Source organism: Streptomyces sp. NPDC003697, assembly GCF_053587115.1.
The window spans coordinates 1-54,703 of sequence record NZ_JBSFNN010000040.1 but is presented as its reverse complement, the minus strand read 5'-3'; the positions used below and the strand labels follow the sequence as shown (position 1 = coordinate 54,703).

Here is a 54,703-nt window from a genome sequence, read left to right as displayed (position 1 = left end):
TCCGGCCAGGTGGTCGTAGCAGGTGCGGCCCCGTGCCATCGCCGACCCGGCGCTCGCCTCCCGGAGGCCGCGTGGCGGCCGGAGCGTGTCCGGGGCGACCTGCGCGGTCAGGTCCTCCACCAGCTGGGCGACCCGGGCGCCGGCCAGCCGCACGTAGCGGTGCCGGCCCTGCCGCTCCTCGGCGAGCAGCCCGCCGGTGACCAGCCTGCCCAGGTGCTCGCTGAGCGTCGAGGGCGCCACGCCCGCGTGCCGGGCCGGCTCACCGGCCGTCCAGGCCCGGCCGTCGAGCAGCGCCAGCAGACACGCGGCCCGTGTCTCGTCGGCGATCAGCCCGGCCAGCGCGGCCAGCCCGGCGGCCCCCGTGTCCCTGGGGCGTGCCCGCACCGCATCCTTCGTGGTCATGCCTCCCAGCATGCGGCACGAACGGTTCGGCGGACGCCGAAGCGTGCCCGTGCGGGGCCGTCCGGAGCGGGCGTTCACCCGCGCCGGACCTCCGGGATCCCAGGGGAGCGTGGCCCCGCCGGCCCCTCGCCCGGGCCGGCGACGCCGGCGAGAACGCCGGCCCCGCGGCCTTGGCGCGGCCCGGGACGCCGGGAATCGGCCGGACGCCGGCGTCCGACGGCCGGAGCGGTCGGCGGAGAGCGCCGGTGTGCGGCGTGCCGGAACCTGGGGGCCCGGGCCCGGGCCCGGGCAACCGCGTGCCGCACGCGCCGTGGAAGACCGGCTACGCCCCCCGCAGCGCCTCCCGGTACTGCTGCGACAGGCCGTCCAGCAGCGCCGTCAGGCCCGTCCCGAAGGCCCGCTCGTCGATCTTCTCCTGCTGCTCGGCCAGCAGGTGTGCCTGCTGGAGGTGCGGATAGTCGGCGGGATCGTAGGCGCTCGCGTCGTCCACGAAGCCCCTCGCGAAGGAGCCCAGCGCGGAGCCCATGATGAAGTACCGCATCAGCGCGCCGATGGAGGTCGCCTGCGCGGGCGGCCAGCCCGCGTCGACCATGGCGCCGTAGACGGCGTCGGCGAGCCGCAGCCCGGCGGGACGGCGGCCGGGACCGCGGGCGAGTACCGGCACGATGTTCGGGTGGTCGCGCAGCGCGGCCCGGTAGGAGACGGCCCAGTCGTGCAGCGCGGTCCGCCAGTCCCGGCCGTCCTCGAACATCGACAGGTCGACCTGGGAACTCACCGAGTCCGCGACCGCCTCCAGGATCTCGTCCTTGGTGCGGAAGTGGTTGTAGAGCGAGGGCCCGCTCACCCCCAGTTCGGCGGCGAGCCGGCGGGTGGAGACCGCCGCCAGGCCCTCCGTGTCCACGAGGTCCCGCGCCGTCGCGACGATGCGGTCGGTACTGAGGAGGGGCTTGCGCGGTCGGGCCATGGCGCACATAGTAGGGCTGCGTCGTTAAACTAGCAGTGCTAATTTAAATGTTCGGCGTTCACAGTCGCGACAGGTGGGATGATCCGTCATGAACCTCGGACTCAGCGAGGAACAGGCCGCGGTGCGGCAGTTGGCCAGGGACTTCGTCGAGGGCGAGATCGCCCCGCACGTGGTGGCGTGGGACCGGGCGGAGGAGGTCGACCGGTCGATCGTGAAGAAGCTCGGCGAGGTCGGCTTCCTGGGGCTGACGATCGACGAGGAGTACGGCGGCTCGGGCGGCGACCACCTCGCGTACTGCCTGGTGACCGAGGAGCTCGGCCGCGGCGACTCCTCCGTGCGCGGGATCGTCTCCGTCTCGCTCGGCCTGGTCGCCAAGTCGATCGCCGCCTGGGGGAGCGAGGAGCAGAAGCGGCAGTGGCTGCCGGGCCTGACCTCCGGCGAGCTCGTCGGCTGCTTCGGCCTCACCGAGCCCGGTACCGGCTCGGACGCGGGCAACCTGGCCACCCGGGCGGTGCGCGACGGGGACGACTACGTCGTCAACGGCACCAAGATGTTCATCACCAACGGCACCTGGGCCGACGTCGTCCTCCTCTTCGCGCGCTCCACGGACGCCCCCGGTCACAAGGGCGTCTCCGCCTTCCTGGTGCCGACCGACACCCCCGGCCTGACCCGCCGCACGATCCACGGCAAGCTCGGCCTGCGCGGTCAGACCACCGCGGAGCTGGTCCTGGAGGACGTGCGCGTCCCCGCGTCCGCGATGCTGGCCCCGGAGGGCAAGGGCTTCTCCGTCGCCATGTCGGCACTGGCCAAGGGCCGGATGTCGGTGGCGGCCGGCTGCGTCGGCATAGCCCAGGCCGCGCTGGACGCGGCGGTGCGGTACGCGGGGGAACGTGAGCAGTTCGGCAAGAGCATCGCCCACCACCAGCTCGTCCAGGAGCTGATCAGCGACATCGCCGTCGACGTGGACGCCGCCCGGCTGCTGACCTGGCGGGTCGCGGACCTGATCGACCGGGGACTGCCCTTCACCGTGGAGTCCTCCAAGGCCAAGCTGTTCGCCTCGGAGGCCGCGGTGCGCGCGGCGAACAACGCCCTGCAGGTCTTCGGCGGTTACGGCTACATCGACGAGTACCCGGCGGGCAAGCTGCTGCGCGACGCCCGGGTGATGACCCTGTACGAGGGCACCAGCCAGATCCAGAAGCTGGTCATCGGCCGTGCGCTGACAGGGGTTTCGGCCTTCTGAGTACCCTCTGAGTACTCGCGCGGATGCGTCGCCGGCCCGGCCCGGCGACCCTTTGCGCATGAGTGAGACACCGGTCAAGCAGCAGAGCACCGCGGCCTTCTACGGACAGGCGGTCGCGTCCTTCGCGGTGGCCCTGGCGGCGACCGCGATCGGCATCGTGCGGCTGGACGCCGACGCCTGGGTGCGGGCGTTCCTGGGCATCGCCGTCCTCTACCTCGTCACCTCGGCCTTCACGCTCGCCAAGGTCATCAGGGACCGCCAGGAGGAGGGGCGGATCGTCAGCCGGGTGGACCAGGCCCGGCTGGAGAAGCTGCTCTCGGAGCACGACCCCTTCGAGAAGCTGTAGCCGGCGTTCCCGCCGCGACCGCCCTCCGCCGTGCCGCTGCCGGCGCCGAGGCGCCTGTCGCTCCGTGAGCGGCCGCTCTAAGCGGCCGCTCACCTTCGGCGGTATGGTGGAGCCTCCGACCGAGGAAAGGGCGAGCCAGCGATGAGTACGGCGGAGGAGACGGCCGGCGGCGAGGCGCAGCCGTGGGGCGAGGTCACCCCTGACGCGGCCCGGCGACTGCTCGTGGCCGCCGTGGAGGCCTTCGCCGAGCGGGGCTACCACGCGACCACCACCCGCGACATCGCGGGCCGCGCCGGCATGAGCCCGGCCGCGCTCTACATCCACTACAAGACCAAGGAAGAGCTCCTCCACCGCATCAGCCGGATCGGTCACGAGAAGGCCCTGGAGATCCTGCGGACGGCGGCGCGGCACGAGGGGAGCGCGACGGAGCGGCTCGCCGACGCCGTGAGCTCCTTCGTGCGCTGGCACGCCGGTGGGCGCACCACGGCACGGGTCGTGCAGTACGAGCTCGAATCGCTCGGTCCCGACGCCCGTGCGGAGATCCTCGCGCTGCGCCGGCAGGTCGACGCCGAGGTGCGCCGGATCATCGAGGAGGGCGCGGCGTCGGGCGAGTTCGACGTGCTCGACGTGAACGGCACCACGCTGGCCGTGCTCTCCCTGTGCATCGACGTCGCCCGCTGGTTCAACGTGGACGGCCCCCGGACGCCCGAGGAGGTCGGCGCGCTCTACGCCGATCTCGTGCTGCGCATGGTGGGCGCGGCGAAGTAGCCCGGACGCCCTCGGGCCGCGGCGCCGCGGCGCGTCCGGCACCGGTCCCGCGGCGCCCAGGGCCCGGCCCGCGCGGCCCGCGGGAGCCGGAAGACCGCCGGGAGGGGGAGCCTGCAGGTACTACGGGCCGGAGCCCCGGGTGCCTACAGGTAGTACCGCGACACCGACTCCGCGACGCACACCGGCTTGTCGCCGCCCTCGCGCTCCACGGTGAAGGCGACGGTCACCTGCAGGCCGCCCGGCACGTCGTCGACCCCGCTGATCGTCGCGGTGGCGCGCAGCCGCGACCCGACCGGTACGGGGGCGGGGAAACGCACCTTGTTGGTGCCGTAGTTGACGCCCATCTTCACGCCCTCGACCGCGATGAGCTGCGGGCCGAAGAGGGGGAGCAGGGACAGGGTCAGATAGCCGTGGGCGATGGTCGTGCCGAAGGGGCCCGCGGCGGCCTTCTCCGGGTCGACGTGGATCCACTGGTGGTCGCCGGTGGCCTCGGCGAACAGGTCGATGCGCTTCTGGTCGACCTCCACCCAGTCGGTGTACCCCAGCTGCTCGCCCACCGCCGACTTCAGCTCGTCGGCGGAGGTGAAGATCCTCGGCTCTGCCATGTGCCCGGCCTCTCGCGTTGCTCCGTCGTCCGCGTCGTCGACGCCGACCTGTCTAAGCAACTGCTTAGCATGGTCGGGTCCGGGGCTCAAGTCAACGGGGCCGGGGCGCGGACCCGGTGGGTAGGCTCTGAGGGGTGCCCAAGATCCCTGAGAAGATCCACGAGCTGACCGTCGGCCAGCTGTCCGCGCGCAGCGGCGCAGCCGTCTCCGCCCTGCACTTCTACGAGTCCAAGGGCCTCATCGGCAGCCGCCGCACCGCGGGCAACCAGCGCCGCTACACCCGTGACACGCTGCGCCGGGTCGCCTTCATCCGGGCCGCGCAGCGCGTCGGCATCCCGCTGGCCACGATCCGCGAGGCGCTCGCCGAACTCCCCGAGGAGCGCACTCCCACGCGCGAGGACTGGGCGCGGCTCTCCGAGGCCTGGCGCTCGGAGCTGGAGGAGCGCATCCGGCAGCTGAACCGGCTGCGCGACCACCTCACCGACTGCATCGGCTGCGGCTGCCTGTCCCTGGACACCTGCGTCCTGTCCAACCCGGACGACGTGTTCGGCGAACAGCGCACGGGCTCCCGCCTCATGGCCGAACGGGGTGACGGCCGGCGCGCGGAGCCGTCCCCCGCCCGGGCGCGGCGACCGGAGCCCGGGGACTGCCGCTGACCCCGGCTGCCCGCCCGCGGCCGTGCGCCCGCGGCCGTGCGCCCGCGGCCGTGCGCTACGGCCGGCCGCCGCGGTGGAGCCGCACGCCCTCCGCGACCAACTCGGCGTTGGACGCCGCCCGTCGCCCGTCCGGCAGCAGCAGGGTGTCCTCCAGGCCGATGCGGGTGGCCAGGCCCAGGCGCCCCGCCAGCCGCAGTACCGGCCAGGCGCCGCCGTGCTCGCCGTGCAGCAGGACGGGCCGTCCGTGCGCGTCGCCGAGACCGGCCAGCAGGGCGCGCGCGGACCGGTCCGCCGTGGCCGGGTCCGTGTCGGTCACCTCCGCGAGCACCCGCAGCACCCTCGGGCCGAGCGGCGAGGCTGCGAACCGGGCCGCCCCCTCCGTGCCCGACCAGATGCCCGCCTCCACGCCCACACCCCGGTCCAGCAGCGCGGCGGCCAGTTCCTCCGCCCCCGGCTCGTGCCAGTTCACCGAGGCGTGGTCGGGCAGCACCGTCCACGCGCGCACGCGCGCCGGCCGTGCCGCCGGATCGGACTCGGCCCAGACGCCCGTCGTCACACCGACCGGCACCCGCACCCGTGCCCGTACGGCCTCCAGCACCGCCGCCACCACCCGGGGGGACAACGTGTCCCGCCCGCACGGTGTCTTGGGGTGGAGGTGGACGTCCACGGCACCGGCGGCGACAGCCGCGGCCGCGGACTCGGCCATCGCGTGCGGGGTGAGGGGGACCCCCGCGCCGTCGAGGGCTCCTCGGGCCCCGTTGAGGCAGACCTGTATCACCCCGGTGGTCTTCCCCGGCCGGCCCGGCCGACACCGGCGGCGGCCGGCAGGCGGGCGAGCGGGCCGGGCCGGAGGGGGGTGCGGTACCCCCTGCGCACCCCCCCCGGACGGCAGTGCTCAGGCCGACATCAGCAGCGGCCCCCGACGTGCCGTGAGCACGGCCTCGGGCGTCAGCACATGGCGCGGCACCAGGATGCCGCAGTCCGCGCAGACCGGGCCCTGTGACGGCTCGTGGTCCAGGCCGTACCGCCAGACCAGGCGCTCCGCGCCGCACACCGGGCAGCCCGAGCCGGGTTCGCGCTCCAGCGCGGCGATCAGCCGGCGCAGCACCTCGGCCAGCGGCTCACGCGGGTGCTTCCGCGGGTTGTCGCACCAGGCCACACCGAAACCGCCCCAGGTCAGCCGGTGCCAGTCGTCCACACTGCCGGGCCTGCGCAGCCCGTCGTGCTTCTCCTTCCTGCGTCGCTCGGCGAACTCCACCTCGTAGCCCAGCCAGACCGTACGGGCCTCCTCCAGCTCGTCCAGTGCGGCCACGAGCCGCGCCGGATCGGGGGAGCGGTCCTCCGGGGCGAAGCCCCACCGGGAGCACAGATGGTCCCAGGTCGCCCTGTGCCCGTAAGGGGCGAACCGCTCAAGGCACTTGCGCAGTGAGTAGCGCCGCAGTGCCAGATCGCACCGCGGATCCCTCACTTGTCTCGCCAGACTCCGGAAACCGGCCATCGCCCTGCACCTCCGTCACACCAGCACCTGTACTTCGGTCACCTCGGCGTCGTCGTACGGAGTCCTCGTACGGACGTCGCCGAGTAGACGTGTCGACACGCGATTCGGCTCCCTCCGTTTTCCGATGTCCCCCATAAGGCCTGGTACGGTGCCCCGCACCGTACAGCTCCGCAAAACTGACGCATGTTCACCTTCCAACTCGGGGATACCGGCGGTAACGTCCCCGCCCCGTCCTCGTCCGGGAGGAGCTGCCATGTCACGGCGCACCCCACGTAACGCGCTCGACGAAGTGAGAACTCCCCACAGATTCACCGGGTTCCTGAAGACGGCGTCCGTATGCGTCCTCGTAGCCGGTCTTTTGTCGCCGTTCTCTCCGGCGGCGGCCGCCGAGGCCGCCGGCACGGCGCCGGCAGCCGCCCCGAACGACCACTGCGGCGGCCGGTGTTCGGACATCCTGCCGCCCGGAGAGAACGGCAACGCCACCCTCGCCGAGATCCTGCTGAACCAGGCCTTCGGAACGCAGCCGGCGCACGCCGATGACCAGCTCGGCCCCTACGCCGGCCTCGCCAAGGGCTATCCCGCCCTCACCGACGCGACGATCAACACGTTCTTCAACGACGCCTCGTTCGGCGTGCCGTCGGGCCAGGTCGCCTCCACCGAGAGGCCGGCCGGCCGCGACGACGTCACCATCGTCCGCGACCGGAAGACCGGTGTGCCGCACATCACGGGCACCACCCGGTACGGCACCGAGTTCGGCGCCGGGTACGCGGCCGCCCAGGACCGGCTGTGGCTGATGGACGTCTTCCGGCACGTCGGACGCGGCGGGCTGACCTCCTTCGCGGGCGGCGCCGCCGCCAACCAGGGACTGGAGCAGCAGTTCTGGCGCAACGCGCCCTACACCGAGGCCGATCTGCAGGCGCAGATCGACGGCGCGGTGGCCTCCGCCGGCGACCGCGGCACGCAGGCCCTCGCCGACGTGAAGGCCTACCTCGACGGCATCAACGCCTACATCGACGCCTCCGACCACGGCCGCTACTTCCCCGGCGAGTACGTGCTGACCGGGCACAAGGACGCCCTCACCAACGCCGGCACCATCGAGCACTTCAAGGTCACCGACCTGGTCGCGCTCGCCTCCGTGGTCGGCGCGCTGTTCGGCTCGGGCGGCGGAGGCGAGGTGAACAACGCCCTGTCGCTGCTGGCCGCGCAGGCCAGGTACGGGGTGAGCGAGGGCACCGAGGTGTGGGAGTCCTTCCGCATGCGCAACGACCCCGAGGCCGTCCTCACCCTCCACGAGGGCCAGAGCTTCCCCTACGCGACGAGACCCGACAGCGCGCGCGGCGGGGCGCTGCCCGACACCGGGTCGGTGACCGAGGAGCCGCTCGTCTTCGACCGCACCGGCAGCGCGGCCGCCGCAGGTGCCACCGGCACCTCCCGGGCGGCGGCGAAGGCGGCCCTGTCCTCCGCCCGGCGCGGCATGTCCAACGCCCTGGTGGTCAGCGGCAGTCACACCGCCTCCGGTCACCCGATCGCCGTCTTCGGCCCGCAGACCGGCTACTTCGCGCCCCAGCTGCTCATGCTCCAGGAGCTCCAGGGCCCGGGCATCAGCGCCCGCGGCGCCTCCTTCGCGGGCCTGAGCATGTACGTCGAACTGGGCCGCGGGCAGGACTACTCGTGGAGCGCCACGACCTCCGGCCAGGACGTCATCGACACCTACGCCGTCGAGCTGTGCCAGGACGACCACCACTACCTGTACCACGGCACCTGCACGGCCATGGAGCAGGTGGAGAGGAAGAACGCCTGGTCACCGACGACCGCCGACGCGACGCCGGCCGGCTCCTACACGATGCGGGTCTGGCGCACGAAGTACGGTCCCGTCGAGTACCGCGCCACCGTCGGCGGCAAGAAGGTCGCCTACACCACGCTGCGTTCGTCGTTCCTGCACGAGGTCGACTCCATCATCGGCTTCCAGATGCTCAACGACCCCGGCTACGTCAAGGGCCCGCAGGACTTCCAGAGCGCCGCCCAGCACATCAACTACACGTTCAACTGGTTCTACGCCGACTCCGAGCACACCGCGTACTACAACAGCGGCGCCAACCCGGTGCGGGCGAGCGGCGTCGACGCCGAGTTCCCGGTGTGGGCCCGGGAGGCGTACGAGTGGCGGAACTGGGACCCGGCGTCGAACACCGCCGATCTGACGCCCCCGTCCGCCCACCCCGCCTCCGTCGACCAGGACTACTACATCTCCTGGAACAACAAGCAGGCCGAGGACTACGCGGCCGCGCCCTGGGGCGAGGGGTCGGTGCACCGCGGTGACCTGCTCGACGACCGGGTGGCCCGGCTGGTGGCGGCGGGCGGGGTCACCCGGTCCGCGCTGGTGAAGGCGATGGCGGAGGCGGGCCAGGCCGATCTGCGGGCCGAGGACGTGCTGCCGAAGCTCCTGAAGGTGATCAACAGCTCGCCGGTGACCGACCCCGCGGCCGCGGCCGCCGTGGGCAAGCTGTCCGCGTGGGTGTCGGCGGGCGCCCTGCGCACGGAGACCTCGGCGGGGTCGAAGAAGTACGCCGACGCCGACGCGATCAGGATCCTGGACGCCTGGTGGCCGCTGCTGGTGAAGGCCGAGTTCGCACCGGGGCTCGGCAGCGACCTGTACGCCGCCTTCGGTGCCGACCTGCCCGTCGACGAGTCCCCGTCGGCCGGGCACGGCCCGACCGGCGCGCACGCCGGCAGCGCCTTCCAGTACGGCTGGTGGAGCTATGTCGACAAGGACATCCGGGCGGTGCTGGGTGAGCCGGTGAAGGGCCCGCTGGCCCGCACCTACTGCGGCGGGGGCGACCTCGGTGCCTGCCGGGACGCCCTCCTCGGCAGCCTGACGGAGGCGGCCGGACGGACGGCGGCCCAGGTCTACCCCGGCGACGACCAGTGCGCCGCGGGCGACCAGTGGTGTGCCGACACGATCGTCCAGCGCGCCCTGGGCGGCATCAAGCACGGCCGGATCAGCTGGCAGAACCGGCCCACCTACCAGCAGGTGGTGGAGTACACGTCCCACCGGTGACCGCCGTGCGGCGGCGGGCCGTGCACCGGCCCGTCGCCGTTCCACGCCGCCGTCATGCCCTCCGCGCGGGGCGCACCGGAGGGCGGGAGGTGCCGCTCACCGGTAGAGCAGGTACCCGGCGCGTACCCGGCGGAAGGCCGCCAGCTCCTCCCGCCAGCCCGCCACCACCTCGTCCGTGTCCGCCCCGGCGTCGATCATGGTCCGCACGAGCGAGGAGCCGGTGAGCTTGTCGATCCACTGGTCGGAGCGCCAGGCGAAGCCGCTCCACACCCTCTTCGCGGTCACCAGCAGTCCGATGCCGGTGCGCACGGGGTCGAACGCGGCCCGGTCGTGCACGTGGACCTGCACCCCGCCCACGGTCCTGCCCTGGAACTTGGAGGAGGTGGGGGAGAAGTAGGCCTCCCTGAAGTGGACCCCCGGCAGGCCGAGTTCCTCCGCCGCGGCCGCCCACCGGCCGTCCACGCCCTCGGCGCCGAGCAGCTCGAACGGGCGGGTGGTGCCGCGCCCCTCCGACAGGTTGGTGCCCTCGAACAGGCAGGTGCCCGAGTACACCAGGGCGGTGTCGGGCGTGGGCATGTTCGGGCTGGGCGGCACCCACGGCAGCCCGGAGGCGTCGTAGAAGTCCGACCGCCGCCAGCCCGTCATGAGCACGGTCTCCAGCGGCACCGGTGTGGTCAGGAACTCCCCGTTGAACAACCGCGCCAGCTCCGCGACCGTCATTCCGTGCGCCTGGGCGATCGGCTGACGTCCGACGAAGGTCGCGAACTCCCGGTGCAGCACCGGCCCCAGAGCCTGCCGCCCGGTCACCGGGTTGGGCCGGTCCAGGACGACGAACCGCTTGCCCGCGAGCGCGGCCGCCTCCATGCAGTCGAACAGCGTCCAGATGTACGTGTAGAAGCGCGCGCCCACGTCCTGGATGTCGAAGACGACGGTGTCCACGCCGGACGCGGTGAAGACGTCCGCCAGCGGCTGCCCGCTCTTGAGGTACGTGTCGTGGACCGGCAGGCCGGTCGCCGGGTCGTCGTAGCGGCCCTCGGAGCCGCCCGCCTGCGCGGTGCCGCGGAAGCCGTGCTCGGGGCCGAAGACCGCGACCAGGTCCACCCGGCGGTCGGCGTGCATGACGTCGACGATGTGCCGCACCGGCCCGCTCCCGGGTCCGTGCGAGCCGCCCCCGGCGGTGATGCCGGTGGGGTTGGTCACGACGCCGACCCGCTGCCCGTCGAGCACGGCGTAGCCGTCGGCCGCCAGCCGGTCGAAACCGGTGCGCAGCCGCCGTGCGCCGCCGGGCGCCGCGTGCGCGGAGGCCGCCGGTGCCCCCGCCGCCGCGACGGCGGCGGTGCCGGCGAGCAGACTTCGTCTGGACAGCTTCATGCGGTGACCTCCGTGATCGGCGGGTGTCATGCCCACGCACTTGGGCCTGTCCCGGCGGATCATGCCGCAGAACCGGGGCGCGGCACACCCGTCTGCGGCGTTCTCCCCACGAGCCGCCCGCGGGCGCCGCCTCTTCCGCCGCAACATACCGACCGGTTAGTCTGGCGCCGCAGCAGAGCCGCCGATGCCGACGCGTCGGGCGCCGTGACGTCGTGTCGAAGGAGACCGATGGTGGAAGCCGTGCAGAATACGGGAGTGGTGGTCACCGGAGCGGGAGGCGGCATCGGAGCCGCGCTGGCCCGCCGGTTCGCCGCCGAGGGCGCCCGGGTCGTGGTCAACGACCTCGACGCCGAACGGGCCGAGGAGGTGGCCGCGGAGATCGGCGGTATCGCCGTACCCGGCGACGCCTCCGCGATCGTCTCCGAGGCCCGCGACGCCCTCGGTGGCACGATCGACGTCTACTGCGCGAACGCGGGCGTCGCCTCGGGCGGTTCGGAAGCGGCCGGGGAGGACGTCTGGGCGCTCGCCTGGGATGTCAACGTCATGGCCCACGTGCGCGCGGCCCGGGCACTGCTCCCCGGCTGGCTGGAGCGCGGCAGCGGACGTTTCGTCTCCACCGTCTCCGCCGCCGGGCTGCTCACCATGATCGGCGCCGCCCCGTACAGCGTCACCAAGCACGGCGCCCTGGCCTTCGCCGAGTGGCTGTCGCTGACGTACCGTCACCGTGGGATCAAGGTCCACGCCGTCTGCCCCCAGGGCGTGCGCACCGACATGCTGACCGCCTCGGGAAGCGCCGGCGAGCTCGTCCTGCAGCCCACCGCGATCGACCCCGGGGACGTGGCGGACGCCCTCTTCCGGGGCATCGAGGAGGACCGCTTCCTGATCCTGCCGCATCCCGAGGTCGCCGGGTACCACCAGGCCCGGGCCGCCGACCCCGACCGCTGGCTGTCCGGCATGAACCACCTCCAGCGCACGTGGGAGGAGCACCGGTGACCACCTCCCGCTACGCCGCCAAGCCCTGGCTGAGCCTCCTCGACGAGGCCCAGCGTGCCCCGGTCGACCCCGCGGCCTCTCTGGTGCACGCCCTGCGCCGCGCGGTCGCCGAGACCCCCGACCGCACCTTCCTCGCCTACTTCGACGCCCGCCTGACCTACCGGGAGGCCGACGAGCTCAGCGACTCCGTCGCCGGCCACCTCGCCGCGCGCGGCCTGCGGCGCGGCGAGCGGGTCGCCGTCCTGCTGCAGAACTCCCCGCACTTCGTGCTCGCGGTCCTCGGCGCCTGGAAGGCGGGCGCGACCGTCGTCCCCGTCAACCCGATGTACAAGTCGGGGGAGGTCTCCCACGTCCTGCGCGACGCCGAGGTCGCCGCGCTGATCTGCTCCGACCGCGCCTGGGAGTCGTACCTGCGCGACACGGCCGCCGGCTCCCCGGTGCGCGTCGTGCTCACCGCCTGCGAGCTGGACTTCCAGACCCGCGACGACGCCCGGGTGCTCACCTTCGAACGGCTGCCCGAGGCCCCCGACGCCGACGACCTGGTCGCCGTCGCCCGGCAGGGTCACAGGGCGCCCGCGGACCGCGACCCCGCCCCGGGCGACATCGCCCTGATCAGCTACACCTCCGGCACCAGCGGCACCCCCAAGGGGGCCACCAACACCCACGGCAACATCATGTACAACGCCGAGCGCCAGCGGACCGGCCTCGGCCTGCCCGAGGCGCCCGTCTACTTCGCGATGGCGCCGCTGTTCCACATCACCGGCATGGTCTGCCAGTTCGGCGCCTGCCTGAACAGCGCCGGCACGCTCGTGCTGGCGTACCGCTTCCAGGCCGGCGTGGTCCTGGACGCCTTCGCCGAGCACCGGCCGCACTACACCGTCGGTCCCTCGACCGCGTTCATGGCGCTGGCCGCCCACCCCTCCGCCACCCCGGACCACTTCGCGTCCTTCCGCGTCATCTCCTCCGGCGGCGCGCCGCTGCCGCCCGCGCTGGTGGAGAAGTTCCGCGCCGGCTTCGGCCCGTACATCCGCAACGGCTACGGGCTCACCGAGTGCACCGCGCCCTGCGCCTCCGTGCCGCCCCACCGGGAGGCCCCCGTGGACCCGGTCTCCGGCACACTCGCCGTCGGGGTGCCCGGACCCGACACGGTCGTACGGATCGTCGACGACGCCGGCGCGGAGGTGCCGTTCGGCGAGCAGGGCGAGATCGTCGTCCGGGGCCCGCAGGTCGTGCCCGGCTACTGGCGGCGGCCCGACGCCACCGCCGTCACCTTCCCGGACGGCGAACTGCGCACCGGCGACATCGGGTTCATGGACGAGCAGGGCTGGCTGTACGTCGTCGACCGCAAGAAGGACATGATCAACGCCTCGGGGTTCAAGGTCTGGCCGCGCGAGGTCGAGGACGTGCTCTACACGCATCCGGCGGTCCGCGAGGCGGCCGTCGTCGGGGTGCCCGACGGCTACCGCGGGGAGACCGTCAAGGCGTACATCAGCCTCCGCCCGGGCGCCGAGACGGACCCGGACGCACTCGCCGCGTACTGCAGGGAGAGACTGGCTGCCTACAAGTACCCGCGGCAGGTCGAGATCCTGCCGGACTTGCCCAAGACGGCCAGTGGCAAGATCCTCCGGCGGGAACTTCGTTCCCGCCAGGAGTGAGCCGAAGGGGCGCGCCCCGAGGCGGAGCGGCCCCACCGGGGCATGACAGTCGGCAGTACCACGGAAAGGCAGGTGGCGGCAGTGCCCAGGACGACGGACGGTGACGGGACCCCTGTGCCGCAGCGGCTCCTGGCCGCCGCCACCCGGCTCTTCGCGGAGCAGGGGTACGACCGGACCTCGGTGCAGGAGATCGTCGAGGCGGCGGGCGTGACGAAGGGTGCCCTGTACCACTACTTCGGCTCCAAGGACGACCTCCTGCACGAGGTGTACGCCCGCGTGCTGCGCGTGCAGCAGGAGCGTCTCGACGCCTTCGCCAACGCCGACGAGCCGATCGACAAGCGGGTCCGCGACGCCGCCGCGGACGTCGTGGTCACGACGATCGACAACCTCGACGACGCGTCGATCTTCTTCCGCTCCATGCACCACCTCAGCCCGGAGAAGAACAAGCAGGTGCGTGCCGAGCGCCGGCGCTACCACGAACGCTTCCGCGCGCTCATCGAGGAGGGCCAGCGGGCCGGCGTCTTCTCCGAGGAGACCCCGGCCGACCTGGTGGTCGACTACCACTTCGGCTCCGTGCACCACCTGTCGACCTGGTACCGGCCCGACGGCCCGCTCAGCCCGCAGGAGGTCGCCGACCACCTGGCGGACCTGCTGCTGCGGGCCCTGCGCCCCTGAGCGGCGCGGCACCCGCCGCCCGGCACGGGGGGCACCTGCCGCACGGCAGCACGGCCGGCACCCGCGCACCGCACGTGCGGTGCCCGGCACGTGCGGTGCCCGCCGGAGCGGGGCCGCCCCGGGCATGACACGGCCGGGTCCCCACCGCACCGTGCGGCGAGGACCCGGCCGTGTCATGCCCGGGGGCCGGGACCGTCAGAGGTACTTCTTCAGTTCCCGCCGCGCCAGCGAGCGCTGGTGCACCTCGTCGGGGCCGTCGGCCAGCATCAGGGTGCGGGCGCCGGCGTAGAGCTCGGCCAGCGGGAAGTCCTGGCTGACGCCGCCCGCGCCGTGCAGCTGGATCGCCCGGTCGAGGATGGCGACCACCGCGCGGGGCGTGGCGATCTTGATGGCCTGGATCTCCGTGTGGGCGCCTTTGTTGCCGACGGTGTCCATCAGCCAGGCCGTCTTCAGCACCAGCAGCCGAAGCTGCTCGACCGTCACGCGCGCGTCCGCGATCCAGTTCTGGACCACGCCCTGCTGCGCCAGCGCCTTGCCGAAGGCCGTGCGCGAGGTGGCGCGGCGGCACATCAGCTCGATCGCCCGCTCCGCCATCCCGATCAGGCGCATGCAGTGGTGGATGCGGCCCGGGCCGAGGCGGGCCTGGGCGATGGCGAAGCCGCCGCCCTCCTCGCCGATCAGGTTCGCCACCGGCACCCGGGCGTGGTCGAAGACCACCTCCGCGTGGCCGCCGTGGTAGTGGTCCTCGTACCCGAAGACCTGCATGGCGCGCTCGACCGTGACGCCCGGGGTGTCGCGCGGGACCAGCACCATGGACTGCTGGCGGCGGATGTCCGGCCCGTCCGGGTCCGTCTTGCCCATCACGATGAAGATCTTGCAGTTCGGATCCATCGCCCCGGAGATGTACCACTTCCGGCCGGTGACGACGTACTCGTCCGTGCCGTCGGATGCTCGTTCGATGCGCGTGGTGATGTTCGTGGCGTCCGAGGAGGCCACCTCCGGCTCGGTCATCGCGAACGCCGAGCGGATCTCACCGGCGAGCAGCGGCTCCAGCCACTGCTTGCGCTGCCGCTCGTCGCCGAACTGCGCCAGCACCTCCATGTTGCCGGTGTCGGGGGCCGCGCAGTTCGTGACCGTGGGCGCCAGCTGCGGGCTGCGGCCGGTGATCTCCGCGAGCGGGGCGTACTGCAGGTTCGTCAGCCCGGCCCCGTACTCGGCGTCGGGCAGGAACAGGTTCCACAGCCCCTGCCGGCGGGCCTCGGCCTTCAGCTCCTCGACGACCGGCGGGGTGTCCCACGGCGACGCGAGCCGCGCGCGCTGCTCGTGCGCGACCGGCTCGGCCGGGTAGACGTGCTCCTCCATGAAGGCGGTGAGCCGGGCGCGCAGCTCCTCGGTGCGCGCGTCGAACGTGAAGTCCATGACGGATCAGCCCTCCTGAAGGCCGTCGTGCAGCGTGGTGAGGCCGTGCTCGATGAAGACGGGGACGAGGTCGCCGATGCGGTCGAAACCGCGGCCGACCGTCTGGCCGAGCGTGTACCGGTAGTGGATGCCCTCCAGGATCACGGCCAGCTTGAACCAGGCGAACGCCGTGTACCAGGAGACGGCGGAGACGTCGCGCCCCGAGCGCGCGGCGTACCGCTCGATCAGCTCGGCGGGCGCGGGATGACCGGCCGCCTGAGCGGTGGTGGAGACGGGGGAGCCGGGCAGGCCCAGCGGCGTGCTGTACATCGCCAGCAGGCCCAGGTCGGTCAGCGGGTCGCCCAGGGTGGACATCTCCCAGTCGAGGATCGCCTTGATCCGGTCGTCCTCGCCGATCAGGACGTTGTCCAGCCGGTAGTCGCCGTGCACGACGGCGGGCGCGGGGGAGACGGGCAGGGCGCGGCCGAGCGCCGCGTGCAGCTCGTCGATGCCGGCCAGCTCGCGGTTGCGGGAGGCGTCGAGCTGCTTGCCCCAGCGGCGCAGCTGACGGTCCAGGAAGCCCTCGGGGCGCCCGAAGCCGGCGAGACCCACCTCGCCGGCGTCGACCGCGTGCAGCTCGACCAGGGTGTCCACCAGGGACAGCACCGCACCCCGGGTGCGCTCCGGGCCCAGCGGAGCGAGCTGGTCGGCGGTGCGGTAGGGGGTACCGGCCACGAACTCCATGACGTAGAACGGTGCTCCGAGCACGTCCTCGTCCTCGCAGAGCAGCACCGGGCGCGGCACCGGTACGTTCGTCGGGTGCAGGGCGTCGATCACCCGGTGCTCGCGCTTCATGTCGTGCGCGGTGGCGAGGACATGGCCGAGCGGCGGGCGCCGCACCACCCACCTGGAGGTGCCGTCCGAGACCTCGTAGGTGAGGTTCGACCGTCCGCCCTCGATCAGCCGGCCGGTCAGGGGGCCCTGGGCCAGGCCGGGCCGCTCGCGGTCGAGCAGGCCGCGCAGCCGGTCGAGGTCGAGTCCGGGCGGGTGGTCGGGGCTCATCGTGGCTCCTACGGGCGGTGAAGAACGGGACCCGACCATGATGCCGACCGGTCGGTATGTCGTCCAGTGGGCGGACCGAACGTGATCGGGGCCACGAGGGCTCGCGGGCGGCGCGACGGCGGCGGCCGGTGCCGGGGCCCGGTGTCCCGACAGACGACAGCTCCCCGCCTGCTGCGCCGGGGAGCTGTCGACGGCCGGCCTCGCGGGGCCTGGCGGGCGGCGGTGGCTCAGTGGTCGTCCCAGTGCCCGTCGTGCTCGGCGTGCCGGTGACCGTCGTGCAGGTAGTCGACGTGGTCGCCGTGCCGGACGCGCTGGTGGCCGCAGTCCTCGCCGTGCTGGTGGTCGTGGCCCTCGTGGACGGTGTGCCCGCCCGGCTCGCACTCGTCCCAGTGCCCGGAGTGCTCGCGGTGCAGGTGGCCGTCGTGCGCGTAGTCGACGTGGTCGCCGTGCGGCACCTCCTCGTGACCGCAGGCGGGGCCGTGAGTGTGCGTGTCGTGGGGCGCGTGTTCCTGGTGACGATCGGTCATGGTGCTCACCTCGGGGGGTGGTGGGGGTGTGGAGGCGGGGACGACGGACAGGCTGCCACGTGACGGGCACGTACCGGGGTATTCCGGTTGCGTGGCGCCCGGGTACTCCGGAGGGCCGGTGGGATGAAGGGCATCAGCCACAGCCGGCGGCCGCCACTCCTTCGTCCGCCCCGACGCGGAGGACCTGCTCCGGCTGTCCGAACCGGCGGAGCAGGGAGCGGTCACCGTGCACGCGTCGCGGACGTTCCCGCTGGGACGCACGGCGGACGCGCACCGCCTGAACCAGGAAGGGCGGATCCGCGGGAAGATCGTGGTCACGGTGGAACGAGAGGAGGCGGTGGGCTGCCGGGACCGGCGCACGCCGTCAGCCGCGGCCCCGCGGCGCGTCCGGCACCGCCCGGGCGGGCCCCGCGTCCCGAGCCTCCGGGCACCTGGAGCACCGGTCCCGCAGGGCAGGCGGCCACGGTCCGGAGGATGGCCTCGGGCGGGCGGACCGCGAGGGGTTCGCGGGGGTGGGCCGCGCCGGGCGGACGGCCCGGGCCTGTGAGGATCGGCCGAGCGCGCATATGGCCTTGTGTGCGCCGTGAGCCGCCTCCGGACTCCGGCTGTCGCGGAGCCGGCCCCGGCGGGCAGGCGTCCAGGGAGTCGAAGGGTCCGCCCCGCCGCGGGGCGACGGGCCCCTAGAGGATCAGCCCCGTCGCGCAGACGGCCAGCGCCGCCGTGGCCAGCGCTGCCGCCGCCCCGTGCGGTGGGGCCAGTGGCCGCGGGACCGCCGGCCCGGCGAGAGCGCGGATACGGTGCTGCGCCAGGAGCAGGAAGCCCACCCAGAACACACAGCTCAGGGCGCAGACGAGGAGTCCCGCGGCGGACACGCCGCTGTGCAGGGCCGTCCGCACGGCGAGTACCACGGCGACCGTGCAGGTGAGCGTCGTACGCCGCCAGGCCAGCCGGGTCCGCTCCGGCTGCAGGCCGGGGTCCCGGCCCCGGTCCGCCCCGTCCCCGCCGTTCACCCCTCCCACCCGACGAGCACGACGACGACCATGGCGACGGCGACGACCGCCACGACGACGCTCAGCAGCGCCGGGAACCGCGAGACGGGCAGATCCTCGCCGCGGCGCATCGCCCGCTCGCAGCGCACCCAGTGGTTCACCGCGCGCAGGGAGCACAGCACGCCCGCGGTGAGCAGCCCGAGTGCCAGGCCGGCGCGCCAGGCCCAGCGCAGGTCCGGCAGGAACTGGTCGACGGCGAAACCGCCGGCGATCAGGGCGAGAGCGGTGCGCAGCCAGGCCAGGAAGGTGCGTTCGTTGGCGAGCGAGAAGCGGTAGTCGGGTGTGTGCCCCTCCTGCCGGATCTGCTCGGGAGCGAACCACAGCCGCGCGTTCCGTACGAATCCGATCACGCGCGAGACATTACCGAGGCCGTGTGCGGGCGCCCGGCGCGCAGGTCCGGTGTCAGCCCGCCGACCGGTACGCCTTCAGGCGCCGGTAGGCCGCCAGCCCGTCCGGCACCCACTCCCACGCCCGCAGGCGCCGCTCCACCTCCTCCGGCGGCAGGAAGGCGTGCCAGGCCACCTCCTCGGCCTGCGGACGCACCGGCAGGTCGCAGCGGACCTGGTAGACCGCCGACCACCAGGTCCGGCCGGCCCCGTCGTCGTACAGGAACTTGAACAGGTACTCGGGGCGGGGCAGCCCGGACACCCCGAGCTCCTCCTCGGCCTCGCGCAGGGCGGCGTCGTCGTAGGACTCGCCGGCCCCGACGACCCCGCCGACGAACATGTCGTACAGGGAGGGGAAGACGAGCTTGCCCGGCGTGCGGCGGTGGACGAAGACACGGCCCCCGGCGTCCCGCGCCTCGATGAAGACGCAGCGGTGGCGCAACCCCCGGGCGTACGCCTCACCGCGCGGGGACCGCCCGACGACCCGGTCCTGCTCGTCGACGATGTCGAGGATCTCGTCCGCGGCGCTCATGACGTCCATCCAAGCAGGCGCACCCGCGCCGCGTTCAGCGCGGTTGCAGGTCCTCGTCCCGGGCCGGCTCGGCCGCCGCCGTGCCGGACGGCATCGCCGGGTGCGCGCCCAGCAGGACGATGCCCGCCACGATGGCCGCGAGGCCGGCCGCCTCCCACGCCAGTGCGCCGGCACCGGTGTGCAGCCGGTCCCCGAGGAAGCCCACCCCGCAGCCGATCCCGGCCAGCGGCTCGGCGGCGGTCAGCGCGGGCAGCGACACCCTGAGCGGCGCCGCCTCGAACGCGCTCTGGACCAGGAGGAGACCGCCTGCGCCGAGCACCAGCACGCCGTACGGCTGCCAGCACGTCAGCAGCCCGCTCCAGCCGCCCGCCGAGAACCGCTGGCCGCTCACCCGGGTGAGCGCGTCCTGCACCCCGTACAGCAGCCCGGCGGCGAGGGCCAGCAGGACAGCGCCCCGGCTCAGCGACGACCGCCTGGCCCAGGCCGTGAGCAGCAGGGCCAGGCCCACCATCACCCCCATGATCAGCCAGTGCCGCAGCGGGCTGGTCACGGCGGTGCCGGCCTGCGGCTGCCCCGCCACGATGAACCCGGTCACCCCGCCGGCCAGCAGCGTGAGCCCCGCCCAGCCGCGACGGCCCAGCGGCTGCCGGGTCTGCCGCCGGGACAGGGCCAGGGCGAAGAGGAGGTTCGTCGCCAGCAGCGGCTCCACGAGCGACACCTCGCCGCGGCCCAGCGCGACGGCGCCCAGAGCCATGCCGGCCACCATCAGCCCCGTGCCGCCGAGCCAGCGCGGCACCCGCACCAGGTCCAGCAGCAGCCGGGGGGAGAGGAAGTCGCCGAGCGGTGCCCGGCGGGCCGCGTTCTGCTGGAACACGAAGCCGAGGCCCATGCAGCAGGCGGCGCCCACGGCGAGGATCACAACCAGAACCGACACGCTGCGTACCTCGATCATCCGGCCGGGCCACGGGGTGCGTAGGGGCCGACTGTAGCGTCCCGGCGGCCGCCCGGGGACGAACCGCTCCCGGTTGTGGCGGCGTCCGGAGGGCGCTGCGCACGGCACCCGCGGCACCTGCCGGGACGCGGCGGCGCCGTCGTGCCGTCACAAGTACCGCTCGCTTCACGCCAGTTGACGGGCGCAACAGCTCTCCGGCCCTTGACGCGGACCGTTGGCTGCGGGTTTGCTGTGCGTGATCAGTTGATGGCAGACCGGTGAACGACAACGTAGTCGCGGTCACCGGGCCGAAGGGGGCAGTGGCACCCCCGGAGGCGAACCGGGCCACGAACAGAGCGCGTGAGGAAGTCCCGCGGTGTCCCCACCCCCGCCTCCCCTCGGCCGCGGCCGCAAGCGTGCGGCCCACCTCTTCGACGACGCCCTGGACGACGCCGAACTCGTCGCCGCCCGCGCCGCACTGGCCCAGGGGCGGTGGCAGGTCGTCCGGGCGCTGCTCGCCCGCACCGGTGACGACTGGGACCGGCGGGGGCATCGCGTCACGGTCCTCGCCCGGGAGAACCATGCCGCCGACTGGGCCCGGGACTGGCTGCTCGCCGAGCCCGAGTCCGCCGACGCCTCGGTCCTGCTCGCCCTGGCCCTCGTCCACCGGGCCCTGCGCGGCACGGAGAAACCCGGCCGGGCCCGCGAGGCGTGCCGGGCCGCGGCCGGGCCGGCGCCCGCCGACCCCACCCCGTGGCTGGGCCTGCTCCTGCTGGAGCGCGTCCTGGGCGCCGAGGAGGACGTCGTGCGCCTGTTCGACGAGGTCCGCTGCCGGCACCCCGATCACCACCACGCCCACCATCTGCTGGTCGCACGGCTCGCCGAACGCCGCGCCGGCGCCGGACCCGACCCGCTGCACGAGGTGTACGACTTCGCCAACTGGGCCGCGGAGCAGGCGCCCGCCGACTCGCCGCTGTCCGTGCTCCCCGTGGTCGCGCACGCCGAGCGCTACCGCGTCCTGGCCGCGGCCGGGCACGAGTCCGCCGACCCGGCCGTCTCCGGTCACTGGGTGGGCCGCCGGGCCCGGCAGGTGATGAAGGCGGCCTTCGACTGGTGGCTGGAGTGGGAGCAGGAAGGCCATCCGCGGCGCCTGGTCGACCTCAATTTCCTGGCCCACGCCAAGTACTGCGAGGGGCGGGGCGCGGAGGCCGCCGCGCTCTTCCACCGCATCGCGGAGCACGCCACCCCGGTGCCCTGGTCGTACCCCGACCGCGATCCGGCCGCCGCCTTCCAGGCCGCTCGCGCCGCCGCCCTCGGCACCCCCTGACCGCACCGCACCACCGGCGCAGCCCGCACCCGACTCAGGCGCGACGTGAAGCACCCGAGCCCCGAAGCCAGAAAGGACGACCCCGATGACCACGGGCAGTTCGAGCACCGCCGGCCCCACCGCGGACGGCGGCGGCATCAGCACCTTCAAGGGGCAGGAGCGCGCGCTGCGCGCCGACCGCCTGGGCACGGGGGGACTGCTGCTCTCCGTGCTCGCCGCGACCGCTCCGCTGATGGTGGTCGCGGGTGTCATGCCCACCACATTCGCGGTGATGGGGGTGGTCGGAGAGCCCCTGCTCTTCGTCGCGCTCGGCGTGGTCCTCGCCCTGTTCAGCGTCGGCTACGCCGAGATGAGCCGCCACGTGCACAACGCGGGCGCCTTCTACGCCTACATCGCCCGCGGTCTCGGCGGCACCGCGGGCGCCGGCGCCGCCCTGGTCGCCCTGGTCGCCTACAACGCCCTGCAGACCGGCATCTACGGCATCCTCGGCTTCGAGGTCTCCGGCCTGCTGGCCACCTACGCCGACGCGACCGTCGCCTGGTGGGTACCCGCGCTGGCCGCCGTGGCCGTCGTCGGCCTCCTCGGCTGGCTGAAGATCGACGTCAACGCGCGGGTGCTAGGGGTCCTGCTGGTCATCGAGGTGGCCCTGGTCGTCGTCTTCGACGCCGCCGCGGTCGCCGACCCCGCGCCCGAGGGCCTGTCCCTGCACGCCTTCGACCCGAGCACCCTCGGCGGCGCCGGGGTCGGCACCGCGCTCTGCTTCTGCATCGCGGCCTTCCTCGGCTTCGAGCAGGCCCCGGTGTACGCGGAGGAGACCAGCCGTCCCCATGTCCTCGTGCCCCGGGTGATGTTCCTCGCCGTCGCGGGCGTCGCCGTCTTCCTCGCCCTCAGCAGCTGGGCCCTCACCGTCGCCGCCGGCCCCTCGTCGATCGTCGGCGCGGCGCGGAAGGAGAGCGCCGCGCTGCTGTTCTCGCTGACCGAGTCCCGGCTCGGTGCCACGTTCACGGACGTGCTGCACGTGCTGTTCGTGACCGGCATGTTCGCCGCCCTGCTCAGCTTCCACAACGTCGTCGCCCGGTACGCCTTCGCCATGGGCCGCGAGGGCCTGCTGCCCGCGGCGTTCGGACGCACCTCCAGCACCAGCGGCGCGCCCGCGACCGGCTCGCTGGCGCAGACCGTCGTCTCACTGGTGATCGTGCTCGCCTTCGCGGTGACGGACGACGGGCCGTCCGGCGACCCGACCGCGCCCGTGCTGCACCTGTTCACCTGGTTCGGCAACATGGGCGCCCTCGGCGTCATCGTGCTGATGGCGGCGGCTTCCCTGTCGGTGATCGTCTTCTTCGCCCGGCGCGGGGCCGCGGCCGCCCAGGCGTGGCGGCTGGTCACCTCCGCGGTCGCCGGGCTCGCTCTGCTGGTGATCGCCGTCTACACGGTCCGGGACTTCGACGTCCTGGTCGGCGCCGGTCCCGGCTCGGCGCTCAGCTGGGTGCTGCCCGGCGTCATCGGCCTCGCGCTCGTCGGCGGCCTGGTGCAGGGCGCCGTGCTGCGTGCCCGCCGGCCCGCCGCGCACGCCCGCATCGGGCTCGGCAACCAGGCGTTCCAGCTGGACAAGGCGGCCGAGGCGGCGGGGAGCGCGTCCTGACCCGCGGCCCGGCCCCCGCCGCGCGCGGCCGGATACGGCGGGCGGCCGGCGCGGGCGCGGTGTCGCACACCGGGACGGCCGCGCCGCTGCACGCCCGAACAGGCGGCCGGGACGCTCGCGTCCCGGCCGCCTGCCTCAGAGCACGCTCGTCATACCGCCGTCGACGTACAGCACCTGCCCGCCGACGAAGTCCGCGGCCGGGGAGACGAGGAACAGCAGAGCGCCCACCAGGTCCTCCGTACGGCCCCAGCGGCCGGCCGGCGTGCGCCCGCGCACCCACGCGCTGAACTCCCCGTCCTCCACCAGCGGCCGGGTCAGCTCGGTCTCGATGTAGCCGGGGCCGAGGCCGTTGACCTGGACGCCGTGCGGACCGAAGTCCGCGCACATGCCCTTGGTGAGCATCTTCAGCGCGCCCTTGGTCGCCGCGTACGGCGCGATGCCCGGCCGGGCCACCTCGCTCTGCAGCGAGCAGATGTTGACGATCTTGCCGTGGCCGCGGGTCGTCATCCGCCGGGCGGCCTCCCGGCCGACCAGGAAGGCGCCGGTGAGGTTGGTGTCCAGGATCCGGTGCCAGTCGGCGTCGGTGAACTCCAGCAGGGGCGCCCGCAGTTGCATACCGGCGTTGTTGACCAGGATGTCGAGCGGGCCCACCCGCTCCTCGACGTCCGCGATGCCGGCGGCCACGGCGGGGCCGTCGGTCACGTCGAACACGGCCGTGTGGACGTCACCGGGCAGTTCCGCGGCGGCCGCGGCGAGCCTGCCGCCGTCCCGCCCGTTGAGGACGACCGTGCAGCCGGCCTCCGCAAGCCCCCGGGCCAGCGCGTGCCCGATGCCGCGGGCCGCGCCGGTGACCAGGGCCTTCCGGCCGCTGATGTCGAAGAGGGGGTGAGCCGTCATCGCCGTGCCCCTAGACGACCAGGGAGAGCAGCAGCACCAGGGCGCCGGCGACCACCGAGATGATCGTCTCCATGATCGACCAGGTCTTGACGGTCTGGCCGACACTCAGGCCGAAGTACTCCTTCACCAGCCAGAACCCGGCGTCGTTGACGTGGCTGAAGAAGAGCGAGCCGGCGCCGATGGCCAGGACCAGCAGGGCGGTGTGGGTCGTCGACATGTCCGCCGCGAGCGGTGCGACCAGACCGGCCGCCGAGACGGTCGCCACGGTCGCCGAGCCGGTCGCGAGCCGGATCGCCACGGCGATCAGCCAGGCGAGCAGCAGCGCGGGGATGGACCAGTCCTTGGAGATGTCCAGGATCATCTGGCCCACGCCGGAGTCGATCAGCGTCTGCTTGAAGCCGCCGCCCGCGCCGACGATGAGCAGGATGCCGGCGATGGGGGCGAGCCCCTTCTCGACGAGACCCGATATCCGCTCCTTGCCGAAGCCGGCCGGCCGGCCCAGCGTGAAGACGGCGACGACGACGGCGGCGAGCAGTGCGATCAGCGGCGAGCCGACGACGTCGAAGACGCGCTGGGTCATCTGCTCCGGGTCGTCCACGACGATGTCGACCAGCGCCTTGAGCAGCATCAGGGCCACCGGCAGCAGCACGGTCGCCAGGGTGACGCCGAAGCCGGGGCGCCGCTCCAGGTCCTCCGACGGGCGCTGCGGGATCATGCGCTCGGGGGCCGGGACGTCCACCCAGCGGGCCGCGAACCGGGAGAACACCGGGCCGGCGATGATCACCGTGGGAATGGCGACCAGGATGCCGAACGCCAGTGTGACACCGAGGTTCGCCTTGACCGCGTCGATCGCGACCAGCGGTCCGGGGTGCGGCGGGATCAGGCCGTGCATCACGGACAGGCCGGCCAGCGCCGGGATGCCGATGCGCATCAGGGAGTAGTTGCCGCGCCGGGCGACCATCAGGACGACCGGGATCAGCAGCACGATGCCGACCTCGAAGAACAGCGGCAGACCGATCACCGAGGCGATCAGCACCATCGCCCACGGCATCGCGCGGCCGCCCGCCTTGGCGAGGATGGTGTCGACGATCTGGTCGGCGCCGCCGGAGTCGGCGAGCAGCTTGCCGAGGATCGCCCCGAGGGCGATCAGGACGCCGACGCTCGCCACCGTGGCGCCGAGCCCGGTGGTGAAGCTGGTGATCACCTTGTCGAGCGGCGCTCCCGCCACCGCGCCGAGCGCCAGTGACCCGATGGTCAGCGCGAGGAACGCGTGCAGCTTGAACTTGGTGATGAGCAGGACGATGACCGCGATGCCCGCCAGGACGGCGATGCCCAGCTGGGCGTGGCCGGCCGAGGTGATCGGCTGGACGGGGTCCGCTGCCAGCATCTCGACGCTGAGTCTGGTCACGGGGGAATTCCCTTGCTGATGGAGTGGGTTGGGGACGGAGGCCGTGCCGTGCCGGGCCGGGGCCGTGGGGCCGCGGCCGGGCCGTGGGGGAGGGAGGGCCTTACTGCGGAGGCAGGTGCGCCTCGGGGGACTGCGTGGAGCTGTCGAGGCCGTCGAGCGCGGCGACGGCGCGCGCGGTGATCTCCTCGGGGCTGCCCGAGACGTCGACCGCGACGCCCGCCTCGTCCGCCTGCAGCGGCTGGAGGGTGGCGAACTGCGAGTCCAGCAGCGCGGTCGGCATGAAGTGATCCTGACGGTCGGCCATCCGCCCCTCGATGAGCTCCCGGGCGCCCGTCAGGTGGACGAACACGACACCGGGAGCCGCGGCCCTGAGCCGGTCGCGGTACGACCGCTTCAGCGCCGAGCTGCTCACCACTCCGCCGAGACCCGCGCGGCCGTGCGCCCAGGCGCCGATGGCATCCAGCCACGGCCACCGGTCGTCGTCGTCGAGCGGCACGCCGGCCGACATCTTGGCGATGTTCGCCGGGGGGTGGAAGTCGTCACCCTCGGCATAGGGGACGCCCAGCCGGGCGGCGAGCAGTGGACCGATCGTGGTCTTGCCCGTGCCGGCGACGCCCATCACCACGACGACGTGGGGGGTACGCATCACAGTCTCGCTGTCTTCCTCGACAAGCGACGTCGACTTCCGACGTCCGCCACACTGAAACCCATTAGGTACGACGAATTCAAGACCCTGTGACAAATAAGTCTGACTTTTTGGGATGGTGATCCAGCCCGTACGCTGAGTGCATGAGCACACCGGGCCGGGGGCTGCACGGCCGCGTACTGGACACCCTCGGCCCCGCGATCACCGCGGGGGAGTATCCGCCGGGCAGCGTGCTGCGCACGGACGAACTCGCGCAGCGCTTCGACGTGTCACGCTCCGTGATGCGCGAGGCGGTCCGCGTGCTGGAGTCCATGCACCTGGTCGCCTCACGACGCCGCGTCGGCGTGACCGTCCTCCCCCCGTCCCAGTGGAACGTCTACGACCCCCAGGTCATCCGCTGGCGTCTGGCGGGCACCGACCGCGCGCGGCAGCTCCGCTCGCTCACGGTCCTGCGGTCGGCGGTGGAACCGGTCGCCGCCGGCCTGGCGGCGAAGAACGCCACGTCCGAACAGTGCGCCGAACTCACCGAGTGCGCGCTGGGCATGGTGGCCAACTCACGCGGCCACCGGCTCCGGCAGTACCTGGTCCACGACGTCGCCTTCCACCGCGTGATCCTGACCGCGTCGGGCAACGAGATGTTCGCCCGCCTCGGCGACGTCGTGGCGGAGGTCCTGACCGGACGCACCCACCACGAGGTCATGTTCGAGGACCCCGACCCGCCCGCCGTCACGCTCCACCTCCAGGTCGCCGAGGCCGTGCGCGCCCGCGACGCGGACCGCGCCGAGCAGCTCACCCGCGAGATCACCGTGGGCGCGCTGCAGGAACTGGACGTCCTGGCGCCGTAGCGCGCGCCGGGCCCTGTCGTCCGGACCACCCGGCCCGGCCGGAAGGCACCGCACCCGGGAGCCGGCCTGATCCGGCTGGGCCTGTCCGGCGGATCAGGCCGGAGACGCGGGGGTGGGCACGCCTGTCCGCGGTGTCTGCCGTCGGTTGTCGACGCCCCGCGTCGACGCTCTCCTCCGCCTTGCAGCCGGACGCGCCGGCCCTCGCTCACCTGGGCTCCAGGGCACCGCCGGTTTCCTCCGACTTGATCCGCCGGTCAGGCCCCCGGGGCTGACTGATGCCTGGCTCAGCTCTTCGCCCCGGCGGACGGTGTCGTACGACCCTGAGTGGCCGCAGCGACTGCCGGAACCCGGCGAGCCGGCCTCCGACAGCCCGTCGTCCCGTGTCACCCCACCCGTGGATCAGCGGGGCCACAGGAATTCCTTGGTGATCGCGCCCGTGACGACGTTGTCCACGTAGTAGGTGCTCGCGGGCTTGCGGTCGGGGACGATCACGTCGGACTGGGAGCTCGCCGGGAGGTGGACGGGGCGGCGGCACCGAGGCCGGCGCCGGTGAGAGCGTCACTCGGCATGCGGGTTCTCATCTGCTGTCAGCAGCTGTAGCTGCGCTTGCCGTTGATGAAGTAGCGGTCCTCCGCCTCGGTCTTCATCTTGTATGAGGCGGTCCAGCAGCCGCGCATGCCCTGGCTGATGTAGAGCGGGCCGGGGAACTTGCTGTAGTAGCCGTCGTCGGTGCCGCAGGCGCTGCTGACGCTGGTGCCCGGACAGGCCTGGAGGAACATGTAGTTGGCGTTGCCCGGTGTCTCGTTCTTGAAGATCACGCAGAGCAACCCGCCCCCGCGTAGGCGGCCATGGTGCCGTCGTCGCCGTTGACGTCACCGGGGAGGTCGCCGTCGATGTAGACCAGCGTGTTGTAGTTGCCGCCGCACTCAGTGGCCTGGGCCACGGCCTCCCGCGGGTTCGCGGCGGCCCATGCCCTGGTCTCGCCGTCGGCGTCGGCGGCGACCGTCACCTTCGGGCTGAATCAGCTGTCAGAACAGACCGAAGACCACGAAGAACGGCGCGAGGGAAGCGGCGGCACACACCGGCCAGTAGCGGGAGCCCCGTACCGGCGTCCGGCGCCGCAGCCGGGTGTTGGCCAGCCCCCAGGCCAGGCCGAACAGGAAGAACACCGGTGCGGCGATGACCAGCCAGAGCAGCATCCCGTCGTTCTCGTTCGGGTCCTGCATGGTCCAGCCGACCGCCGCCAGCGGCCCGTTGGCCAGGATGTACCACGCCAGGAACAGAGGAACGACGGCTGGGACCCCGAGCAGCAGGTTCACGACGACGGGGACGCAGAGCTTCCGCATGCGCTCATTCTCCACGATCAGTCCGGCCTGCTGGGCGCGGCTGAGCTTGTTGTAGTTCTCCAGCACGTTGTAGAGCCCGATCAGCTCGCGGCCGTACTTCTCGGCCTTGTCGCCGGTGCTGTTGTAGCGGGCCAGCAGCTTCTCACTGTCGGCCTGGCTGGTGGTGAGCGACGGGCGGGCGATGCCGAGCTGGTGCGCGTTGTAGATGGTCAGGTAGGCCACCGAGGGGATGTTGTACTCGGGCTCCTGGAGGTTGTCCCACACCGCCCGGGTGTCCGAGCCGGTGAGCGGAGTGCCGTGGATGATGCCCTGGTCCATGCAGTAGTTGCGGGCGGCGATGGTCACCCAGGCGAAGATCTGCCCCCAGCCGGTGCTGCAGTCGTCCTTCGACCCGGCCTTCACCGCCTCGTCGGCGAGCGCGTCGAGCGGGTTCAGCTTGCGCAGCTCCCACAGCACCGGTGCCTGGATGAGCGCCTTGCGCAGCTTCAGGGCCCTGGCCAGGTTGGTGAACAGCCAGTCGGCGTCCATGACCTTGTTGAACGCCTCTGTCGCCCCCGGAGCCGCTCCACTTCCCCCCGCCTCACACCACGAAGACGCCCTCCACCAGGCGAGATCACTCGACGTGACGAAGCACCGCTAGTCCAGGAACTCCCCGTCGACGTACACCCACGCTCCGCCGACCCGCTCGAACCGGCTGCGTTCGTGCAACGAACCGCCGCGGTAGGAGGCGCGGAACGTCACCGTGCCGGTGGTGTGGAAGGCGGAGCCGTCCGTCGTGCCGAGCACCTCCAGACCGGTCCAGCGCATCCGGGGGTCGAAGTCGATCCGCGGCGGCCGCGTCCGCGGATGCCACGTCCGCAGCAGGTGTCCCGCGTCCTGCCGTACGAAGGCGCTGTAGCGCGAGCGCATCAGCGCCTCGGCGGTCGGCGCGGCGGCGCCGCCCGCGGCCAGGTACCGGCCGCAGCACCTCTCGAACGGCTCGGGCAGCCCGCACGGGCAGGAACGCAGCGTCATGCCCGCCATTGTGCCCGGTCCCGCACCCACTCCCGCAGCGCGTGCGGCACGCTCGCGACTACGTCACAGTGGAAGCAGGCCGGGTGCCGGGTCGCCTCATGCCCTGCGCCGGTGTCAGGAGGGACGGAAGATGACGTCAGCCGACGATCGCCGGCCCCCGTCCGCCAAGGAGTGGACGCTGTGCCTCTACCTGTGCGAGAACGACCCCGCGACCACGGCCAGGATCGTCCTCGACACCGGTGACAGCCTGCTGGAGTGCTGTGCGGAGGCCCACCGCAACCCGTACGACGCCGTGGTCCCGGAGATCGGTGACGAACTCGCCGCCGGCCGCGCCCTGATATCGCTGGGCAGACGTCTGCTCCGGGCCGCCGACGGCGACATCGCGGCGACCGGGACGCCGGAGGCGCCCCGGCCCGCACCGCTGTGGCTGCCTCGGGAGTGAGGAGGCTGATCGTGGTCTTCACGGATCGCCGGGACGCAGGACGGCAGCTCGGTGCCCGCCTGAGGCATCTCGCCGGCGAGGACGTCGTGGTGCTGGGGCTGCCCCGGGGCGGGGTGCCGGTCGCGGCCGAGGTCGCCGAGGCGCTCGGCGCGCCCCTGGACGTGTGCCTGGTCCGCAAGCTCGGGGTGCCCTTCCAGCCGGAGCTGGGCATGGGCGCGATCGGCGAGGACGGCGTGCGCGTGATCAACGACGCGGTGGTGCGCGAGGCGCGCGTCACGCGGCAGCAGCTCGCCCGGGTCGAGGAGCACGAGCGGCGGGTGCTGGAGCAACGCGCCGCCCGCTACCGGGGCGACCGTACCCCCGTGGCCGTCGCCGGGCGGACGGCGGTGGTGGTCGACGACGGGGTGGCCACCGGGTCGACCGCACGGGCGGCCTGCAGGATCGCCCGGGAACGCGGGGCGGCGCGGGTCGTGCTCGCCGTGCCCGTCGCGCCGGCGGACTGGACCGACCGGCTCGGTGACGACGCCGACGAACTGGTCTGCCTGGACACGCCGTGGGACTTCTTCGCGATCGGCCAGTTCTACCTCGACTTCACCCAGACCGGTGACGACGAGGTCGCCGCCCGCCTGCGGCGGGCCGCCCACCACTCCCCGGGAACGGGCGACCCGGCGGACTCCGCGGGAGCCGGGGGCGTGGACCGCGAGGTGCGGATCTCGGCCGGTCCGGTACGGCTCGAAGGACGGCTCACCGTACCGGCGGGCGCCGCGGGGGTGGTGCTCTTCGCGCACGGCAGCGGCAGCAGCCGGCACAGCCCCCGGAACAGGTTCGTCGCCCGGGGCCTGAACCGGGCCGGTCTCGGCACGCTCCTGTTCGACCTCCTCACCGAGGAGGAGGAGCACGACCGGGCCAACGTGTTCGACACCGGTCTGCTGGCCCGGCGGCTGGCCGGCACCACGGACTGGCTGCGCGCACAGCCCGACACGGCACAGTTCCCCGTCGGGTACTTCGGCGCCAGCACCGGCGCGGCCGCCGCCCTGTGGGCCGCGGCCGAACCGGACACGCACGTGGCCGCCGTCGTCTCCCGGGGCGGCCGGCCCGATCTCGCCGGACCCAGGCTGCCGGAGGTGACCGCGCCGACCCTCCTCGTCGTCGGCGGCGCGGACACGACGGTGCTCGACCTCAACCGGCGGGCGCAGGCGCGGCTGCGCTGCGAGAACCGGCTCGAGGTCGTGCCCGGCGCGACCCACCTGTTCGAGGAGCCGGGTGCGCTGGAGACGGTGACCGACCTGGCCCGCGACTGGTTCACGGACCACATGGCCCCGGCGCACGTGTAGGCCGCGGCCCACCCGGCCCGGGCCGGGTGGGCCGCGGTCCCGGTCAGGGTGGGGCACCCACCTCCCGGCCGGGGTGGGGCACGTGGGGGTCGCTGTCCCCACCCGCCCAGGGGCAGGGCACGGTGCGACCGGGCCGGGTGGGCCACGGCTCGCGGGCCCCGGCCGACCGGTGGCCTACGTGGTGGAGGGGTTCGTGCGCGAGCCGGGATCCCGGCGCGGGTGGGGCACGGCTCGGCAGGCCGGTGGCCGACAGACTCTGTGTGTGACAGCAGGAGTTCGTGCGCGAGCCGGGGATCCCGGCGCGGGTGGGGGCGCGGTGCGCTCCGGCCCGGGCCCGGGTGTGTCGGCGGCCCGGCGGCAGCCCGGTGGCCTACAGCCCCTGTGCGAGCAGGAGTTCGTGCGCGAGCCGCGCGCCCCTGGCCGCCTCCTCCTCCGGCTCGTTGTCCTCGACGGGAACGCTCTCCAGGCCCTTGGCGAGCGCCCGCACGGCGTCGGCCAGGGTCGCCACCTGCGCTTCCAGCTGGCTCACCCGCTGCTCCGGGCTCTGCCCGCTCTCCGTGCCGGGCGCGGCGGGAGCGATCTCGGCGCCGGCTGGGCCGGTGTCGTTCGGCGTCATGTCGGGTTCCTTCCGTCAGGGGCCGGCCCCCGCGTGCCCCGCGGCGCCGGGCGGCACACCGGCCCCGGGTCCCCGATGGACACCGCCGCGGTGCCGGTCGTGTGGCGGGGCCTCTTGTGCCGAAGTGCCGTCTTCCAGGTTCGTCACCGTCCGCCGGAATGTGGAGGGCCGAAGGTCCCCGCCCCGGCGACGGCTTCGCGGTCCGCCCCTGGCCGCCTTAGCTTGGGAGCATGCAGCAGGGAGCGGTCACCCTCTTCCTCGCCGGTGACGTCATGCTGGGCCGGGGAGTGGACCAGATCCTCCCGCACCCCGGCGACCCGGCGCTGCGGGAGTCGTACGTCCGCGACGCCCGCGACTACGTCGCTCTCGCCGAGGCGGTGAACGGGCCGATTCCCCGGCCGGTCGACTTCTCCTGGCCGTGGGGTGAGGCCCTGCCCGCGCTGGACGACGCGGCGCCCGACGTCCGGGTGGTGAACCTGGAGACGTCCGTGACCCAGGACGGCGACTTTGCACCGGGCAAGGGCGTCCACTACCGGATGCATCCGGCCAATCTGCCCGCCCTGGCGGTGGCCCGCCCGGACGTCTGCGTGCTGGCCAACAACCACGTGCTGGACTTCGGGCCGCGCGGCCTGGAGGAGACCCTCGACCGCCTGGCGGAAGCGCGACTGCGGACGGCGGGGGCGGGCCGGAACGTGACCGCGGCGTGCCGGCCGGCCGCCGTCCCCCTGCCGGCGGGCGGCCGGGTGCTGGTCTTCTCCTTCGGCATGCCGTCGAGCGGCATCCCCCCTACCTGGGCGGCCGGAGCCGGCCGAGCCGGGGTCGCCTTCGCCGCCCCGGACGCGGCCGCCGCGGCCGCGTTCGCCGACCGCCTGCGGCAGGTCCAGCGGCCCGGCGACCTCGTCGTCGTCTCGGTGCACTGGGGCCCCAACTGGGGCTACGCCGTCTCCCGCGACGAGGTCCGCTTCGCCCACGCGCTCGTCGAAGCGGGCGCCGACGTGGTCCACGGGCACTCCTCGCACCACCCGCGCCCGCTGGAGATCCACCGGGACCGGCTCGTGCTCTACGGCTGCGGCGACCTCGTCGACGACTACGAGGGCATCGGTGGCCACCAGCACTACCGGGACGACCTGCGGGTGCTGTACCTGGCGTCGCTGAAGCAGGACACCGGGCGGCTCGCCGGGCTGCGCATGGTGCCCCTGTGCGCCCGCAGGATGCGGCTGGAGCACGCCCCCGCGCAGGACATCGAGTGGCTGCGCGCCGCCCTGGACCGGTGCAGCCGGCCCTTCGGCACCCGGGTCGAGCTCGGTCCGGACGGCACGCTCGTGCCCCGGCCCGCGCACGCGTGACCGGCCCGGGCGACTGGTACGGGTGTCCGGCGGCGACGGTCGGTGCGCGGCCGGCGCGCCCGGGCGGTGACCACCGGTGCGCGACCTCCGCCCCGTCCGTCCGCCGGACATGCGGAAGCGGTGCCGACCGCTTCCGGTCGACACCGCTTCTGGCTGGTGTCCGAGGGGGGACTTGAACCCCCACGCCCGATAAAGGGCACTAGCACCTCAAGCTAGCGCGTCTGCCATTCCGCCACCCGGACAAGGTGTGTGTCGTGCGGAGCTTCCCCCGCGGCGACGAGGGAAACATTACCAGGCTTTCGGGGAGGGCCGATCACCCCCCGTCCCGCGGTGAACGGTGTGTGACCGGCCCGGGGGGTGTCTTGGGGCCGGGCCAGGGGAGGGGCAGGATGAGTGGACCACCAGCACACGGCCAGGAGGAAGCAGCGTGAGTGAGACGGACACGGCCAGGAGCGTCACCGGCGAGGACGAGGTCGTGGACCTCTGCCGCGAGCTGATCCAGATCGACACCAGCAACTACGGCGACCACTCGGGGCCCGGCGAGCGCAAGGCCGCCGAGTACGTCGCCGAGAAGCTCGCCGAGGTCGGGCTCGAACCGCGCGTCTTCGAGTCCCACCCGGGCCGTGCCTCGACCGTGGCCCGCATCGAGGGCGAGGACCCGTCCCGCCCCGCACTGCTCATCCACGGCCACACGGACGTCGTGCCGGCCAACGCCTCCGACTGGACCCACCACCCCTTCTCCGGCGAGGTCGCGGACGGGTGCGTGTGGGGCCGCGGCGCGGTCGACATGAAGGACATGGACGCCATGACCCTCGCGGTCGTGCGCGACCGGCTGCGCAGCGGCCGCAAGCCCCCGCGGGACATCGTGCTCGCCTTCCTCGCCGACGAGGAGGCCGGCGGCACCTACGGGGCACGCCACCTCGTCGACAACCACCCCGAGCTGTTCGAGGGCGTCACCGAGGCGATCGGCGAGGTCGGCGGATTCTCCTTCACCGTCAACGAGAAGCTGCGGCTCTACCTCGTCGAGACCGCCCAGAAGGGCATGCACTGGATGCGGCTCACCGTGGACGGCACGGCCGGCCACGGCTCGATGACCAACGACGACAACGCGATCACCGAGCTGTGCCAGGCGGTCGCGCGGGTCGGCCGGCACACCTGGCCGGTGCGGGTCACCAAGACGGTGCGGGCCTTCCTCGACGAGCTCTCCGACGCGCTCGGCACCGAACTCGACCCGGACAACATGCAGGAGGCCCTCGCCAAGCTCGGCGGCATCGCCCGCATGATCGGCACCACGCTGCGCAACTCCGCGGCGCCCACGATGCTCGGAGCCGGCTACAAGGTCAACGTCATCCCCGGCCAGGCCACCGCCCACCTGGACGGCCGCTTCCTGCCCGGCCACGAGGAGGAGTTCCTCGCCGACCTCGACCGGCTGCTCGGCCCGCGCGTCAGGCGGGAGGACGTGCACTCCGACAAGGCGCTGGAGACGGACTTCGACGGCCGGCTGGTCGACGCCATGCAGAGCGCGCTGCGCGCGGAGGACCCGATCGCCCGGGCGGTGCCGTACATGCTCTCCGCGGGCACGGACGCCAAGTCCTTCGACGACCTCGGCATCCGCTGCTTCGGCTTCGCGCCGCTGCGGCTGCCCCCGGAGCTCGACTTCGCGGGCATGTTCCACGGGGTCGACGAGCGCGTGCCGGTCGACGGCCTGAAGTTCGGCGTCCGCGTGCTCGACCGGTTCCTCGACGCGTCCTGAGGGGTACCGCACGCGCCGGCGCGGCCGGCTTCGCCACGCCGCAGGCGCCGCTTATTCGCTCGCGCGTACGGAGATGACTGGGAAGGGTGAATGCGCTCATAAGCTCGTAGCTTCATTACTCCCTCCTCGTTACAGGTGATGCGATCGGCAATACAAGATCGCTTTTGCCTACTAGGAGGAATAATGATCAAGAAGGTCGTCGCTGCCGCGGTCGCCACCGGTGGTCTGGTTCTCGCGGGCGCCGGCGTGGCCGCCGCCGACTCCGGCGCCCAGGGTGCCGCGGTGCGCTCCGCGGGCATCGCCTCCGGCAACGTCATCCAGGCGCCCGTGCACGTGCCGGTGAACGCCTGCGGCAACACGGTCGACGTGATCGGGCTCCTGAACCCCGCCTTCGACAACGCCTGCGCCAACGACTGACGTCGGCGCCCCGCCCCGTAAGGGTCTGACTCCATCGGCTCCGTGGGGGGTCTGAACCCGTCGGCCCCGGAGCGCGCGCCATGCGCTCCGGGGCCGACCGGTCTTTTCGCGCGCCGCCCTTTCCGACAGCGCGGCCGCGCGGTTCCGCAAGGTTCTCAGAAAAAGGTCGAAGGCAGGTATTCAGCGATGCGACAGGTCACCCGCAAGGGCCTGATGACCGTGGCCGCCGCCACCGGCGTGATCGCCGCCGCGAGCGGCTACGCCCATGCCGACGCCGGCGCGAGCGGCGCGGCGTCCCACTCACCGGGCGTGCTCTCCGGCAACACGGTGCAGGCGCCGGTGCACGTGCCGGTCAACGTCTGCGGCAACACCGTCAACGTCGTCGGGGTGCTCAACCCGGCGGCGGGCAACACGTGCGCCGACCAGGGCGGCGGCAGCTCCGCCGGGTCCGGGCGGGGCGGCGCGCACGCCGGCGGCCGCACCGGCCACTCGCCGGGCGTCGGCTCCGGCAACCACGTCCAGGTGCCGGTCCACGTCCCGGTGAACGTCTGCGGCAACAGCGTGAACGTCGTCGGTGTGGGCGACGCGGCGCTGGGCAACGCCTGCGCCGGCGGGACACGTCCCGGTGGCGGGGGCGGCAGCACGCCTCCGGGCGGCGGCGAGGAGGAGCCGCCCGGCAACCCCGGGAACCCGGGCAACCCCGGTACGCCGGGGAACCCCGGTACACCCGGCCACCCGGGAACGCCCGGCCACCCGGGAACGCCCGGACAGCCCGGCCTGCCCGGTCACCCCGGTACGCCGGCCACCCCCGGCGGCTCCTCGCACGTCAACCACCCGGGCACGCAGACGGTGACCGCCCCCCGTGGCACCGGGCAGCTCGCCCACACCGGCAGCGAGCTGCCGATGGGTGTCGTCCTGCCCGTGGGCGCCGGGGCGCTCCTCGCGGGCGCCGTCATGTACCGCAGGGCGCGGGCCGCGGCGTAGGCGGCGCGGGTGGCGTCCTCGCCGCGGCCGGCGCAGGCCGGCCGCCCGACGCCGCACACGAAGCGGGCCCCGCATCGCGGGGCCCGCTGTCGTTCCGGTCGTTCCGGCTCACCATGTGGCGCGTACCTGGCGGATGATCCGCCGGCGCAGCCGCACTCTGCGGCTGCCGTCGCGCAGCAGGCTCAGACGGTACAACTCCCAGTGTCCGTACTCTGCATGGTCCGTCAGCAGACGCGCCGCATCCTTGCGGGAGACCCCGCGAGGCACGTACACGTCGGCAAATTCGTATTCCGCCATCGCATCTATTGTGCGGGCTGGGGCCCGGTACGGATAGCGTCTGCACTATGTCTGATGCTGCGCAGCCCACCGCTGCCGAGGTACGCGCCGCCGCCGAGGCGGTCAAGACCGCGCTCGACCGCCACCTGGCCGCGGTCGAACGCAGGTCGGGTGAGGACGACCCGGCCGTCTATGAGGCGTTCAACCAGCTGGCCGCGGCCGCAGAGGCGTACGACGAAGTGCTCTACGACCGCTACGACGAGGTCACCCCGTTCGAGATCCCCGAGGCGGAGGACTCGCTGCCGCCGTACACGGGCCCCGAGGAACCGAACGCGATCAGCGTGCTGATCCGCCGCGACTACGCCGTGGTGGAGCCGCAGCGGCTGCGAACGCACGCCCGGCGCGTGGAGACGGCGGACCACGACAACGGCACGGGCGGCGTGAAGGGCGGAAGCGGCGGGGGCACCTCCGGCACGGTCCACGGGGCACTCGGCATCCTGTTCGGCGAGTTCGAGCCGGATGAGATCGCCTCCCGGCACAAGGAGTTCGGGCTGGAGGAGGGCGACTCGACCCTGTGGGTGACGGCGGCCGACGAGCCCGCCGAGCCCGGGGAGTGGCTGGAGGCCCCCTTCGAGGACGTCGATCCCCAGCAGGTCGTCTGCCGCTTCGACGTCAGCGCCGTCTTCGACGACGACCTCCACGAGGGCGTGGACGACGTGGACGACGTCGACGGCGAGGACGACCTGGCCGCGGGCCTCGGCGCGGACGAGGACGAGGGTGAGGGCGAGGACCTGGAGCCGCTCGACGCGGACCGCTGAGCCGACGTCGGCCGGCCACCCCCGCGCCAGGAGCACGACGTGAGGGCGGCGGTCACCGGGGTCCGCCCCGGTGACCGCCGCCCTCACGTGTCGGTGGCCTTCAGCCCGCTGCCGGCACCTGCGGGCTCAGCAGCACGGGCAGCCGTGTCGTACGGGGCCTGGCCGGTACCTCCGTCACCGCCCGCGGCAGGGCCTGGTCCACGCCGTGGACGACCGACAGGTGCCGGCTCGCCCGGCTGAAGGCCGTGTAGACCCACGGGCGGCTGAGCGCCTGCGCCGCGTCCCCGGGCAGGACCGCGACCACCGCGGGCCACCGCCCGCCCACCGCCTGGTGCGCCGTGAGCGCCCATCCGTGCCGCACGCACTGCTCCACCCGCTCGCGGGGCACGGTCACGGGAGCGCCGGAGCACGACAGATGCAGTCCGTCCGCATCCGCCCTCACCACATGGCCCGGCAGCGTGCGTCCGGGAGCGGGGGAGTAGGCGATCCGGTCGCCCGGGTCGAAGCCGCCGAACCTGCCGGGGCCCGGGTTGAGCCGCTCCTTCAGGGCCGCGTTCAGCGCGCGGGTGCCCGCCGCGCCGCCGTGCCCCGGGGTGATCACCACCGTCTGCTCGGCGGGGACGCCGATGGCCCGGGGCACCGAGTCCGCGACGAGCTGCACGGTCCGGTGCACGGCCTCGCCCGCGTCCCGCACCGGGACGATCACGACCTCCCTGCCGGGCGCCTCCACCTGCGTCAGCTCGCCGACGCCCACACCCGACACCAGCTCGCCGAGTGGACCGGGATCCGGCACCCGGGAGGCGACCTGCGGGCACACCCGTGCCGCCAACAGGTCCGCGAAGACGCGGCCCGGCCCCACCGACCAGAGCACGGCCGGATCGCCGGCCAGCACCAGCCGCGCCCCGTCCGGCAGCGACTCGACGAGCAGGGCCGCGGTCTCGACGTCCAGCTGGGGAGCGTCCAGCACCACCAGCAGGTCCAGGTCGAGCGCGCCTTCGGTGTCCCGGCCCGGCCCCTCGGCGCCGGACAGCAGCCCGGCCACCGTGGCGACGGCGGCACCGTCCCCCTCCGCCCCGGCGTCCGGCGCGGTGAGCTGCGCCGACAGCGCGGCGAAGTCGTCCCGGCCGAGCGGACTGTGGGCGGCGGCCCAGGCGCGCAGGCCGAGGCCGCGCGCCGCGGACACCAGCCGGGCCGGCTCGACGCGGGAGGCCTCGCCGCCGGTGTGCAGCACCAGGCCGTGACCGGCGACCGCGCGGATCAGCTCCGCGGCGGAGCCCCGGGCGGACGCGGCCGCGCGCTCCCAGCCCTCGGCGGGACCGTCCTGCCCGGGCACCGAGTTCACCAGCCGGGCCAGTGAGTCGGCGAGGCTCTCCTCGGCGAGGGCGTACCGCTCCAGGCCGACGAGGACGCGCACCGGGCGCTGCTCCTCGCCGTCCTCGTCCGTCTCCCCGGACTGCCCGGCGGGTGCTCCCGGCTCCTCCAGGGCGTCCTGGAACGCCAGGGCGTCGCCCTCGGCGAGCGCGCTCTGCAGGGCGGCCTCCGGGTCCGGCACGCCTCGCTGGGCCAGGGCGGCCGTGAGCGCGGGCGCCTCCAGGGCGGTGTGACCGGCGATCGCCGCCTGCTCCAGCAGCCAGACCGTGACCGCCCGTCCGCGCCGCTCGTCGCCGGGGCCGCACTCCGCGCCGAGCAGGGCCCGCGCGAACCCGTCGGCCTGTTCGGGCCGCACCCCGGTGACCCGCAGCAACTGCCAGGGGTCGGCACGCAGGCGTTCCTCCGCGCCCTCGCCGAGCACGGCCGCGGCCTGCGCGGCGAGCGCGCCGGGCGCGCCGCCCTCGGCCAGCACCCGGCCCACCGCCTGGACGGTCCCCGGCGCCGGTCCGGCGGGAGCGGCGGCCGCCTCGGCCGGCACCGGCCTCGGGCGCCGCGGCTCCGGAGCCGTCCGGCGGGGAGCGGGCTCCGCCTCGCCGAAGACCGCCGCCACCGGCTTCTCGCCGCTCTCCACGGCCCGTACGGCCGCGAGCAGGTCGGCCGCCGGGCCGCTCAGCTTGCCGCCGCTCTCGACCGGACCCCTCCTCTCGGCCTTCCGCCGCTCGATGCGTTCCCGCTCGATCCGCTGGGCCGCCAGCTCCGCCTCGGCCTCGGACAATGCCGAGGCCGACGCCCCGGCCGGCTCCGGGGCAGCCTCCCCGGCCTCCCCGGCGCCGTCTTCCGCCGGGCCGGCACCGTCGCCCGGGCCCGCGTCGCCCCCCGCATCTGCCCCGTCCCCGCCCGAGCGGGCGTCCGCCGGGGCGCTTCCGCCCTCGTGCGCACCGCCCCCGGCGCCCGCGCCCGGTCCGGGATCCGCTGCACCGCTGTCGTCGGCACCCGCGCCCGGGTCCGGGGCGCCCCTGCCCCGTCCCGCCGGTCCGGTGTCCGCGCGCCCGGCCTCCCCGGCGCCGCCCTCGGCCGCGGTGCCCGGCGTCCCCGCCTCGGCTTCCTCCGTGGTCTCCGGGTCCGTGCTCACAGCGTGCTCCAGTCGTGATCGGGATAGCGGTGCACAGGCGCCGACACGTCGTCGAGCGCCCGGCAGATCTCGTCAGGAAGACTAAGCGTCTCCACTGACAACGCCGCCGTGAGCTGCTGTGCCGTGCGCGCGCCCACGATCGGCGCGGCCACGCCGGGCCGGTCCCGGACCCATGCGAGGGCCACCTCCAGGGGTGTCACCGCCAGTCCGTCGGCGGCCGTCGCCACGGCGTCCACGATGCGGCTCGCGGTGTCGTCGAGATACGGCGCGACGAACGTCGACAGATGCCCCGAGGCGCCCCGCGAGTCCGGCGGCGTCGAGGTGCGGTACTTGCCCGTCAGCACGCCCCGGCCCAGGGGCGAGGAGGGCAGCAGGCCGATGCCCAGGTCGAGGGCGGCCGGCAGGACCTCGCGCTCCACGCCCCGCTGGAGCAGCGAGTACTCCAGCTGCGCGCTCGCCAGCCGGGTGCGCGCACCCGGCGCCGCGAGCTGCCAGGTCGCCGCCTTGGCGAGCTGCCAGCCGCAGAAGTTGGACACGCCCGCGTAGCGCACACGGCCGCTGCTGACGGCCAGGTCCAGCGCCTGGAGGGTCTCCTCCAGCGGGGTGTCCGGGTCGAAGGCGTGGACGTGCCACAGGTCGACGTAGTCGGTGCCCAGACGGGCCAGGGAGGCGTCCAGGGCGGCCAGCAGGTGCCCGCGGGAGCCGTCGAAACGGCGGTCCGGATCGGGCACGCTGCCCGCCTTCGTCGAGACGACGAGGTCCCGGCGGGGCACGAGGCCCTCCATGAGCCGCCCGAGCAGGTACTCCGCCTCGCCGTCGCCGTAGACGTCGGCGGTGTCGACGAGGGTGCCGCCGGCCTCCCAGAACGTCTTCAGCAGGCCCGCGGCGTCGTGCTCGTCGGTGTCCCGGCCCCAGGTCAGGGTGCCGAGGCCGATGCGGGACACGCGCAGGCCGGTACGGCCGAGATGCCTCTGCTCCATGGACGCCGAGATTACTGGCCACCGGCGGCGCCGTGGGGTCCCTGTGGACAACCGGCGTCCGCACGTCCGAGGGGGCCGGGAGCGCGAGGCCGGCCGGACATGAGACGGACGTCGCCACGCCACCGCCTGCCGTAGCGCGCGCCCCCGCGCTAGGGTCTCCCGCACAGGGACGTTACTGATCGGTAAGGGGAAGCGGCATGAGGCTCGGGATCAACCTCGGCTACTGGGGCGCCGGCATGGACGCGGACAATCTGGCCGTCGCCCGGGAGGCCGACCGGCTCGGATACGCGGTGTGCTGGGCGGCCGAGGCCTACGGGTCGGACGCGGCCACCGTGCTCGCCTGGGTCGCCGCGCAGACCGAGCGCATCGACGTCGGCTCGGCCATCTTCCAGATCCCGGCCCGGCAGCCCGCGATGACCGCGATGACGGCCGCGACGCTGGACTCGCTGTCCGGTGGCCGTTTCCGCCTCGGGCTGGGCGTCTCCGGCCCGCAGGTCTCCGAGGGCTGGTACGGGGTCAGGTTCGACAAGCCGCTCGCCCGGACCCGGGAGTACGTCGAGATCGTGCGGAAGGCCATGACGCGGGAGCGGCTGACCCACGACGGCGAGCACTGGACGCTGCCCCTGCCCGGCGGTCCGGGCAAGCCGATCAAGCTCACCGTGCACCCGCAGCGCGAGCACATCCCGCTGTACATCGCCGCCATCGGACCGAAGAACCTGGAGCAGACCGGCGAGATCGCCGACGGGGCGCTGCTGATCTTCCCCTCCGCCGAGCACCTCGGGGAGACCGCGGTCAAGCACCTGAGCGCCGGGCGCGCGAAGGCCGGCAAGACCCTGGAGGGCTTCGACGTCTGCCCGACCCTGCCGCTCGCCCTCGGCGACGACAAGGACGTGGCACGGCTCGCCGACACCTTCCGCCCCTACACCGCCCTCTACGTCGGCGGCATGGGAAGCCGCAAGCAGAACTTCTACAACCGGCTCGCCGCCCGCATGGGCTACGAGCGGGAGGCCGCCGAGATCCAGGACAGGTACCTCTCCGGCGACAAGCAGGGCGCGGCGGCCGCCGTGCCGCACGAGCTCATCGACCGGACCACGCTGCTGGGCTCCGTCGACCGCATCGCGGACCGGATGAAGGCCTATGCCGCGGCCGGGGTCACCACCCTGACACTGGCCCCCGCGGGCTTCACGCTCGACGAGCGGATCGCCGCGCTCCGCGCCGGCACCGAGGCACTGGAGCGCGCCGGCCTGGCCTGACGCGGGACCGGCCGGCGAGGGCGGCGCGCACGCCCGGGGGCCCGAGGCGCGTCCGGGGGAGTCCTGCGGCCGTGGTGGGGGCTCGGGGGTCTTCCCCGCCACGGCCGTCACGCAGCACAACGCGCCCGGGCCCGCGTGGTTACGCACGACGCGGGCGCCGGGCCGTCGGCCGTTCGGAGCAGCCGGCCCGCGCACCTGTTGCGGGGCCCCGGGGGTGCGGTTTGACTCGTCTCCGCGCGGACCTGCAGAGAGGGTGCCCCCACGATGTTCTCGGCCAAGAGCCTGTTCCAGGAGATCTTCGACAACGACGAGTCGTTCCGGCTGTTCTGCTCCATCGCGGCGAGCGGGGAGGCGCAGGGCGGATGGGAGAACGGCCGCATCGCCGCTCTCGTGCCCGCGGGCGAGTACGGCCTCGCACCCAAGATCGCCCGCCATGGAGCGGACGAGGACAAGCACGGCCGCATCTTCCGCGCCCTGCTGAGGAAGCGCGGTCTGCGACCGGTTCCGGTGCCCGCCGACACCGACTACACGATGCTCCTGGAAAGGCGGGGCATCGGCCTGTCCCACGACAGGCTGAACGCCGACGAGCCGCTCACCGTCGAGGACATCGTCACCTACCTCGCGCACAGCCGGGTCACCGAGCAGCGGGCCTGCGAGCAGATGCGGCTGCTGCGCCGGTACTTCGGCGACCACCCGGAGATCGGCAAGGCGGTCCGGATGATCTCCGACGACGAGGAGAACCACCTCGCGTACGCCCACGAGGAACTGCTGCGCCTCACGTCCGCCGGGCACGGCCCGTTCATCCGGCGGACCCTGCGCGCGTGCGCCCTGGCCGAGATCCGAGTCCACCGGGACGTGAGCCTGGCGGTGATGGCCCGCATGGGACGCATCCTGGGATGGCCGAGGCGCAAGTCGGCGGCCCTGGCGGCAGGTATCCGCGCGGTCCACCTCTACGAGCGGTGCGGGGGCCGGCGCCGGATGGTGCGCCTGCGCACGCCCCTGAGACGCGACGCCCTCGGCGGACCCGCCACCACGGCACCCGAGTACGTCTGAGCCGGGCGGGCGCGCGGCCCGGAGCTACAGCCAGCCCCGCCGCTTGAACAGCCGGTACAGCACCGCCTCCAGCACGGCCATCACGACGATCACCACCGGATACGACCACGTCCAGCGCAGCTCCGGCATGTGCTCGAAGTTCATGCCGTAGATACCGGCGATCATCGTCGGGATCGCCGCCATGGCCGCCCACGCGGAGATCTTCCGCATGTCGTCGTTCTGCTGCACGCTGATCTGCGCGAGATGCGCGGAGAGTATGTCCGACACCAGCCGGTCCAGCCCCTCCACCGACTCGTTGACCCTGGTGAGGTGGTCGCTGACGTCCCGGAAGAAGGGCCGTGCCTTGTCCGCCACGAAGGGCACGGCCGTGCCGAACGCGCCGGTACCGCTGCCGGCCAGGCGGGACATGGCCGGGGCGAGCGGGCCCGTCGCCCGCCGGAACTCCGTGATCTGCCGCTTGAAGTTGTAGATCCGCGACGCGGTGTTCCGCGAACCGCCCTGCTCCGGCGTGAAGACCTCCGTCTCCAGCTCCTCCAGGTCCGTCTGCAGCTCGGTCGCCACGTCCAGGTAGTGGTCGACGGTCGTGTCCGCGATCGCGTACAGCACGGACGTGGGTCCCTTGCCCAGCATCTCGGGCTCCTGCTCCAGCCGGTTCCGCACGGCGCTCAGCCCGTCGCCCTCGCCGTGGCGGACCGTCACCACGAAGGAGTCACCGAGGAAGATCATGATCTCGTCGGTGGACACCGTGTCGCTCTGCGGCTCGTACACCACCGGTTTGAGGACCACGAACAGCGAGTCGTCGTACACCTCCAGCTTCGGCCGCTGGTGGGCCTTCAGCGCGTCCTCCACCGCCAGCGGGTGCAGCCCGAACTCCTGGCTGACCAGGTCGAACTCCTTCTGGCTGGGCTCGTGCAGGCCCACCCACACGAAGCCGCCGGCCGCCCGCGCCCCCGCGAGGGCGTCGGAGAAGTCGTCGGGACCCTCGGTGCGGTGCCCGTCACGGTAGACGGCGCAATCGACGATCACGGAACGTGTTCTCCTCTCGCCCGGCCTCCGCCGGATCTCCTGGTACGCCTACGCTGTCCGCATGCCCACGTTGATCCTCGTCAGGCACGGACGTTCCACCGCCAACACCGAAGGGCTGCTCGCCGGCTGGACGCCCGGCGTCGGACTGGACGAGCGCGGGGCCGCGCAGGCCGCCGCGCTGCCCGGCCGGCTCGCCGCGCTGCCGGTCGCCGAGGTCGTCACCAGCCCGCTGCAGCGCTGCCAGGAGACGATGCGTCCGTTCCTCGACGCCCGGCCCGGACTGACCGCGCACATCGACGAGCGGATCGGGGAGTGCCACTACGGGGACTGGTCCGGACGCAAGCTCGCCGATCTCAAGGACGAGCCGCTGATGGATGTGGTGCAGGCGCACCCGTCGGCGGCGGCCTTCCCCGGGGGCGAGTCCATGCGGGCGATGCAGACGCGCGCCGCCGAGGCGGTGCGCGAGTGGAACGCGCGTGTGGAGCGCGACCACGGAGCCGACGCCGTGTACCTGATGTGCTCGCACGGCGACATCGTCAAGTCGCTCGTCGCGGACGCACTCGGACTGCATCTCGACCTCTTCCAGCGGATCTCCGTGGAACCGTGCTCCGTCACCGCGATCCGCTACACCCGGCTGCGGCCCTTCCTCGTACGGCTCGGGGACACCGGCGACTTCGCGTCCCTGGCGCCGCGCGAGGAGCCCGCGGGCGACGACGCACCGGTCGGGGGCGGCGCGGGCGCACCGTGATCGTCGGCCGCAGTAGGGTGAAGCGGTCGCGCCGAACCGCACCGCCCGGCGCCGGCAGCGGGACGGCGCGGTGCGGCCGGCCGGTTGCGAAGTCCATGTCGTTGTCACGACCCCACACGATTCCCATGGAGACAGGACGTGTCCCGTCAGGTGTTCCTCTACGACCCCCCGGACCGTTTCGTGGCCGGCACGGTCGGACTGCCCGGACGCCGTACGTTCTTCCTCCAGGCCACAGCCGGCCCCCGGGTGACCAGCGTGGCCCTGGAGAAGACCCAGGTCGCCGCGCTCGCCGAGCGCATGGACGAGCTCCTCGACGAGGTCGTACGCCGTAGCGGGGGCAACGCGGCCGTGCCCGCCGTGGCCCCCGCCGAGGTGGCCGACACCGCTCCGCTGGCCACCCCCGTCGAGGAGGAGTTCCGCGTCGGCACCATGGCGCTGGCCTGGGACGGCGAGGAGCAGCGCATGATCGTCGAGGCGCAGGCCCTGGTGGAACTCGACGCCGACTCCGAGGAGGACCTCGCCGAGGCCGAGGAGCGGCTCCTGCAGGATGAGGAGAACGGCCCCCCGATGCTGCGGGTCCGGCTCACCGGCGCGCAGGCCCGGGCGTTCGCCAAGCGCGCCCTGGACGTCGTCAACGCCGGGCGGCCGCCGTGTCCGCTGTGCAGCCTCCCGCTCGACCCGGAAGGACACGTATGTCCGCGCCAGAACGGATACCGTCGAGGGGCGTGACGGCGGGGCCGGTTCCCGCCGGCTCCGCCGCCGGATCCGTGCCCGGGCCCGGCCCCTCGGCCGTGGCGGCCGATCCGGCTCCGCGCGGTTCCGCGGCCCCGGCCGGCCCCGCCGAGCTGCTCGCCAAGGGGGAGCTGACCGTGCGCGGGCGCATCCGCGACGCGTCCAACGCGGCGCTGTTCTGCACGGTGACGTACGGGGGCCGGGAGGCGTCCTGCGTCTACAAGCCCGTCGCCGGGGAGCGTCCGCTGTGGGACTTCCCCGACGGCACGCTCGCCGGGCGCGAGGTGGCCGCCTGGGAGGTCTCCGAGGCCACCGGCTGGGGGCTCGTGCCGCCCACCGTGCTGCGTGACGGACCGTACGGCGAGGGGATGTGCCAGCTGTGGATCGACGTCTCGCCCGACGGCGAGCTGCTCGCCCTCGTGGACGGCGAGGAGGCCGCGCCCGGCTGGAAGGCCATCGGCCTCGCGGACGTCGGTGAGGGCCGCACCGCGCTGCTGGTGCACGCCGACGACGAGCGGCTGCGCCGGCTGGCCGTGCTGGACGCGGTGATCAACAACGCGGACCGCAAGGGCGGCCATCTGCTTCCCGCCGCCGGGGGCAGGCTGTACGGCATCGACCACGGCGTCACCTTCAACGTCGAGGACAAGCTGCGGACCCTGCTGTGGGGGTGGGCGGGGGAGCCGCTGACCGCGGAGGCCGTCGGCGTGCTGGCCGCGCTGCGGGACGCGCTGGAGCCCGGCGCGAGCCTCGCCGCCCGGCTGGCCGAACTGATCACCTCCGCCGAGGTCGAGGCCACGCGCGGGCGTGTCGAGGCGCTCCTCGCCTCCGGCAGGCACCCGGAGCCCGGTGGCGAGTGGCCGGCGATTCCCTGGCCGCCGGTCTGACAGCACGGGGGCCGGTGCCGCGCAAGAGCGCCGTATCGGCCGTCCTGACCGATCCGGTTCGTAGACGGGACCGCGGTCCGGTTAGGCTCATGACATGCATGCCTGGCCCGCTTCCGAGGTCCCCGCCCTGCCTGGTCAGGGCCGCGACCTCAGGATCCACGACACCGCGACCGGCGGTCCGGTCACCCTGGACCCCGGTCCCGTCGCCCGTATCTACGTCTGCGGCATCACGCCGTACGACGCGACCCACATGGGTCACGCGGCGACCTACAACGCGTTCGACCTCGTTCAGCGCGTGTGGCTCGACACCAAGCGGCAGGTCCACTACGTCCAGAACGTGACCGACGTCGACGACCCCCTGCTGGAGCGGGCGCAGCGCGACGGTGTCGACTGGGTCCGGCTGGCGGAGCAGGAGACGGCCCTGTTCCGGGAGGACATGACCGCCCTGCGCATGCTGCCGCCGCGGCACTACATAGGAGCCGTGGAGGCCATACCGGGCATCGTCCCGCTGGTCGAGCGGCTGCGGGACCTCGGCGCGGCCTACGAACTCGAGGGGGACGTCTACTTCTCCGTCGAGTCCGACCCGCGCTTCGGTTCGGTGTCCCACCTGGACGCCGCCGCGATGCGGCTGCTGACCGCCGAGCGCGGCGGCGACCCGGACCGGCCCGGAAAGAAGAACCCGCTCGACCCGATCCTGTGGATGACCGCCCGTGAGGGCGAGCCCAGCTGGGACGGCGGCTCGCTCGGCCCCGGCCGGCCCGGCTGGCACATCGAGTGCGTGGCCATCGCGCTCGACCACCTCGGCATGGGCTTCGACGTGCAGGGCGGCGGCTCCGACCTCACCTTCCCGCACCACGAGATGGGTGCCTCGCACGCCCAGGTGCTGACCGGCGAGTTCCCGATGGCCAAGGCCTACGTGCACGCCGGCATGGTGGCCCTCGACGGCGAGAAGATGTCCAAGTCCAAGGGGAACCTGGTCTTCGTCTCGCGGCTGCGGCGCGACGGCGTGGACCCGGCCGCGATCCGGCTGACGCTGCTCGCCCACCACTACCGGTCGGACTGGGAGTGGACCGACCAGGTGCTGCGGGACGCCGTCGCACGCCTCGACCGGTGGCGCGCGGCCGTCTCCCGGCCGGACGGTCCCTCCGCCGACGCGCTCGTGGAGGAGATCCGCGACGCCCTGGCCGACGACCTGGACGCCCCGGCGGCCCTCGCCGCGGTCGACCGCTGGGTGGCCCTCCAGCAGGAGCGGGGCGGCGAGGACACCGGCGCGCCCGGCCTGGTCTCCCGGGCCGTGGACGCCCTGCTGGGCGTGGCGCTCTGACGAACGCCGGCGGTGCCGGGCGCGAAGCGGAGTGTGCTTCGCGCCCGGCGCCCCCCACGTGTGGCGGGCGCCCCGACGGCCGCCGTGTGCGCCGCTGCCGCCGGGACGGCGGGTAACGCGACCGTGGCGCCCGTCGCGCGGGGCGTGCGGCAGCACGAAGCCGCCGGGGCGGGCCACGACACCATCGGCGGGCGTGCGAGGGGGGCGGTGCGCGATCGGCGTACCGCCCCCTCTTAGGTCCTGGCCTGCGGCGTGTCAGTCCTCCGACGCGTCGCCGTCGTCCGCCTCGGGCTTCGGCGGCTTCGGGGGCCGGGTACGGCCACCGGGGTTGTCCCGCAGGTAGGAGCCGCCCTCACCGCTCTCCGTGGCGTGGCCGCCCGGCGTGCCGCCGCCGTCGCGGCGCCGCAGATAGCGCTCGAACTCGCGGGCGATCGCCTCGCCCGACGCCTCCGGCAGCTCGGCGGTGTCCCGGGCCTCCTCCAGCGTCTGGACGTACTCGGCGACCTCGCTGTCCTCGGCCGCCAGCTGGTCCACGCCCACCTGCCAGGCACGCGCGTCCTCCGGCAGCTCACCCAGCGGGATGCGCAGGTCGAGCAGGTCCTCCAGACGGTTCAGGAGGGCCAGCGTGGCCTTGGGGTTGGGCGGCTGGGAGACGTAGTGCGGGACGGCCGCCCACAGCGACACCGCCGGAACGCCGGCGTGCGTGCAGGCCTCCTGCAGGACGCCCACGATGCCCGTGGGGCCTTCGTACTTGGTCTCCTCCAGGTCCATGCGGCGGGCCAGGTCCGGGTCGGACGTGGTCCCGCTGATCGGGACCGGACGCGTGTGCGGGGTGTCGCCGAGCAGGGCGCCCAGGATGACCACCAGCTCCACGCCCAGCTCGTGCGCAAAGCCGAGCAGCTCGTTGCAGAACGAGCGCCAGCGCATGGACGGCTCGATGCCGCGGATCAGCACCAGGTCACGCGGCTTGTCGCCGCCGACCCGGACCACCGACAACCTTGTCGTCGGCCAGGTGATCTTGCGGACGCCGGCCTCCATGAACACCGTGGGCCGGTTCACCTGGAAGTCGTAGTAGTCCTCGGCGTCCAGCGCCGCGAACACCTCGCCCTTCCACTCCCGCTCCAGATGCGCGACCGCGGTGGAGGCGGCGTCGCCGGCATCGTTCCAGCCCTCGAACGCGGCCACCATGACCGGGTCGATCAGCTCGGGAACCCCCTCGAGCTCGATCACCCAGTGCCTCCTTCCGACGTGCCCTCGCGTACGTCACAACCTTACGGCGTGCGGCACATCCGCCCGCAGCCCCCTTGCACAGGGGAGTGAACGGATCACTGCCCCGTGGACCGGCCCGGAACACTTCGGATTCATCCGATCTGTGCGCGGCCACCGGCGAAGGCGACCGGGAACAGGCCCCCGGCGCGGCCTCATTCGTCCGACGACCGCCGTCCGGAGCGACGACGGGGACACGGCCTCACAGCGTGCCGCGCAGCCACTGCTCCACGCTCGCGATGTGCACGGTCGCCCATGAGCGGGCCGCCTCCGCGTCCCGGTCGCGCAGCGCCTGGAGGATGGCGCGGTGCTCGCGCAGCATCCGGCCGGCCGCGTCCTCCCGGGTCGGGTCCCGCAGCGCCCGGGCCCGCGCGGTGGGACCCGAGATGCCGTCGAGCAGCGAGCACAGCACGGAGTTGCCCGAGCAGCGCGCGATCCCCCGGTGGAACTCCACGTCGAAGGCGGCCAGTTCGGCCGTGGACGGCCGCATGCCGAGCGCGTCCAACCGGGCTGTCAGCGCGTCCAGTTGCCCCTCGCTGATACGCGCCGCCGCCATCGCCGTGGCGGCCGGTTCCAGGATGCGGCGCACGGCGAGGAACTCCGGCACCGTGTCGTCGCGGTGGAAGTCGACGACGAAGCTCAGCGCCTCCAGCAACAGGTGGGGGGCCAGGCTGGTCACGTACGTGCCGTCGCCCTGGCGCACGTCCAGGACACGGATCAGCGACAGGGCCCGCACCGCCTCCCGCAGGGAGTTGCGTGACAGGCCCAGCTCGGCGGCCAGTTCGCTCTCCCTGGGCAGCCGGTCCCCGGGCCGCAGCGCGCCGGAGACGATCATCGCCTTGATCTTCTCGATCGCCTCGTCGGTCACTGCCATGGCCGGGCCCCTCACCGAGACATCGGACGTTGACCGAAGTATGGACGGGTGACCCCGCGAAGGGGAGGGGCACGAACGGGCCGCGGCACGGCTGCGGCAGCCCAGCGGCACCGCCCGGCCGCGGGGGGCGTACGCCGGCGGGGCGGCCCTGTGCGCCAGGAGCCGCCCCGCCCGCGCCGCCGGCTCCCCGTGTGCAGGGAGCGGGCTCTCAGCGCTGCCCGGTGGTCACTTGTTGTCGAGCAGGTCCTGGACCTTCGACCGGACCTCGTCCGTGGCCAGGCCGCGGATCGTCAGCGTCGTACGGCGGCGCAGCACGTCGTCCGCCGTCTCGGCCCACTCGTTGTCCCGGGCCCAGACGACCTGCGCCCAGATCTCCGGGGCGTCCGGGTGGACGCGCTCGGCCAGTTCCGGGCTCTCGTTGGCCAGCCGGGCGATGTCGAACGCCAGCGAGCCGTAGTGGGTCGCCAGGTGCCTGGCGGTGTCGGCGGCCATGCGCGGGCCCGGCGCCGGGCGGTCGACCAGCAGACGGTGCGCGACGGCGCGCGGGTTGGCGATGCCCGGCAGCGGCAGCTTCTTCGGCAGCGAGGCGATCGGCTCGAAGTCGTCGCCGAGCGGGTGACCCGGCAGCGCCTCCAGCTTCTTCATGACCGTACGGCCGATGTGGCGGAAGGTCGTCCACTTGCCGCCCGCGACGGACAGCATGCCGCCCCTGCCCTCGGTCACGACGGTCTCGCGCTTGGCCTTGGCGGTGTCGCCGGGGCCGCCCGGCAGCACCCGCAGGCCGGCGAAGGCATAGGTGATCAGGTCACGGCTGAGCTGCTGGTCGCGGACGGAGAAGGCGGCCTCGTCGAGTATCTGCGCGATGTCCTTCTCGTCGACCGCGACGTCCGCCGGGTCGCCCTCGTACGCCTCGTCGGTCGTGCCGAGCAGCAGCATGTCCTCCCAGGGGAGGGCGAAGGTGATCCGGTACTTGTCGATCGGGGTGGCGAGCGCCGCCTTCCACGGCGAGGTGCGCTTGAGCACCAGGTGCGCGCCCTTCGACAGGCGGATGGAGGGCGCCGCGTTCGGGTCCTCCATCCGGCGCAGGTGGTCGACCCACGGGCCGGTCGCGTTCAGCACCAGGCGGGCGTCGACCCCGAACTCGTCGCCCGACAGGCGGTCCTTGAGCTCGGCGCCGGTGACCCGGCCCTGGGTGAAGCGCAGGCCGGCGACCTCGGCGTGGTTCAGCACGACCGCGCCCGCCTCGACGGCCGCGCGGACCGTCATCAGCGCCATGCGCGCGTCGTTCATCTGGTCGTCGCCGTAGACGGCCACGGCCTTGAGGTTCTCGGTGCGCAGCTCGGGTACGTCCTGAGCGGCCTTCGCCGGGCTCAGCAGGTGGCCCACGCCGTCACCGAAGGCGGAGAGCGCGGAGTAGGCGAAGACGCCCGCCCCGAGCTTCGCCGCGCCGTGCGGGCCGCCCTTGTACACGGGGAGGTAGAAGGTGAGCGGGTTCGCCAGGTGGGGGGCCACCTGGCGGGAGACCGCACGGCGCTCGAAGTGGTTCTCCGCCACGAGCTTCACCGCGCCGGTCTGCAGGTAGCGCAGACCGCCGTGGAGCAGCTTGGAGGAGGCGGAGGAGGTGGCGCCGGCGAAGTCGCCGGCGTCGACCAGGGCCACCCTGAGGCCGGACTGCGCGGCGTGCCAGGCGGTGGAGATGCCCAGGATGCCGCCGCCGATCACGAGGAGGTCGTACGTCGCCTTCGCAAGCTGCTCCCGGGTCTCGGCGCGGCTCGGGTTGGAACCGGAGGCCGGGTGGGTCCCCAGGGCAGGCACGGACTGCAGGGTGGACTGACTGGTCATTGCGGTTACTTACTCCTCGTCGGTTTCGTCGGCGATCCAGCCCATGGTCCGCTCGACGGCCTTGAGCCAGTTCTTGTACTCACGGTCGCGGGCTGCCGCTTCCATGCGGGGGGTCCACTCGGCGGCCCGGCGCCAGTTGGCGCGCAGGTCGTCGGTGCTGTTCCAGAAGCCGACGGCGAGGCCGGCGGCGTAGGCGGCGCCGAGGCAGGTGGTCTCGGCGACCATCGGACGCACCACGGGGGCGTCCAGGAAGTCCGAGAGCGTCTGCATCAGCAGGTTGTTGGAGGTCATGCCGCCGTCGACCTTGAGGGCCGTCAGCTCCACACCGGAGTCCTTGGTCATGGCGTCGGCGATCTCCCGCGTCTGCCAGGCGGTGGCCTCGAGGACGGCGCGCGCGAGGTGCGCCTTGGTGACGTACCGGGTCAGGCCGGCGATCACACCGCGGGCGTCGGAGCGCCAGTACGGGGCGAACAGACCGGAGAAGGCCGGCACGAAGTAGGCGCCGCCGTTGTCCTCGACCGAGAGCGCGAGCGTCTCGATCTCGGCGGCGGTGGAGATCAGGCCCATCTGGTCGCGCATCCACTGCACCAGGGAGCCGGTGACGGCGATCGAGCCCTCCAGGGCGTAGACCGGCTTGGCCTCGCCGATCTGGTAGCCGACCGTGGTCAGCAGGCCCGAGTAGGAGTTGATGATCTTGTCGCCGGTGTTCATCACCATGAAGGTGCCGGTGCCGTAGGTCGACTTGGTCTCGCCCTCGGAGAAGCAGGTCTGGCCGAACAGGGCCGCCTGCTGGTCGCCGAGCGCGGAGGCGACCGGGATGCCGCCGAGCAGGTCGCCCAGCTTGCCGCCCTTGATCTCGCCGTAGACCTCGGCGGAGGAGCGGATCTCGGGCAGGATCTGCGCCGGCACGCCGATCGACTCGCAGATTCTCTGGTCCCACTCCAGGGAGTGCAGGTTCATGAGCAGCGTGCGGGAGGCGTTGGTGACGTCGGTGACGTGCCTGCCGCCGTCGACACCGCCGGTCAGGTTCCAGATGACCCAGGTGTCCATGGTGCCGAAGAGGATGTCGCCCGCCTCGGCGCGCTCACGCAGGCCGTCGACGTGGTCGAGCAGCCAGCGGGCCTTGGGGCCGGCGAAGTAGGAGGCCAGGGGCAGACCGGTCTCGCGGCGGAAGCGGTCCTGGCCGACGTTGCGGCCGAGCTCCCTGCACAGGGCGTCGGTGCGGGTGTCCTGCCAGACGATGGCGTTGTGGACGGGCTCACCGGTGTTCCTGTCCCACAGCACGGTCGTCTCGCGCTGGTTGGTGATGCCGATGGCCTTGATGTCGTCGCGGGTGATGCCGGCCTTCTCGATGGCTCCGGCGACGACCTCCTGGACGTTGGCCCAGATCTCGGTGGCGTCGTGCTCGACCCATCCCGGCTTGGGGAAGATCTGCTCGTGCTCCTTCTGGTCGACGGAGACGATGCGGCCGTCCCGGTCGAAGACGATGCAGCGCGAGGACGTGGTGCCCTGGTCGATGGCGGCGATGAACGGGCCGTGGCCGTGGGATGCGATGCCGGCGGTGTGGGCGTCGGTCACTGTGTGCTCCAGAGAGTTCCGTGGTCCGGGGGGCTTGTCTGTACGAAGCGTGGTGTGCCGCTCAGGAGGTTGGACGCGGCCGCGCTTCCTAGGCGAAGACGACGTTGTAGATGCCTGCGGCGATCGCGCCGCCGATGAGCGGACCGACCACCGGGATCCAGGCGTAGCCCCAGTCGGAGCCGCCCTTGTTGGGCAGGGGCAGCAGGGCGTGCACGATGCGCGGACCGAGGTCACGGGCCGGGTTGATCGCGTAGCCCGTCGGGCCGCCGAGCGACAGACCGATGGAGACGACCACGAGGGCGGTGATCAGACCGCCGAGGACGCCCAGGCCGTTGCCCTCGGCGTTCAGGCCCTGGGTGAGCACGGCGAGCAGCAGCACCACGGTGCCGATGATCTCCGTGACGAGGTTCTGCACGGTGTTCCGGATCTCCGGACCGGTGGAGAAGATGCCGAGGACGGGGCCGGCGCCCTTCTCCTGGGCCTCGACGGCCTTCGTGGTGGTGGCCTGCGCGCCCGGGCCGCCGACGATCTCCCGGTCGGTCAGGTGGGCGTGGAACTGGCCGTAGTAGGCGGCCCACACCAGGGCCGCGCCGATCATCGCGCCCAGCATCTGGCCGGCGAAGTAGACCGGGACGTGGCCCCACCCGCCGTCCTTGATGGCGAGCGCCAGCGTCACCGCCGGGTTGAGGTGGGCGCCGGACAGCGGGCCCGAGATGTAGACCGCCGTCATGACGGCGAAGCCCCACCCGAAGGCGATGGCGAGCCAGCCGGCGTTGCGTGCCTTGGAGGCCTTCAGCGTCACGGCGGCGCAGACTCCGCCGCCGAGCAGAATGAGTATGGCGGTACCGATGGTCTCGCCGATGAAGATGTCGGAGCTGGACACCCGCGACTCCTTTGTCCTTCGTCCAGGGGTAGCTGAACCCCGAATCCCTCCGGGGGTCTTGCGCCCTCGGGGGTGAGAGCGAATCCGGCCACTGGCACTGCCACACCCTAACGCTTATTGCCGGTAGGTGTTCGACAATGCCGACCGATGGACGGGAGTCTTGCTCCGGGGTCAGGCGGGCGTCAAGAGGTCTGTTATCGAATGCACGATCGTTATTGATCGTCGCGAGTTATCGATCTCCCTGTCCGGTGCGGCGGCTGTACCGCACGGGTGTCCGACCGCTGTGTCCTGCCCAGCCGCACTCCCGGACATGCCGGAAACCGGGACCCCCAGGGCGTTCCGGTTCCCTTTTTTGTTCATGCCGTGTACGGGCCGCGCGCACCGGGGCCCGTCGATGCGGGGCCGCCGGGTCCCCGCCTGGTCGCGACTGCCGGCCGTGCCGCGGACGAAGAGGCCGTCCACGTCGTAGCCGTCGTACTCGAGGTTGTACCTCGTCGGCGCCTTGAGGATGCCCGGGCGGGCCGTGACGAAGA

At 73.4% G+C, this 54,703-nt stretch carries 54 protein-coding genes, 1 tRNA gene and 2 pseudogenes (1 of these 57 cut by a window edge); 25 read left to right on the top strand and 32 right to left on the bottom strand.

The annotated features are described in order from the left end of the window. Window positions 1–414 carry the 5' portion of an ArsR/SmtB family transcription factor gene (locus ACWDNY_RS17905; protein WP_451646711.1) on the bottom strand. 333 nt of this gene lie to the left of the window's left edge, so the window shows 414 of its 747 coding nt (coding positions 1–414); the start codon lies at window positions 412–414; its stop codon lies off the left edge, out of view. A gap of 310 nt (window positions 415–724) precedes the next feature. Further along, on the bottom strand, window positions 725–1,366 hold the full coding sequence (locus ACWDNY_RS17900) for a TetR/AcrR family transcriptional regulator (protein ID WP_451646710.1): 642 nt from the start codon (window positions 1,364–1,366) through the stop codon (window positions 725–727). Between the two features lie 88 nt (window positions 1,367–1,454). On the opposite strand from ACWDNY_RS17900, the gene ACWDNY_RS17895 reads away from it, so the two are divergent. The 3 genes from ACWDNY_RS17895 (at window position 1,455) to ACWDNY_RS17885 (ending at window position 3,720) form a co-directional block, all read left to right on the top strand. Then, complete coding sequence (locus ACWDNY_RS17895) at window positions 1,455–2,606, top strand: acyl-CoA dehydrogenase family protein (protein WP_451646709.1); 1,152 nt, start codon at window positions 1,455–1,457, stop codon at window positions 2,604–2,606. Between the two features lie 58 nt (window positions 2,607–2,664). Beyond that, window positions 2,665–2,952, top strand: a complete 288-nt coding sequence (locus tag ACWDNY_RS17890; protein WP_451646708.1) for a YiaA/YiaB family inner membrane protein — start codon at window positions 2,665–2,667, stop codon at window positions 2,950–2,952. A gap of 141 nt (window positions 2,953–3,093) precedes the next feature. Further along, window positions 3,094–3,720 carry a TetR/AcrR family transcriptional regulator gene (locus ACWDNY_RS17885; protein WP_451646707.1) on the top strand — a complete coding sequence of 209 codons (627 nt, stop codon included), beginning with the start codon at window positions 3,094–3,096 and terminating at the stop codon, window positions 3,718–3,720. Window positions 3,721–3,863: 143 nt separating this feature from the next. Here ACWDNY_RS17885 and ACWDNY_RS17880 read toward each other — a convergent pair whose 3' ends face one another. Further along, window positions 3,864–4,325, bottom strand: coding sequence for a MaoC family dehydratase (locus ACWDNY_RS17880; protein ID WP_451646706.1), 462 nt, complete (start codon window positions 4,323–4,325; stop codon window positions 3,864–3,866). Window positions 4,326–4,459: 134 nt separating this feature from the next. On the opposite strand from ACWDNY_RS17880, the gene soxR reads away from it, so the two are divergent. Continuing rightward, entirely contained in the window at window positions 4,460–4,981 is a 522-nt protein-coding gene (soxR, locus tag ACWDNY_RS17875) for a redox-sensitive transcriptional activator SoxR (RefSeq protein ID WP_451646705.1), read from the top strand. 55 nt (window positions 4,982–5,036) lie between these two features. On the opposite strand, the gene ACWDNY_RS17870 is transcribed toward soxR, so the two are convergent. After that, a complete protein-coding gene (locus tag ACWDNY_RS17870) occupies window positions 5,037–5,759 on the bottom strand; it encodes a 3-keto-5-aminohexanoate cleavage protein (RefSeq protein ID WP_451646704.1) in 723 nt (240 codons plus the stop codon). A gap of 117 nt (window positions 5,760–5,876) precedes the next feature. Then, window positions 5,877–6,479, bottom strand: coding sequence for a hypothetical protein (locus ACWDNY_RS17865; RefSeq protein ID WP_451646703.1), 603 nt, complete (start codon window positions 6,477–6,479; stop codon window positions 5,877–5,879). Window positions 6,480–6,732: 253 nt separating this feature from the next. On the opposite strand from ACWDNY_RS17865, the gene ACWDNY_RS17860 reads away from it, so the two are divergent. After that, the gene (locus ACWDNY_RS17860; protein WP_451646702.1) at window positions 6,733–9,534 is read left to right on the top strand and encodes a penicillin acylase family protein; all 2,802 of its coding nucleotides are present in this window, start codon (window positions 6,733–6,735) and stop codon (window positions 9,532–9,534) included. Between the two features lie 96 nt (window positions 9,535–9,630). Here the strand turns inward: ACWDNY_RS17860 and ACWDNY_RS17855 are convergent, their stop codons facing one another. Continuing rightward, window positions 9,631–10,905 (bottom strand): exo-beta-N-acetylmuramidase NamZ family protein, encoded by a 1,275-nt coding sequence (locus tag ACWDNY_RS17855; protein WP_451646701.1) that lies wholly within the window; start codon window positions 10,903–10,905, stop codon window positions 9,631–9,633. 228 nt (window positions 10,906–11,133) lie between these two features. Between ACWDNY_RS17855 and ACWDNY_RS17850 the strand changes: the two genes are divergently transcribed. The 3 genes from ACWDNY_RS17850 to ACWDNY_RS17840 all read left to right on the top strand — a co-directional run bounded on the left by ACWDNY_RS17850 (window position 11,134) and on the right by ACWDNY_RS17840 (window position 14,228). Beyond that, the gene (locus ACWDNY_RS17850) at window positions 11,134–11,898 is read left to right on the top strand and encodes an SDR family oxidoreductase (protein ID WP_451646700.1); all 765 of its coding nucleotides are present in this window, start codon (window positions 11,134–11,136) and stop codon (window positions 11,896–11,898) included. Continuing rightward, on the top strand, window positions 11,895–13,553 hold the full coding sequence (locus tag ACWDNY_RS17845) for a class I adenylate-forming enzyme family protein (RefSeq protein ID WP_451646699.1): 1,659 nt from the start codon (window positions 11,895–11,897) through the stop codon (window positions 13,551–13,553). The genes ACWDNY_RS17850 and ACWDNY_RS17845 overlap by 4 nt, the downstream gene beginning before the upstream one ends. Window positions 13,554–13,634: 81 nt before the next feature. Beyond that, window positions 13,635–14,228 (top strand): TetR/AcrR family transcriptional regulator, encoded by a 594-nt coding sequence (locus tag ACWDNY_RS17840; protein WP_451646698.1) that lies wholly within the window; start codon window positions 13,635–13,637, stop codon window positions 14,226–14,228. Window positions 14,229–14,423: 195 nt separating this feature from the next. On the opposite strand, the gene ACWDNY_RS17835 is transcribed toward ACWDNY_RS17840, so the two are convergent. From ACWDNY_RS17835 to ACWDNY_RS17825, 3 genes are all read right to left on the bottom strand, one after another. Next, the gene (locus ACWDNY_RS17835; protein ID WP_451646697.1) at window positions 14,424–15,647 is read right to left on the bottom strand and encodes an acyl-CoA dehydrogenase family protein; all 1,224 of its coding nucleotides are present in this window, start codon (window positions 15,645–15,647) and stop codon (window positions 14,424–14,426) included. Between the two features lie 6 nt (window positions 15,648–15,653). Then, complete coding sequence (locus ACWDNY_RS17830; protein ID WP_451646696.1) at window positions 15,654–16,688, bottom strand: phosphotransferase family protein; 1,035 nt, start codon at window positions 16,686–16,688, stop codon at window positions 15,654–15,656. A 227-nt stretch (window positions 16,689–16,915) separates the two neighbouring features. Further along, window positions 16,916–17,215, bottom strand: coding sequence for a hypothetical protein (locus tag ACWDNY_RS17825; protein WP_451646695.1), 300 nt, complete (start codon window positions 17,213–17,215; stop codon window positions 16,916–16,918). Between the two features lie 145 nt (window positions 17,216–17,360). On the opposite strand from ACWDNY_RS17825, the pseudogene ACWDNY_RS17820 reads away from it, so the two are divergent. Continuing rightward, window positions 17,361–17,540, top strand: a pseudogene (locus ACWDNY_RS17820) (zinc-binding dehydrogenase); the annotation flags it as partial. Between the two features lie 355 nt (window positions 17,541–17,895). Here the strand turns inward: ACWDNY_RS17820 and ACWDNY_RS17815 are convergent. Genes ACWDNY_RS17815 through ACWDNY_RS17800 form a run of 4 tightly spaced genes read right to left on the bottom strand, consistent with a single transcriptional unit; the run spans window position 17,896 to window position 20,116 of the window. Further along, entirely contained in the window at window positions 17,896–18,225 is a 330-nt protein-coding gene (locus ACWDNY_RS17815) for a DUF202 domain-containing protein (RefSeq protein ID WP_451646694.1), read from the bottom strand. After that, window positions 18,222–18,614 (bottom strand): YidH family protein, encoded by a 393-nt coding sequence (locus ACWDNY_RS17810; protein WP_451646693.1) that lies wholly within the window; start codon window positions 18,612–18,614, stop codon window positions 18,222–18,224. The genes ACWDNY_RS17815 and ACWDNY_RS17810 overlap by 4 nt, the downstream gene beginning before the upstream one ends. A 52-nt stretch (window positions 18,615–18,666) precedes the next feature. Then, window positions 18,667–19,182 carry an NUDIX hydrolase gene (locus ACWDNY_RS17805; RefSeq protein WP_451646691.1) on the bottom strand — a complete coding sequence of 172 codons (516 nt, stop codon included), beginning with the start codon at window positions 19,180–19,182 and terminating at the stop codon, window positions 18,667–18,669. A gap of 34 nt (window positions 19,183–19,216) precedes the next feature. Further along, window positions 19,217–20,116, bottom strand: coding sequence for a DMT family transporter (locus ACWDNY_RS17800; protein WP_451646690.1), 900 nt, complete (start codon window positions 20,114–20,116; stop codon window positions 19,217–19,219). Window positions 20,117–20,489: 373 nt separating this feature from the next. On the opposite strand from ACWDNY_RS17800, the gene ACWDNY_RS17795 reads away from it, so the two are divergent. Beyond that, the gene (locus tag ACWDNY_RS17795; protein ID WP_451646689.1) at window positions 20,490–21,440 is read left to right on the top strand and encodes a hypothetical protein; all 951 of its coding nucleotides are present in this window, start codon (window positions 20,490–20,492) and stop codon (window positions 21,438–21,440) included. Between the two features lie 85 nt (window positions 21,441–21,525). Beyond that, on the top strand, window positions 21,526–23,082 hold the full coding sequence (locus tag ACWDNY_RS17790) for an APC family permease (protein WP_451646688.1): 1,557 nt from the start codon (window positions 21,526–21,528) through the stop codon (window positions 23,080–23,082). A gap of 135 nt (window positions 23,083–23,217) precedes the next feature. Here the strand turns inward: ACWDNY_RS17790 and ACWDNY_RS17785 are convergent, their stop codons facing one another. From ACWDNY_RS17785 to ACWDNY_RS17775, 3 genes are all read right to left on the bottom strand, one after another. Beyond that, window positions 23,218–23,979, bottom strand: a complete 762-nt coding sequence (locus ACWDNY_RS17785) for an SDR family oxidoreductase (RefSeq protein WP_451646687.1) — start codon at window positions 23,977–23,979, stop codon at window positions 23,218–23,220. Window positions 23,980–23,989: 10 nt separating this feature from the next. Then, window positions 23,990–25,387, bottom strand: a complete 1,398-nt coding sequence (locus tag ACWDNY_RS17780; protein ID WP_451646686.1) for a GntP family permease — start codon at window positions 25,385–25,387, stop codon at window positions 23,990–23,992. Window positions 25,388–25,487: 100 nt separating this feature from the next. Continuing rightward, window positions 25,488–26,033, bottom strand: a complete 546-nt coding sequence (locus ACWDNY_RS17775) for a gluconokinase (RefSeq protein ID WP_451646685.1) — start codon at window positions 26,031–26,033, stop codon at window positions 25,488–25,490. A gap of 143 nt (window positions 26,034–26,176) precedes the next feature. On the opposite strand from ACWDNY_RS17775, the gene ACWDNY_RS17770 reads away from it, so the two are divergent. Next, complete coding sequence (locus ACWDNY_RS17770; protein WP_451646684.1) at window positions 26,177–26,878, top strand: FadR/GntR family transcriptional regulator; 702 nt, start codon at window positions 26,177–26,179, stop codon at window positions 26,876–26,878. A 587-nt stretch (window positions 26,879–27,465) separates the two neighbouring features. On the opposite strand, the gene ACWDNY_RS17765 is transcribed toward ACWDNY_RS17770, so the two are convergent. From ACWDNY_RS17765 to ACWDNY_RS17750, 4 genes are all read right to left on the bottom strand, one after another. Then, entirely contained in the window at window positions 27,466–27,696 is a 231-nt protein-coding gene (locus ACWDNY_RS17765) for a hypothetical protein (protein ID WP_451646683.1), read from the bottom strand. Then, the gene (locus ACWDNY_RS17760; RefSeq protein WP_451646682.1) at window positions 27,693–27,887 is read right to left on the bottom strand and encodes a hypothetical protein; all 195 of its coding nucleotides are present in this window, start codon (window positions 27,885–27,887) and stop codon (window positions 27,693–27,695) included. Before ACWDNY_RS17760 ends, ACWDNY_RS17765 begins: the two co-directional genes overlap by 4 nt. A 19-nt stretch (window positions 27,888–27,906) precedes the next feature. After that, entirely contained in the window at window positions 27,907–28,752 is an 846-nt protein-coding gene (locus ACWDNY_RS17755; protein ID WP_451646681.1) for a hypothetical protein, read from the bottom strand. A gap of 108 nt (window positions 28,753–28,860) precedes the next feature. Beyond that, window positions 28,861–29,238, bottom strand: coding sequence for a YchJ family protein (locus tag ACWDNY_RS17750; RefSeq protein ID WP_451646680.1), 378 nt, complete (start codon window positions 29,236–29,238; stop codon window positions 28,861–28,863). 130 nt (window positions 29,239–29,368) lie between these two features. Between ACWDNY_RS17750 and ACWDNY_RS17745 the strand changes: the two genes are divergently transcribed. After that, window positions 29,369–29,680: a dsRBD fold-containing protein gene (locus tag ACWDNY_RS17745; protein ID WP_451646679.1), complete on the top strand. Its 312-nt coding sequence runs from the start codon at window positions 29,369–29,371 to the stop codon at window positions 29,678–29,680. Between the two features lie 11 nt (window positions 29,681–29,691). Further along, window positions 29,692–31,014, top strand: coding sequence for a phosphoribosyltransferase family protein (locus ACWDNY_RS17740; RefSeq protein WP_451646678.1), 1,323 nt, complete (start codon window positions 29,692–29,694; stop codon window positions 31,012–31,014). A 370-nt stretch (window positions 31,015–31,384) separates the two neighbouring features. On the opposite strand, the gene ACWDNY_RS17735 is transcribed toward ACWDNY_RS17740, so the two are convergent. After that, window positions 31,385–31,630, bottom strand: a complete 246-nt coding sequence (locus ACWDNY_RS17735; RefSeq protein ID WP_451646677.1) for a hypothetical protein — start codon at window positions 31,628–31,630, stop codon at window positions 31,385–31,387. A gap of 230 nt (window positions 31,631–31,860) precedes the next feature. On the opposite strand from ACWDNY_RS17735, the gene ACWDNY_RS17730 reads away from it, so the two are divergent. Continuing rightward, on the top strand, window positions 31,861–32,976 hold the full coding sequence (locus tag ACWDNY_RS17730) for a CapA family protein (protein ID WP_451646676.1): 1,116 nt from the start codon (window positions 31,861–31,863) through the stop codon (window positions 32,974–32,976). Between the two features lie 154 nt (window positions 32,977–33,130). Here ACWDNY_RS17730 and ACWDNY_RS17725 read toward each other — a convergent pair. Next, window positions 33,131–33,218, bottom strand: a tRNA-Leu gene (locus ACWDNY_RS17725). A 185-nt stretch (window positions 33,219–33,403) separates the two neighbouring features. Here ACWDNY_RS17725 and ACWDNY_RS17720 point away from each other — a divergent pair. From ACWDNY_RS17720 to ACWDNY_RS17710, 3 genes are all read left to right on the top strand, one after another. Further along, window positions 33,404–34,729 (top strand): M20/M25/M40 family metallo-hydrolase, encoded by a 1,326-nt coding sequence (locus ACWDNY_RS17720; protein WP_451646675.1) that lies wholly within the window; start codon window positions 33,404–33,406, stop codon window positions 34,727–34,729. Between the two features lie 183 nt (window positions 34,730–34,912). Next, a complete protein-coding gene (locus ACWDNY_RS17715) occupies window positions 34,913–35,146 on the top strand; it encodes a chaplin (RefSeq protein WP_451646674.1) in 234 nt (77 codons plus the stop codon). A gap of 186 nt (window positions 35,147–35,332) precedes the next feature. Next, window positions 35,333–36,130 (top strand): chaplin family protein, encoded by a 798-nt coding sequence (locus tag ACWDNY_RS17710; protein ID WP_451646673.1) that lies wholly within the window; start codon window positions 35,333–35,335, stop codon window positions 36,128–36,130. Between the two features lie 108 nt (window positions 36,131–36,238). Here the strand turns inward: ACWDNY_RS17710 and ACWDNY_RS17705 are convergent, their stop codons facing one another. Next, entirely contained in the window at window positions 36,239–36,427 is a 189-nt protein-coding gene (locus ACWDNY_RS17705) for a DUF5703 family protein (RefSeq protein WP_451646672.1), read from the bottom strand. 47 nt (window positions 36,428–36,474) lie between these two features. On the opposite strand from ACWDNY_RS17705, the gene ACWDNY_RS17700 reads away from it, so the two are divergent. Beyond that, window positions 36,475–37,224, top strand: a complete 750-nt coding sequence (locus tag ACWDNY_RS17700) for a hypothetical protein (RefSeq protein WP_451646671.1) — start codon at window positions 36,475–36,477, stop codon at window positions 37,222–37,224. A 100-nt stretch (window positions 37,225–37,324) separates the two neighbouring features. On the opposite strand, the gene ACWDNY_RS17695 is transcribed toward ACWDNY_RS17700, so the two are convergent. Both ACWDNY_RS17695 and ACWDNY_RS17690 read right to left on the bottom strand, forming a co-directional pair. Then, window positions 37,325–39,727, bottom strand: a complete 2,403-nt coding sequence (locus tag ACWDNY_RS17695; RefSeq protein WP_451646670.1) for a helix-hairpin-helix domain-containing protein — start codon at window positions 39,725–39,727, stop codon at window positions 37,325–37,327. Then, a complete protein-coding gene (locus tag ACWDNY_RS17690) occupies window positions 39,724–40,707 on the bottom strand; it encodes an aldo/keto reductase (RefSeq protein ID WP_451646669.1) in 984 nt (327 codons plus the stop codon). Before ACWDNY_RS17690 ends, ACWDNY_RS17695 begins: the two co-directional genes overlap by 4 nt. Before the next feature lie 197 nt (window positions 40,708–40,904). Between ACWDNY_RS17690 and ACWDNY_RS17685 the strand changes: the two genes are divergently transcribed. Further along, on the top strand, window positions 40,905–41,960 hold the full coding sequence (locus ACWDNY_RS17685; RefSeq protein WP_451646668.1) for an LLM class F420-dependent oxidoreductase: 1,056 nt from the start codon (window positions 40,905–40,907) through the stop codon (window positions 41,958–41,960). A 264-nt stretch (window positions 41,961–42,224) separates the two neighbouring features. Beyond that, complete coding sequence (locus tag ACWDNY_RS17680) at window positions 42,225–43,013, top strand: ferritin-like domain-containing protein (protein WP_451646667.1); 789 nt, start codon at window positions 42,225–42,227, stop codon at window positions 43,011–43,013. Window positions 43,014–43,037: 24 nt separating this feature from the next. Here ACWDNY_RS17680 and corA read toward each other — a convergent pair whose 3' ends face one another. Then, entirely contained in the window at window positions 43,038–44,039 is a 1,002-nt protein-coding gene (gene corA, locus ACWDNY_RS17675; RefSeq protein WP_451646666.1) for a magnesium/cobalt transporter CorA, read from the bottom strand. A gap of 61 nt (window positions 44,040–44,100) precedes the next feature. On the opposite strand from corA, the gene ACWDNY_RS17670 reads away from it, so the two are divergent. The 4 genes from ACWDNY_RS17670 to mshC all read left to right on the top strand — a co-directional run bounded on the left by ACWDNY_RS17670 (window position 44,101) and on the right by mshC (window position 47,727). Further along, complete coding sequence (locus ACWDNY_RS17670) at window positions 44,101–44,787, top strand: histidine phosphatase family protein (RefSeq protein WP_451646665.1); 687 nt, start codon at window positions 44,101–44,103, stop codon at window positions 44,785–44,787. Window positions 44,788–44,925: 138 nt separating this feature from the next. Then, window positions 44,926–45,516, top strand: a complete 591-nt coding sequence (locus tag ACWDNY_RS17665) for a DUF3090 domain-containing protein (RefSeq protein WP_451646664.1) — start codon at window positions 44,926–44,928, stop codon at window positions 45,514–45,516. Continuing rightward, on the top strand, window positions 45,480–46,403 hold the full coding sequence (locus ACWDNY_RS17660) for an SCO1664 family protein (RefSeq protein ID WP_451646663.1): 924 nt from the start codon (window positions 45,480–45,482) through the stop codon (window positions 46,401–46,403). Before ACWDNY_RS17665 ends, ACWDNY_RS17660 begins: the two co-directional genes overlap by 37 nt. A 94-nt stretch (window positions 46,404–46,497) precedes the next feature. Then, complete coding sequence (gene mshC, locus ACWDNY_RS17655; RefSeq protein WP_451646662.1) at window positions 46,498–47,727, top strand: cysteine--1-D-myo-inosityl 2-amino-2-deoxy-alpha-D-glucopyranoside ligase; 1,230 nt, start codon at window positions 46,498–46,500, stop codon at window positions 47,725–47,727. Between the two features lie 255 nt (window positions 47,728–47,982). Here mshC and ACWDNY_RS17650 read toward each other — a convergent pair whose 3' ends face one another. The 6 genes and pseudogenes from ACWDNY_RS17650 to ACWDNY_RS17625 all read right to left on the bottom strand — a co-directional run. Then, window positions 47,983–48,957 (bottom strand): PAC2 family protein, encoded by a 975-nt coding sequence (locus ACWDNY_RS17650; RefSeq protein ID WP_451646661.1) that lies wholly within the window; start codon window positions 48,955–48,957, stop codon window positions 47,983–47,985. Between the two features lie 238 nt (window positions 48,958–49,195). Further along, window positions 49,196–49,867 (bottom strand): FadR/GntR family transcriptional regulator, encoded by a 672-nt coding sequence (locus ACWDNY_RS17645; RefSeq protein WP_451646660.1) that lies wholly within the window; start codon window positions 49,865–49,867, stop codon window positions 49,196–49,198. 225 nt (window positions 49,868–50,092) lie between these two features. Further along, a complete protein-coding gene (locus ACWDNY_RS17640; protein WP_451646659.1) occupies window positions 50,093–51,709 on the bottom strand; it encodes an FAD-dependent oxidoreductase in 1,617 nt (538 codons plus the stop codon). Between the two features lie 9 nt (window positions 51,710–51,718). Next, window positions 51,719–53,287 carry a glycerol kinase GlpK gene (glpK, locus tag ACWDNY_RS17635; protein ID WP_451646658.1) on the bottom strand — a complete coding sequence of 523 codons (1,569 nt, stop codon included), beginning with the start codon at window positions 53,285–53,287 and terminating at the stop codon, window positions 51,719–51,721. Window positions 53,288–53,375: 88 nt separating this feature from the next. After that, entirely contained in the window at window positions 53,376–54,170 is a 795-nt protein-coding gene (locus tag ACWDNY_RS17630) for an MIP/aquaporin family protein (protein ID WP_451646657.1), read from the bottom strand. A gap of 171 nt (window positions 54,171–54,341) precedes the next feature. Next, window positions 54,342–54,703: pseudogene (locus tag ACWDNY_RS17625) on the bottom strand (hypothetical protein); the annotation flags it as partial.

Excerpts from the sequence above, each read along its gene's own strand:
- ACWDNY_RS17885 (WP_451646707.1), top strand. The coding sequence starts at position 3,094 with ATGAGTACGGCGGAGGAGACGGCCGGCGGCGAGGCGCAGCCGTGGGGC.
- ACWDNY_RS17735 (WP_451646677.1), bottom strand. The coding sequence starts at position 31,630 with ATGACGCCGAACGACACCGGCCCAGCCGGCGCCGAGATCGCTCCCGCC.
- ACWDNY_RS17900 (WP_451646710.1), bottom strand. The coding sequence starts at position 1,366 with ATGGCCCGACCGCGCAAGCCCCTCCTCAGTACCGACCGCATCGTCGCG.
- ACWDNY_RS17660 (WP_451646663.1), top strand. The coding sequence starts at position 45,480 with ATGTCCGCGCCAGAACGGATACCGTCGAGGGGCGTGACGGCGGGGCCG.
- ACWDNY_RS17825 (WP_451646695.1), bottom strand. The coding sequence starts at position 17,215 with ATGACCGATCGTCACCAGGAACACGCGCCCCACGACACGCACACTCAC.
- ACWDNY_RS17890 (WP_451646708.1), top strand. The coding sequence starts at position 2,665 with ATGAGTGAGACACCGGTCAAGCAGCAGAGCACCGCGGCCTTCTACGGA.
- ACWDNY_RS17750 (WP_451646680.1), bottom strand. The coding sequence starts at position 29,238 with ATGACGCTGCGTTCCTGCCCGTGCGGGCTGCCCGAGCCGTTCGAGAGG.
- ACWDNY_RS17755 (WP_451646681.1), bottom strand. The coding sequence starts at position 28,752 with ATGGACGCCGACTGGCTGTTCACCAACCTGGCCAGGGCCCTGAAGCTG.
- ACWDNY_RS17645 (WP_451646660.1), bottom strand. The coding sequence starts at position 49,867 with ATGGCAGTGACCGACGAGGCGATCGAGAAGATCAAGGCGATGATCGTC.
- ACWDNY_RS17860 (WP_451646702.1), top strand. The coding sequence starts at position 6,733 with ATGTCACGGCGCACCCCACGTAACGCGCTCGACGAAGTGAGAACTCCC.
- ACWDNY_RS17770 (WP_451646684.1), top strand. The coding sequence starts at position 26,177 with ATGAGCACACCGGGCCGGGGGCTGCACGGCCGCGTACTGGACACCCTC.
- ACWDNY_RS17830 (WP_451646696.1), bottom strand. The coding sequence starts at position 16,688 with ATGAGCCCCGACCACCCGCCCGGACTCGACCTCGACCGGCTGCGCGGC.
- ACWDNY_RS17710 (WP_451646673.1), top strand. The coding sequence starts at position 35,333 with ATGCGACAGGTCACCCGCAAGGGCCTGATGACCGTGGCCGCCGCCACC.
- ACWDNY_RS17640 (WP_451646659.1), bottom strand. The coding sequence starts at position 51,709 with ATGACCAGTCAGTCCACCCTGCAGTCCGTGCCTGCCCTGGGGACCCAC.
- ACWDNY_RS17700 (WP_451646671.1), top strand. The coding sequence starts at position 36,475 with ATGTCTGATGCTGCGCAGCCCACCGCTGCCGAGGTACGCGCCGCCGCC.
- mshC (WP_451646662.1), top strand. The coding sequence starts at position 46,498 with ATGCATGCCTGGCCCGCTTCCGAGGTCCCCGCCCTGCCTGGTCAGGGC.
- ACWDNY_RS17705 (WP_451646672.1), bottom strand. The coding sequence starts at position 36,427 with ATGGCGGAATACGAATTTGCCGACGTGTACGTGCCTCGCGGGGTCTCC.
- ACWDNY_RS17850 (WP_451646700.1), top strand. The coding sequence starts at position 11,134 with ATGGTGGAAGCCGTGCAGAATACGGGAGTGGTGGTCACCGGAGCGGGA.
- ACWDNY_RS17855 (WP_451646701.1), bottom strand. The coding sequence starts at position 10,905 with ATGAAGCTGTCCAGACGAAGTCTGCTCGCCGGCACCGCCGCCGTCGCG.
- ACWDNY_RS17670 (WP_451646665.1), top strand. The coding sequence starts at position 44,101 with ATGCCCACGTTGATCCTCGTCAGGCACGGACGTTCCACCGCCAACACC.
- ACWDNY_RS17835 (WP_451646697.1), bottom strand. The coding sequence starts at position 15,647 with ATGGACTTCACGTTCGACGCGCGCACCGAGGAGCTGCGCGCCCGGCTC.
- ACWDNY_RS17895 (WP_451646709.1), top strand. The coding sequence starts at position 1,455 with ATGAACCTCGGACTCAGCGAGGAACAGGCCGCGGTGCGGCAGTTGGCC.
- ACWDNY_RS17680 (WP_451646667.1), top strand. The coding sequence starts at position 42,225 with ATGTTCTCGGCCAAGAGCCTGTTCCAGGAGATCTTCGACAACGACGAG.
- ACWDNY_RS17745 (WP_451646679.1), top strand. The coding sequence starts at position 29,369 with ATGACGTCAGCCGACGATCGCCGGCCCCCGTCCGCCAAGGAGTGGACG.
- ACWDNY_RS17865 (WP_451646703.1), bottom strand. The coding sequence starts at position 6,479 with ATGGCCGGTTTCCGGAGTCTGGCGAGACAAGTGAGGGATCCGCGGTGC.
- ACWDNY_RS17880 (WP_451646706.1), bottom strand. The coding sequence starts at position 4,325 with ATGGCAGAGCCGAGGATCTTCACCTCCGCCGACGAGCTGAAGTCGGCG.
- ACWDNY_RS17690 (WP_451646669.1), bottom strand. The coding sequence starts at position 40,707 with ATGGAGCAGAGGCATCTCGGCCGTACCGGCCTGCGCGTGTCCCGCATC.
- ACWDNY_RS17715 (WP_451646674.1), top strand. The coding sequence starts at position 34,913 with ATGATCAAGAAGGTCGTCGCTGCCGCGGTCGCCACCGGTGGTCTGGTT.
- ACWDNY_RS17790 (WP_451646688.1), top strand. The coding sequence starts at position 21,526 with ATGACCACGGGCAGTTCGAGCACCGCCGGCCCCACCGCGGACGGCGGC.
- ACWDNY_RS17775 (WP_451646685.1), bottom strand. The coding sequence starts at position 26,033 with ATGCGTACCCCCCACGTCGTCGTGGTGATGGGCGTCGCCGGCACGGGC.
- ACWDNY_RS17730 (WP_451646676.1), top strand. The coding sequence starts at position 31,861 with ATGCAGCAGGGAGCGGTCACCCTCTTCCTCGCCGGTGACGTCATGCTG.
- ACWDNY_RS17785 (WP_451646687.1), bottom strand. The coding sequence starts at position 23,979 with ATGACGGCTCACCCCCTCTTCGACATCAGCGGCCGGAAGGCCCTGGTC.
- ACWDNY_RS17685 (WP_451646668.1), top strand. The coding sequence starts at position 40,905 with ATGAGGCTCGGGATCAACCTCGGCTACTGGGGCGCCGGCATGGACGCG.
- ACWDNY_RS17805 (WP_451646691.1), bottom strand. The coding sequence starts at position 19,182 with ATGAGCGCCGCGGACGAGATCCTCGACATCGTCGACGAGCAGGACCGG.